We start from the raw sequence: 57517 nt of genomic DNA, 5'->3' as shown, positions 1-57517 counted from the left end.
GTTTGAAGTGGTCGAGGTCGAGGAAGAGCAGGGCGCCGCGCAAGTTGTGCCGCTGCAGAAGGGCGATCTGCTGGGTCAGGCGATCGGTCAGCAATGCGCGGTTGGGCAGGTTGGTCAGCGGGTCGTGATAGGCCAGGTGCTGGATTTGCGCCTGGGCGTCCTTGAGGGCGCTGATGTCCCGCGCGGTAAGGAGCAGGCAGGGCGTGCCGTCAAGTTCGATCTGCTCCACCGAGACTTCCACGACCTTCTGGCTGCCGTCGCGGTGTTGGCCGAGCATCTCCAGATGGTGCACGCGGCCATTGCGCTTGAGCAGGTCGAGCATATGATCGCGTTCGGTGGGGCGCGCCCAGATGTTCATCTCGCCGGCCGTGCGCCCCAGTACTTCGTCGGCGCGGTAGCCGGTCAGCCGGCTGAAGCCTTCATTGACCTCGATGTAACGGCCGGTGTCGCGTTCGGTAATGGTGATCGCGTCGGGGCTGGAGTGGAACGCCTTGGCGAACTTTTCCTGACTGGCCTTGAGCGCCGCCTCGGCCTGCTGACGCGCGGTGATGTCGCGGAAGGTGGTGGTGATGCAGAGCTGGCGTTCGACGCGAATGAAGCGGCTCGACACCACGCAGGTCAGCAGACGGCCCTCGCGGGTCAGAAAGCGGGCTTCGACGTTGTCCAGGCCCTGTTCGCGCAGCAGTTCACTGAACAGTCTCGAGCGCTGTTCGGGATCGGCCCAGAACTGGATCGCTGGAGCACTGAGGCCGACGATCTGCTCGGGTTGCCAACCGAACACATCGCTGAAGCTGGGGTTGATCTCGATGAACACGCCGTCGCGGATGCGCGAGACGCAGATAGGGTCGGGGCTGGCCTGGAACAGGGTGACAAACTTCTCCTCCGACGCCGCCAGACGCTGTTCGCGGCGAACCCGCTCGCTGATGTCCATGAGGATGCCGGTCATGCGCAGGGGGCGGCCCAGGTCGTCGCGATAAAGCTTGGCGGTGCTTTCCAGGTAGTGCACTTCACCGTTGCTGAAGCGTGTGCGGTAGGTCACCTGGTACTCGTTGTTGCGACCCTCCAGCAGCTCCTGGTAAGCGCGCCGCATGCTCTGCTGGTCTTCATCCGGAACGCAGACGAAAAAGTCGCGGAACTCGCCTTCGAAGGGTTCCTTGGCCAGTCCATGCAAGGCCGATGCGCGGGCGGACCCATAGAGCGTGCCATTGGCGATGTGCCAGTCCCAGGTGCCGAGGTCGGCCGATTCCAGTGCCAGGTTCAAGCGCTCCTGGCTATCCTTCAGGGCCTGTTCCTGGGCGCGTTGGCGGGTGACGTCGCGGACCGTTAGCACCAGGCAGGTGCGGCCGTCCAGCTCGATTTCCTCGCCATAGAGCAGGCAGATGGCGCGGCTGCCATCGCGGCGCTTCAGGTTTACCTCGAGTTCGTTGAGGCGACCGTGGTGTTGCAGGGTGTCGAGCATCTCCTGGCGTTGCGCCGGGTCTTCCCAGATGCCCAGTTCCAGAGAGCTGTGACCGATGGTTTCGCCCTGGCTCCAGCCGAATTGGCGTTCGAAGCCGGTATTGATCTCCAAGAAGCGGCCGCTGGTGCGATCGGTGATCACCACGGCTTCGGGTGTGCTGCGGAACGCCTTGGCGAACTTTTCCTCGCTGATGCGCAGGGCGTTTTCGGCACGTTTGCGCTCGGTGGTGTCGAGGAAGGTGCTGATCAGGTAGGGCTGGCCCTCCAGTTCGATGTACTGGCTGGAGAGCACGCCGTCGAGGATGCTGCCATTGCGGGCGCGCAGCCTGACTTCCTGGGAAATCGGCGCGTTGCTGGCGCGGGCATTGCGGTGCAGCCACTCGCGTTGGCTCAAGTCCTCCCAGAAACCCAGCTCCAGGGTGGTGCGGCCGATGGTTTCGGCGGCCGGCCAGCCCAGCACATGCTCGAAATGCTGGTTGGCTTCGACAATCAGGCTGTCGGTCAGTCGGACCAGTAGCACGACGTCTGGACTCAGGTGAAACAGGCTGGAATAGCGCTGCTTGGAGTTGATCAGGTCCTGGGCGCGTTGCTGCTGCTGGGTGACGTCGCGGATCACGCCGATCATCCGCCGCTTGCCGTCAGTCAGGGGTTGCAGGCTGCCGCTGATTTCCAGCCAGTGCAGGCTGCCATCGGGCCAGCGGATACGGTGGCGCATGGCGCGTTCGGCCTGTCGGCCTTCGAGCACGTCCTGGAACAGGCGCAGCACCTCGCCGCGATCGTCTTCGGGGATCAACTGGACGTAATCCACCGGTTCGCTGAGCGGCCGATGCGGATCGAGGCCGAACAAGGCCTGGGCACCACGGGACCAACTGACCCGGCCGGAATCGATATCCCAGGACCAGGCGCCCAGCCGGGCGCCGTTCAGCGCGGCCAGCAGGCTGGAGGCGTCTTGCCAGGATTGCTCGAAGGCAGCGGGGTCGAGGGCAGGGATATGGGGGAACGGGGGACTCGGGTCACTGGCTTTGCGCATGCGCGCCCCTTACCGACGATAGGGCAGATGTTCGGGTCGGTGAACGGCGAGTGGTTCCTCGCGCCTTCCCGACCCTGTTCTTATGGTGTGCGGCTCAACTTAGCCTTTGCCCTTACAGATACGCAAGGTTGTCGCGCTGTGCGTCGAGCAGTGCCATGAAAGCTTTGGCGGCGTTGGAGAGGGTGCGCTCGGTGTGCAGGATGTAGCCCAGCTGGCGTGACAGCTGGATGTCCTGCAGGGGCAGGCGCACCACGGAGTCGTCAAGCATGGTGCGCGGCAGCACGCTCCAGGCGATGCCGATGGAAACCATCATCTTGATGGTCTCCATGTAGTTGGTACTCATGGCGATGTTCGGCATCAGACCCTCCGCCTCGAACATGCGGCGGACAATGTGGTGGGTGAAGGTGTTGCCGCCGGGGAACACCGCTGGGTGCCGCGCCACATCGGGAAGGAAGATGGTCTTGTCACGGGCCAGGGGGTGTTCCGGTGCGGCAACGAAATCCAGTGGGTCGTTCCACACCGGCACCGCCTGGACCGGCAGCGCGGTCTCAGGCGCCAGGGTGATCACAGCCAGTTCCACACGACCGTGGAGGATTTCCTCGTAGGCCACTTCCGAGTCGAGGAACTGGATGTCCAGGGCGACCTGCGGATAAGCGCGGGTAAAGGCGCGCAGCAGCGGTGGCAGGCGATGCAGGCCGATGTGATGGCTGGTGGCCAGGGTCAGGCGACCGCTGATGTCGCCGGAGAGGTTGCTCAGGGCGCGGCGGGTGTCGTCCAGCACGTTGAGGATCTGGTAAGCGCGGGGGAGCAGGGCGCGGCCGGCTTCGGTCAGGCTGACTTCGCGGCCGAGGCGGTCGAACAGGCGTACGCTGAGTTGCTGCTCCAGCGAGGCGATGCGCTTGCTCACCGCGGGTTGCGTCAGGTGCAGCCGCTCTCCTGCTTCCGAGAAGCTGCCGGTTTCGGCAATAGCGATGAAGGCGTTGAGGCTGGCCAAATCCATATCTGGACTCCGTGGTTGCTGGCGCCACTAGGTTACACATTCCTTAATGGAATGCTTTAAATAAAAAATATGAATTTGAGTTATTTGATGCAAGCCCCTAGGATCGTCCCACAAGCAAAAGGGGCTTTCGACCCCTTCGCACAGAAGCAAGCTGATGAGGACCTGACGATGGCCGGCAAGACGCTCTACGACAAGCTCTGGGATGCTCACGAGGTGAAGCGCCGCGACGATGGTTCGTCGCTGATCTACATCGACCGTCACATCCTTCACGAAGTGACCTCACCGCAGGCCTTCGAAGGGCTGCGTCTGGCGGGTCGCAAGCCGTGGCGCATCGATGCCAACATCGCCACCCCGGACCATAACGTGCCGACTACTCGCGCCGAGCGCCAGGGCGGCCTCGAAGCCATTGCCGACGAAGTGTCGCGTATTCAGGTCAAGACCCTGGACGAGAACTGCGATGACTTCGGCATCCTCGAGTTCAAGATGAACGATGTGCGCCAGGGCATTGTCCACGTGGTTGGCCCGGAGCAGGGCGCCACCCTCCCGGGTATGACCGTGGTGTGCGGCGACTCTCATACCTCCACCCACGGCGCTTTCGGCGCACTGGCCCACGGCATCGGCACCTCCGAGGTCGAGCACGTGCTGGCGACCCAGTGCCTGGTGGCGAAGAAGATGAAGAACATGCAAGTGCGCGTAGAGGGCAAGCTGCCGTCTGGCGTCACCGCCAAGGATATTGTGCTCGCTGTGATCGGCAAGATCGGCACTGCCGGCGGCAACGGTCATGCCCTGGAGTTCGCCGGCAGCGCCATTCGCGATCTTTCCGTGGAAGGCCGCATGACCATTTGCAACATGTCCATCGAAGCGGGTGCCCGCGTCGGTCTGGTGGCCGTGGACGACAAGACCATCGCTTACGTCGAAGGCCGCCCCTTCGCACCCAAGGGCGCTGATTGGGACAAGGCCGTAGTCGCCTGGCGTGATCTGGTGTCCGATGCCGACGCTCATTTCGACACCGTCGTCGAGCTGCGCGCCGAAGACATCAAGCCGCAGGTGAGCTGGGGCACCTCGCCCGAGATGGTGTTGCCGGTCGATCAGCGTGTGCCGGACCCGGCCGCAGAAGCTGATCCGGTCAAGCGTGGCTCCATCGAGCGCGCCCTGAAGTACATGGGGCTTGCCGCCAACCAGGCCATTACCGATATCCAACTGGACCGCGTGTTCATCGGTTCCTGCACCAACTCGCGCATCGAAGACCTGCGTGCCGCCGCCGAAGTGGCCAAGGGTCGCAAGGTCGCTGCCACCGTCAAGCAGGCGCTGGTGGTGCCGGGCTCGGGCCTGGTCAAGCAGCAGGCCGAACAGGAAGGCCTGGACAAGATCTTCATCGAGGCGGGCTTCGAATGGCGTGAACCGGGCTGCTCCATGTGCCTGGCCATGAACCCAGATCGCCTGGAGAACGGCGAGCACTGCGCGTCCACCTCCAACCGCAACTTCGAAGGTCGTCAGGGCGCCGGTGGTCGTACCCACCTGGTCAGCCCAGCCATGGCCGCCGCCGCTGCGGTGACCGGTCGTTTCGTCGATGTTCGCGAGCTGCTCAAGTAAGGAAGGAGAGTCGAGATGAAAGCCTTTACCCAACACACTGGTCTCGTCGCTCCGCTGGATCGCGCCAACGTCGACACCGACCAGATCATTCCCAAGCAATTCCTCAAGTCGATCAAGCGTTCGGGCTTTGGCCCAAATCTGTTCGACGAGTGGCGCTACCTGGATGTCGGCCAGCCGAACCAGGACAACTCCACACGTCCTGTGAACAAGGATTTCGTGCTGAACTTCCCGCGCTACCAAGGCGCCAGCGTGCTCCTGGCTCGCGAGAACTTCGGCTGTGGCTCCTCCCGTGAACACGCGCCCTGGGCGCTGGACGAGTACGGCTTCCGCGCCATCATCGCGCCGAGCTATGCCGACATCTTCTTCAACAACAGCTTCAAGAACGGCTTGCTGCCGATCATCCTGAAGGATGAGGAAGTCGATGAGCTCTTTCAGCAGTGCGAGTCCACCGAGGGCTATCAGCTGACGGTCGATCTGGCCGCGCAGACCGTGACTCGTCCGGACGGCAAGCAGTACAGCTTCGAAGTAGACGCCTTCCGCAAGCATTGCCTGCTCAATGGCCTGGACGATATCGGCCTGACACTGCAGGACGCTGAAGCGATCAAAGTCTTCGAAGGGAAGCACCGCCAGGGCAATCCCTGGTTGTTTCGCGACGCCTGACACCCAAGGAGCGAGACGTGAACGAAAAGGCCCATGAGCAGGTAGTCCAGAGCCAGTTCGGCGAACAGGCCGCGGCCTACCTCAACAGTGCAGTGCATGCCCAGGGCGCCGAGTTCGCCTTGCTGCAGGCGGAAGTGGATGGGCATGGCGGTGCGCGTGTCCTCGATCTCGGCTGTGGTGCTGGCCATGTGGCCTTTCATGTGGCGCCGCTGGTCGGTGAAGTCGTTGCGTATGACATTTCCACGCAGATGCTCGATGTGGTGGCGACTGCCGCTGCGCAGCGCGGGCTCGGAAATGTGGTGACCCAGCAAGGGGCGGCCGAAGCGCTGCCATTTGCCGATGCCAGCTTCGATTTCGTCTTCAGCCGTTATTCGGCTCATCACTGGAGCGACCTGGGCGTAGCCCTACGCGAGGTGCGTCGGGTTCTGAAGCCGGGCGGCGTGGCTGCCTTCATCGATGTGGCATCGCCGGGGCGTCCGCTGCTGGATACCCATCTGCAGACGGTGGAAGTGCTTCGCGACACCAGCCATGTGCGCAACTACTCGCCCGCCGAGTGGCTGCGTCAGGTGTCCGAGGCCGGTCTGTCCACGCGCAGTCATGCACGCCAGCGCCTGCGACTGGAATTCACTTCCTGGGTCGAGCGCATGCGCACGCCGGTAGTGTTCCGCGAGGCGATCCTGGCGCTGCAGAAAGCGGTGGGTGATGAAGTTCGCGAATATTTCGAGATTGCCGCTGACGGCTCCTTCAGCACGGATGTCCTGGTGCTCTGGGCCGAACGCTAGAACGAATTGCATGGCGCGGAGAGCGCCTAACGAGAGGAAAGCATGAGCAAGCAGATTCTGATTCTCCCCGGCGACGGTATCGGCCCGGAGATCATGGCCGAAGCGGTCAAGGTGCTGGAAGTTGCCAATGACAAGTTCCAGCTGGGCTTTGAGCTGACTGAAGACGTCATCGGTGGCGCTGCCATCGATAAACACGGCGTGCCCCTGGCCGATGAGACCCTGGAGCGTGCGCGCAAAGCTGACGCCGTTCTGCTGGGCGCCGTGGGCGGCCCGAAATGGGACAAGATCGAGCGCGATATTCGTCCGGAGCGCGGTCTGCTGAAGATCCGTTCGCAACTGGGCCTGTTCGCCAACCTGCGTCCGGCCATCCTATATCCGCAACTGGCCGAGGCTTCCAGTCTCAAGCCGGAAGTGGTTGCCGGCCTGGATATCCTCATCGTCCGTGAGCTGACCGGCGGCATCTATTTCGGTCAGCCACGCGAGCAGCGCGTGCTCGAAAATGGCGAGCGTCAGGCCTACGACACCCTGCCGTACAGCGAGAGCGAAATTCGCCGCATCGCCCGTGTCGGCTTCGACATGGCTCGCGTGCGCGACAAGAAGCTGTGCTCGGTGGACAAGGCCAACGTCCTGGCTTCCAGCCAGTTGTGGCGCGAAGTGGTCGAAGAAGTGGCCAAGGACTACCCGGACGTCGAACTCAGCCACATGTACGTCGATAACGCCGCCATGCAGTTGGTGCGTGCGCCCAAGCAATTCGATGTGATGGTGACCGACAACATGTTCGGCGACATCCTGTCGGATGAGGCTTCCATGCTCACTGGTTCCATCGGCATGCTGCCTTCGGCCTCGCTGGATTCGAACAACAAGGGTATGTACGAACCCTGCCACGGCTCCGCACCGGACATCGCCGGCCAGGGCATCGCCAACCCGTTGGCGACCATACTTTCCGTATCGATGATGCTCCGCTACAGCTTCAACCAGACCGCTGCCGCTGACGCCATCGAGAAGGCCGTCAGCCTCGTGCTGGATCAGGGCCTGCGGACTGGCGATATCTATTCCGCTGGTGCGACCAAGGTCGGTACCCGCGAAATGGGCGATGCTGTGGTCGCAGCACTGCGGAATCTGTAATCTGTCGGGCCCGCTGGAAAGTCAGCGGCCCACTTTTTCAAGAAAGGTGTAGTTGTCATGAAGCGTGTAGGTCTGATCGGTTGGCGCGGCATGGTGGGTTCCGTGCTCATGCAGCGAATGCTGGAAGAGCGGGATTTCGACCTGATCGAGCCGGTGTTCTTCACCACTTCCAACGTCGGTGGCCAGGGTCCTGCGGTCGGCAAGGATATTGCCCCGCTGAAGGACGCCTATAGCATTGACGAGCTGAAGAGCCTCGATGTGATTCTGACCTGCCAAGGCGGCGACTACACCAACGAGGTATTCCCCAAGCTGCGCGAAGCCGGTTGGCAAGGCTACTGGATCGACGCTGCCTCCAGCCTGCGCATGCAGGATGATGCTGTGATCGTGCTCGACCCGGTAAACCGCCGCGTCATCGACCAGCAGCTGGACGCCGGTACCAAGAACTACATCGGCGGCAACTGCACCGTCAGCCTGATGCTGATGGCGCTGGGCGGCCTGTTCGAAGCCGGTCTGGTCGAGTGGATGAGTGCCATGACCTATCAGGCGGCCTCCGGTGCCGGCGCGCAGAACATGCGCGAGCTGATCAAGCAGATGGGCGCAACCCATGCGGCAGTGGCCGATGAGCTGGCCAACCCGGCCAGTGCAATCCTCGACATCGATCGCAAGGTGGCTGAAGCCATGCGCGGTGAAGAGTTCCCCACCGAGAATTTCGGCGTACCCCTGGCTGGTAGCCTGATCCCTTGGATCGACAAGGAACTGCCTAACGGCCAGAGCCGCGAAGAGTGGAAGGGCCAGGCCGAGACCAACAAGATCCTCGGTCGCTTCAAGAGCCCGATCCCGGTCGATGGCATCTGCGTGCGTATCGGCGCCATGCGCTGCCACAGCCAGGCGCTGACCATCAAGCTGAACAAAGATGTGCCGATCGCGGACATCGAAGGCATGATCAGCCAGCACAACCCCTGGGTGAAGCTCGTGCCGAACCAGCGTGAAATCAGCATGCGCGAGCTGACCCCGACTGCCGTGACCGGCACCCTCAGCGTCCCGGTCGGCCGTCTGCGCAAGCTCAACATGGGCTCGCAGTACCTCGGTGCCTTCACCGTCGGTGACCAGCTGCTCTGGGGTGCCGCCGAGCCGCTGCGCCGGATGCTGCGTATCCTGCTGGAGCGTTGATGGTCTCCTGGGGTGCCGATGAGGCTCGTCGGTAACCCCAGTCCCTCGATTGCTTGCATGCGGGGTGGCAGTTACAGTGCCGCTCCCCGCATCGCCATAAGTAGTTCCCCATGAGCCAGTTCCTCGACATCGCCGTCATTGGCGCCACCGGCACCGTTGGCGAAACCCTCGTCCAGCTCCTTGAGGAGCGGGAATTCCCGGTCGGCAACCTCCATCTGCTTGCCAGCGGCGAATCCGCCGGCGCCTCCGTGCCGTTCAAGGGGCGCAATTTGCGGGTGCGCGACGTCGCCGATTTTGATTTTTCCCAAGTCCGTCTGGCGTTCTTTGCCGCTGGCGAGGCGGTGACCCGCAGTTTTGTTCCGCGTGCGCGCGCCGTAGGCTGCTCGCTGATCGATCTGTCCGGCGCCCTTGACCCCCAGGAAGCCCCAAGCCTGGTGCCGGAAGCCAATCCGGAACTGCTCGCCGGGCTGTCTGCGCCTTACCAACTGACCAGTCCCAGTGCCTCGGCGGTTGCCTTGGCGTGTGTGTTGGCGCCGCTCAAGGACTTGCTAAAGCCACAGCGCCTCAGCGTGATGGCGAGTCTTGCCGTTTCCAGTCGCGGTCGCGAAGGCGTCACTGAACTGGCTCGCCAGACCGCGGAGCTGCTGAATGCGCGTCCGCTGGAGCCGCGCTTCTTTGATCGCCAGATCGCCTTCAATATCCTGGCCCAGGCCGGTGCGCCGGATGCCCAGGGACACATCGCCCTGGAGCGGCGCCTGGTCAGTGAGATCAAGCAATTGCTCGGCGAACCTGGCCTGCGTGTCGCCGCTACATGCGCATTGGCCCCGGTCTTCTTTGGTGACAGCCTGGCTGTCTCAGTGGTGGCCGAGCAGCAACTGGATCTGACTGCTGTGCGTGAACGTCTGGGTCAGGCGCCGGGTGTCGAATTGGTGGAAGAAGAGGGCGACTATCCGACCGCTGTCGGCGACGCAGTAGGGCAGGATTCGGTATATGTAGGACGGGTTCGTGGTGGGGTGGATGACCCTTGCGAACTCAATTTGTGGATTGCTTCAGATAATGCAAGAAAAGGCGCTGCGCTCAATGCTGTGCAGTCGGCCGAGTTGTTGATAAAACACTATCTGTCAAAGATACTTACCTGAAAATTTGTAGAATTATTCTAGCTTGACAATACTGGCTTGGCCTTATCGTTGATGGGGAGCCGCCGTTTCGGCGTGCGCAGGCAGCGACTTAAGACCCTCCTCTCGCTCGGCGGGAAAAAAGATAAAACAAGGGAATCACTCTATGGTTCGGGTTCGCAAACTTGTGCTGGCAATCGCGGCTGCATCCGCGCTGACTTCGGGTGTCGCCAACGCCCTCGGGCTCGGGGAAGTTACCCTGCGCTCTTCCTTGAACCAGCCCCTGGATGCGGAGATCGAGCTGCTTGAGGTGCGTGACCTGGCCTCGGCCGAAGTCAAGCCGAATTTGGCGGCAGCCGAGGAATTCTCCAAGGCAGGCGTCGATCGCCAGTATTTCCTGCAGGACCTCAAGTTCACCCCGGTGATCAAGCCTAACGGCCGCAGCGTTATCCGGGTGACTTCCAGCAAGCCGGTCCGCGAACCCTATCTGAATTTCCTGGTCGAGGTGCTCTGGCCCAATGGCCGTCTGCTGCGTGAATACACGCTGCTCCTCGATCCGCCGCTTTATTCGCCCCAGGCCGCCGCCGCTGCTGCGCCGAAGATTCCCGCAGCCGCGCCGGCTCCGGCGCCGCGTCCTGTTGTCGCCCCGACACCTGCGCCGGTTCGCACCGCTCCGGCGGCTGCCGCTGCGCCTCGCCCAAGTGCACCGACCCCGACTCCGGCCCCGGCTCCCAAGGCGCCAACTGACCAGTACCGCACCACGTCTCGTGACACCCTCTGGGAAATTGCCGAGCGCAGCCGCGCCAGTGGATCGGTGCATCAGGCCATGCTGGCTATCCAGGACTTGAACCCGGATGCCTTCGTCGATGGCAACATCAATCGGCTGAAGAGTGGCCAGGTGCTGCGTTTGCCCGATGAGAAGCAGATCGCCAGTCGCACTCAGGCCGAGGCCATCGCCCAGGTCCAGGCGCAGAACACCGCCTGGCGTGAGGGTCGTAGCCTGGCAGGGGAGGGTAAGCGCCAACTTGACGCCACCAAGCGCAGTAACGCCGGTGCCGCTCCCGAGAAGGTTGATACCCAGGACAATCTGCGATTGGTGTCGGCTGCCAGCGGCAAGGCCTCCAGTGGTAGCGACAAGGGGGTCAATGGAGAAAGCAAGGCGCTCAGCGACAAGCTGGCCGTGACTCAGGAAAGCCTGGACTCGACCCGTCGCGAGAACGAAGAACTCAAGGGGCGCATGACCGATCTGCAGAGCCAGATGGATAAGCTGCAGCGCCTGATCCAGCTCAAGGACGACCAGCTTGCCAAGCTGCAGGCTGATATGGCAGGCCAAGGCAAGCAGGCGCCAGCCACTCCGGTAGCCGCTGCTCCGGCTCAGCCGGCCAAACCCGCAACTGTGCCTGCCCAACCGGCTCCGGCTGCAGCTGCGCCTGCCCAACCGGCTGCACCTGCACCTGCACCTGCCCCGGCTGCCGCAGCACCTGCTACTCCCGCGGCACCTGGCGCTGCTGTGCCTGCTCCGGCCGCTACTCAACCTGCCGCCCCTGTCCAGGCCCCGCCGGCCGCTCCTGCCCAGCCCGCGGCGCCGGCCGCCACGCAGCCGGCCAAGCCGGCAGAGCCCGCCAAACCCGCCGCTCCGGTCAAGCCGGTACAGACCGCCCCGGCCGCGCCGGTGGTCGAGCCGCCGCAGTCCAGCATCATCGATGACGTGCTGGCAAATCCCATGCTTCTTCTGCTGGCTGGCGGTAGCGCCCTCGTAGCCCTGCTGGTGCTGCTGATGGTGCTGTCGCGCCGCAACGCACTCAAAGAGGCCGAGTTGCAGAACGGTCTCGCCGCGCAGGACGATGAGAACAGCTTTGGCAGCGATCTCGATCTGAAAGATGACAGCTTCGCCGCGTTCGACAGCCCTGAGCTGGACTCCGCTGTTGCTGATGTGCCGGAAGCGGCTCCGGTCAAGGCGCAAGAGCGTGTCACCGCGCAGACCGGCGATGTGATCAGCGAAGCCGACATCTATATCGCCTATGGCCGCTTCAACCAGGCTGCCGAACTGCTGCAGAATGCCATCAACGACGAGCCTCAGCGCAGCGATCTCCGTCTGAAACTGATGGAGGTCTATGCCGAGCTGGGTGATCGCGAAGGCTTCGCGCGCCAGGAAAGTGAGCTCCGCGAAATCGGCGGGGCAGGCGGCGAGATCGAGCAACTGAAAGGCAAGTACCCGGCTATGGCAGTCGCCGCTGTTGCCGCGACCGCAGCCGCGGGTCTGGCTACCGCTGATGATCTCGACAGCTTCAGCCTCGATGACCTGACCCTGGATGACGACCCGGCGACTGCCCCGGCAGCCGTTGGTGGCGATCTGGATGACGCATTTGACCTGAGCCTGGATGACCTGGGCTCCGATCTGGATCTCGACCTCGCGGACGAGAAGCCGGCCAGCATTCAGCCGGCCGCCGCCCCGACCAATGAGTTGAGCCTGGACGATCTGGAGTTCGACGCTCCGGCTACGCCGGCCAAGGTCGAGAGCGACCTGGATTTCGATCTTGATATCGACGGCAGCGACGAACTGCTGACCGGCGACGAGAGCCTGGAGCTCAGCGATGACCTGGCTGATTTCAGCCTCGATCTGGAGCCCGCGGCTCAGCCGAAGAGCGCCGATGAGGATGAGTTCCTGCTCAGCCTGGACGGCGACCTCGATGCGCCCCTGGCCGCTAAAGAGTCTGTTTCGCCTGCGGAAGAAGCGACCGCTGGCCTGCTTGACCTGCCGGCAGACTTCGACCTCTCCCTGCCCGAAGAGCCGACTGTCGAACCGCTGGCGGACAACGACAGCTTCGCTGCTCAGCTGGACGAAGTGACTGCCGAGCTGGATCAGCTCTCCGACAGCCTGCAGCGGGCGCCAGAGCCCGAGCCGGTTGCCGTGCTGGAAGACGAAGTATCGACCCTGGGTCTGGAATCGGAAGACGATTTCGACTTCCTCTCCGGTACCGACGAAACTGCGACCAAACTGGACCTGGCTCGCGCCTATATCGACATGGGTGACACCGAAGGTGCTCGCGACATCCTCGACGAGGTAATGTCCGAGGGGAATGACACCCAGCAACAGGAAGCGCGCGAACTGATCGCACGTCTCAGCTGATAGATGACTCAAGCAGTACCCGCAGCGGCAGCCACTTCGGCTGCCGCTGGCATTTACAGAATCGCCCTCGGTGTTGAGTACAAAGGCTCCCGCTACCGTGGCTTCCAACGCCAGCGCGCCGGCGTGCCTTCGATCCAGGAGTCCCTCGAAACGGCACTGAGCCGGGTAGCAGGCGGAGCGCCTGTGACGCTGTCATGTGCCGGCCGAACCGATGCCATGGTGCATGCCAGCGGCCAGGTAGTGCACTTCGATACGCCAGTGGTGCGTTCGATGCATGCCTGGGTCATGGGTGCGAACATGAATTTGCCCAGCGACATCAGTGTCACCTGGGCCAAGGAAATGCCCAGGACTTTCGATGCCCGCTTCAGTGCGATGGCTCGGCGTTATCGCTATGTGATCTACAACGACCCGATTCGTCCGGCTCACCTGGCCGAGGAAGTGACTTGGAATCATCGCCCGCTGGATTTCGAGCGGATGCGCGAGGCGGCCCGTTGCCTCGTCGGGACCCATGATTTCAGCGCCTTCCGTGCTAGGCAGTGTCAGGCGAAGTCGCCCATCAAGACCGTGCATCACCTGGAACTGATCGAGCATGGCCGCCTGATCGTGCTGGATATCCGTGCCAGCGCATTCCTTCACCACATGGTGCGCAACATCTCCGGAGTGCTGATGACCATTGGTGCCGGTGAACGGCCTGTTGAGTGGGCCAGACAGGTGCTGGAAGGCCGCATTCGACGCGAGGGGGGTGTAACTGCGCATCCCTATGGGCTCTATCTGGTGCAGGTCGAATACCCGGAAGAGTTCGAGCTTCCTCAGCGTTACCTGGGCCCGCACTTTCTTTCCGGTCTGCCGGAAACGGTGGGCTGACGCTGCGTCTGGCCTTTGCTAACATCCTCGGTCTTTAGTCTTCAGGTGCCTGCATCTTGTCAGCCGTTCGCATCAAAATCTGCGGTATTACTCGAGTCGAGGACGCCCTGGCTGCCGTCGCCGCCGGGGCCGATGCCATAGGTTTTGTGTTCTACGCGAAGAGCCCGCGAGCGGTGACTCCGGCCCAGGCCAGAGCCATTGTCGCTGCGCTGCCGCCTTTCGTGACCACTGTCGGGCTCTTCGTCGACATGCCGCGGGCGGAGTTGACGCAGGTGCTGGCCGAGGTCCCGCTGGACCTGCTGCAGTTCCATGGCGATGAAAGTCCCGAGGCCTGTGCAGGTTACGGCCGACCCTACATAAAGGCGCTAAGAGTCAAGCCGGGTGACGACATCGCCGCGGCCATCTCCTCCTATCCCGAGGCGTCCGGCATCCTTCTCGACACATTTGTACAAGGGACTCCCGGTGGCACCGGTGAAGCCTTCGACTGGGGCCTGGTGCCCCAGGATGCGGCAAAGCCTCTGATCCTCGCGGGCGGCCTGACCCCTGAGAACGTCGGTGAGGCGGTGCGTCAGGTGCGTCCGTATGCCGTTGATGTGAGTGGTGGCGTCGAGGCCGGCAAGGGCATCAAGGACGCCGCGAAGATTCAAGCCTTCATCCAGCAGGCACGAGCCTGAAATGCACATTGTGGAAACTTTCGCGTACTCGCCCGCTGGCGCGTCTTCTGCATATGTGACGGACGGCGTTTCGCTGCCGTCCATAAGCGAGTTGCCCAGGCAGGAGAAGTCTGTCGGGTCGCGTGGCAAGGCCGCGTCGATCGGGCCTGTTTTTTACGAGAGCGGTGGCAAGGCCATCGCCAGGGTGATACCCGGGCACATCATGCGCGCCGGGGTCGCAACCATGAATTCGCTCAAGGGCATGCGCGGGGCTATGAACCGCTAGCGCGTGTTCGGGCCTGAAAGCTGTGGAGAACTAGAGCATGAGCAACTGGCTGGTAGACAAACTGATCCCTTCGATCATGCGTTCCGAGGTGAAGAAGAGCTCGGTCCCGGAAGGCCTCTGGCACAAGTGCCCGTCGTGCGACGCGGTGCTTTACAAGCCCGAACTGGAAAAGACGCTGGACGTCTGCCCGAAATGCAACCACCACATGCGCATTGGTGCGCGCGCCCGCCTGGATATCTTCCTTGATCCGGAAGGCCGCGAAGAAATCGGCGCCGATCTGGAGCCGGTGGACCGCCTCAAGTTCCGTGACAGCAAGAAGTACAAAGACCGCCTGGTGTCCGCGCAGAAGGACACTGGTGAGAAGGATGCGCTCATCTCCATGCGCGGCACCCTGCACAAAATGCCGATCGTGGCCTGCGCCTTCGAGTTCTCTTTCATGGGCGGCTCTATGGGAGCCATTGTCGGCGAGCGCTTCGTGCGTGCCGCAAACGTTGCCCTGGAGCAGCGCTGCCCGCTAGTCTGTTTCTCCGCCTCCGGCGGCGCCCGTATGCAGGAAGCCCTGATCTCCCTGATGCAAATGGCCAAGACGTCTGCGGCCCTGGCCCGTCTGCGCGAAGAGGGTATTCCCTTTATTTCCGTGCTGACCGACCCGGTCTACGGCGGTGTTTCTGCCAGCCTGGCAATGCTCGGCGATGTAATCGTCGGTGAGCCGCGCGCCCTGATCGGCTTCGCCGGTCCTCGTGTGATCGAGCAAACCGTGCGCGAGAAGCTGCCGGAAGGCTTCCAGCGCAGCGAGTTCCTGCTGGAGCACGGTGCCATTGACATGATCATTCCCCGCGCGGAACTGCGAGAGCGCCTTGGTCGGCTGCTGGCGCAGATGCAGCGCCTGCCTTCCCCGGCTATCGCATGACCCAGAGAACCCTTGCCGACTGGCTTTCGTATCTTGAGCAGCTTCACCCCACCGCAATTGATATGGGGTTGGAGCGCAGTCGTGAAGTTGCCAAACGGCTCGGTCTGAGCCGGTTGGCGCCCAAGGTGGTTACGGTCACCGGCACCAACGGCAAGGGTTCCACCTGCGCGTTCCTGGCCGCGTTGCTGCGCGCCCAGGGGCTGAAGGTCGGCGTATACAGTTCGCCGCACCTGCTGCGCTACAACGAGCGAGTGCTGCTGAACGGTCAGGAGGCTTCTGACCAGGCGCTCTGCGATGCCTTCGCCGCTGTCGAAGCGGTGCGTGGCGATATTTCCCTCACCTATTTCGAGATGGGTACCCTGGCAGCCTTCTGGCTGTTCCAGCATGCGGGCCTGGACGCCGTAGTGCTGGAGGTTGGCCTGGGCGGGCGCCTGGATGCCGTCAATCTGGTGGATGCTGACCTGGCGCTGGTAACCAGTATTGGCCTGGATCACGCCGATTGGCTCGGCGACACCCGGGAGAGCGTGGCCTTCGAGAAAGCGGGTATCTTCCGTGCCGGCAAACCGGCCCTCTGCGGCGACCTGAACCCGCCGCAGCCGCTGCTGGAGCAGGCAAATGCGCTACCCGCGCCGCTGTTCCTGCGGGGGCGTGACTTCGATCTGGCAATTGGCGAGGCGGGCTGGCATTGGCGGGGCGCGTGCGCGTCTGGTCAGGTGCTGGAACTGCACGACCTTCCTTTGCTCGATCTGCCCATGGAGAACGCTGCCCTGGCGCTCCAGGCCTATGCACTGCTGGGTATGCCTTGGCAGCCGGAAGTCCTGCAAGCTGCGCTGTTGGGCACCAAGGTCACTGGACGTCTGGATCGCCGCTATGTCGACTGGGACGGCAAGCGGATTTCCCTGTTGCTGGATGTCGGCCATAACCCTCATGCGGCCGAGTATCTCTCTGCACGCCTGGCCGCGGACCCCGTCGCCGGCCGTCGACTGGCGGTGTTTGGGCTCCTTGCCGACAAGGATCTCCCTGGCGTCATCAGCCCTCTGGTGGCGCGCTTGACCCATTGGGCGGTGGCGCCATTGCCGACGCCGCGCAGTCGTCCGGCTTCCGAGCTGCAGGCGGCATTGACGAACCTTCACGCAAGCGTCAGTGTCCACGAAAATATCGCCGCAGCACTTGAATCGCAGTGTGAGCAGGCGACACTGGGTGACGAGATTCTGGTGTTTGGATCGTTTTACAGCGTGGCTGAGGCTCTGAGCTGGCTGGAAAGCCTCGCAACGGGGGACTAGGGAAAATGGCTGTATTGGACAAGGGACTCAAGCAACGTATCGTCGGCGCATTGGTGCTGGTGGCGCTGGCGGTGATCTTCCTGCCCATGTTGTTCAGTCGTGAGGATGAGCTGCGTCAGGTCGTGGTCGAGGCGCCGCCCATGCCCAAGGCGCCGGACATGCCGCCGGTGGAGTTGGAGCAGGTTCAGGTGCCCGAGCCCCAGGCTCTGCCCCAGGAGCCGGTCCCGCCGCTGGAGCCAACTGGCGATGCGCTGGCCTCGGATGTGTCAGCGGCTCAGGATGCTGCCCCGGCAGCGCCCGCTCCGCCTGCTGCCCCCGCCGTCCCGGTTCCCGCGCCCGCGCAGCCACAAGCGCAGGCAAAGACGCCAGCACCAAGCCCGGCGCCGCCGGTGGCCCAGGTCAAGACCGAAGAGAAGCGTCTTGACGTCAACGGCCTGCCGGTAAGTTGGTCGATCCAGCTCGCCAGCCTGTCGAGTCGTAGCAGTGCTGAAAATTTGCAGAAGAACCTGCGTACTCAGGGCTACAACGCCTATATCCGCAGCGTCGAAGGCATGAATCGGGTCTTCGTCGGGCCGGTGATCGAGCGTGCCGAGGCCAATCGCCTGCGTGACCAGCTCGCCCGTCAGCAGAAATTAAATGGATTCATCGTCCGTTTCCAGCCTGAAAAAGGCTGATAGAGCAGGATAATTAAGCCCTTTCTGATCCGCGGGTTACCGGAGCTGAAGGGCTCTGCTAAAATGCAGCGCCTTTTCAGTTTGTGGGCTGCACTGTGGCATTTACCTGGGTCGATTGGACGATCATCGCCATCATCGCCGTTTCCAGTCTGGTCAGTTTGAGTCGGGGCTTCGTCAAGGAGGCTCTCTCACTGCTCACATGGATTGTCGCAGGCGTAGTCGCCTGGACGTTCGGCGGCGCCCTGTCGCTGCACCTCACAGAATTCATTGAAATGCCATCGGCGCGCATCATCGCCGCATGCGCCATTCTCTTCGTCGCCACCTTACTGGTGGGCGCCTTGATCAATTTCCTGATCGGCGAGTTGGTCAGGGTTACCGGTATGGACGGCACCGATCGCGTTCTGGGCATGGCCTTCGGCGCCGCTCGTGGCGCGTTGCTGGTGGTGCTGCTGGTCGGCCTGCTCAGTCTGGCACCGGTGCAGCAGGATCCCTGGTGGCAGCAATCCACGCTGTTGCCGCATTTTCTAATGGTTGCCGATTGGTCGAAGAACCTCATTCTGGGCTTCACCAGTCAGTGGCTCGCGAGCGGAATCAGCTCACCCAGCTGATTCGTCGCACCCGGAAGCATGCCCGCCCGCGCCCAAACGGCCTGGACGGGCTATTGATTAGCCTGAACTACTAGCAGGGGTTGCGTCACATGTGTGGCATCGTCGGTATCGTCGGTAAGTCGAACGTCAATCAGGCGCTGTATGACGCGCTTACCGTACTTCAGCATCGCGGCCAGGACGCTGCCGGTATTGTGACCAGCCACGACGGCCGGCTCTTTCTGCGCAAGGACAACGGCCTGGTTCGTGATGTCTTCCAGCAGCGCCATATGCAGCGCCTGGTGGGCAGCATGGGTATCGGCCATGTGCGCTATCCCACCGCCGGCTCCTCCAGCTCCGCCGAGGCGCAGCCGTTCTACGTCAACTCGCCTTACGGCATTACCCTGGCGCACAACGGCAACCTGACCAACGTCGAGCAACTGGCCAAGGAGATCTACGAGTCCGATCTGCGCCACGTGAACACCAATTCCGACTCGGAAGTGCTGCTCAACGTGTTCGCCCATGAGCTGGCTCACCGCGGCAAGCTGCAGCCCACCGAAGAAGATGTGTTCGCTGCAGTCTCCGGTGTGCACCAGCGCTGCAAGGGCGGTTATGCCGTGGTGGCCATGATCACCGGCTACGGCATCGTCGGCTTCCGTGATCCCCATGCCATCCGCCCGATCGTGTTCGGCCAGCGTCATACCGACGAAGGTGTCGAGTACATGATCGCCTCCGAGAGCGTTGCCCTGGACGTACTGGGTTTCACCCTGATTCGTGACCTGGCGCCGGGCGAAGCGGTTTACATCACCGAAGAAGGCAAGCTGTTCACCCGTCAGTGCGCTGCCGACCCGCAATACGCTCCCTGCATTTTCGAGCACGTTTACCTGGCGCGCCCGGACTCGATCATGGACGGTATCTCCGTCTACAAGGCGCGACTGCGTATGGGTGAGAAGCTGGCCGAGAAGATCCAGCGCGAGCGCCCCGACCACGACATCGACGTGGTGATCCCGATCCCGGACACCAGCCGCACCGCGGCCCTGGAACTCGCCAACCACCTGGGCGTGAAGTTCCGTGAAGGCTTCGTGAAGAACCGCTACATCGGCCGTACCTTCATCATGCCGGGCCAGGCTGCGCGCAAGAAATCCGTGCGCCAGAAGCTCAATGCCATCGAACTGGAATTTCGCGGCAAAAACGTAATGCTGGTGGACGACTCCATCGTGCGCGGCACCACTTGCAAGCAGATTATTCAGATGGCCCGCGAAGCCGGCGCCAAGAACGTCTATTTCTGCTCGGCGGCCCCGGCGGTGCGCTACCCGAATGTCTATGGCATCGACATGCCCAGTGCGCACGAGCTGATCGCCCACAACCGGTCCACCGAGGAAGTGGCTGAGCTGATTGGCGCCGATTGGCTGGTCTACCAGGACCTGCCGGACCTGATCGACGCTGTTGGCGGTGGCAAGGTGAAGATCGACCACTTCGACTGCGCGGTGTTCGACGGCAAGTACATCACGGGTGATGTCGACGAGCATTACCTGAACAAGATCGAGCAGGCGCGCAACGACGCGTCCAAGGCGAAGGCCCACGCGGTCAGCGCCATCATCGATCTGTACAACAACTGAGCCACGGATAGCGGCGAACTCGAGGTTGAGTGACATGACGCAAGAATGGGAAGCCGGAAGGCTGGACAGTGACCTGGAAGGCGCAGCTTTCGAAACCCTGGCCGTTCGTGCTGGCCAGCGCCGCACACCGGAAGGTGAGCACGGCGAGGCCATGTTCCTGACCTCCAGCTACGTGTTTCGCACCGCCGCCGACGCCGCCGCGCGCTTCGCCGGCGAAGTGCCGGGCAACGTCTATTCGCGCTACACCAACCCGACCGTGCGGACCTTCGAGGAGCGCATCGCCGCCCTCGAAGGCGCCGAGCAGGCCGTGGCTACCGCCTCCGGCATGTCGGCGATCCTCGCCATCGCCATGAGCCTGTGCAGCAGCGGTGACCACGTGCTGGTTTCCCGTAGCGTGTTTGGCTCGACCATCAGCCTGTTCGAGAAATACCTGAAGCGCTTCGGCATCGAAGTCGACTATCCGGCGCTGTCCGACCTGGCTGGCTGGGAAGCTGCGATCAAGTCGAACACCAAACTGCTGTTCGTCGAATCCCCGTCCAACCCCCTGGCCGAACTGGTGGACATCTCCGCGCTCGCCGAGATTGCCCATGCCAAGGGGGCGTTGCTGGTGGTGGACAACTGCTTCTGCACTCCGGCGCTGCAACAGCCGCTGAAACTGAGCGCCGACATCGTCATGCATTCGGCCACCAAGTACATCGACGGCCAGGGCCGAACCATGGGGGGCGTAGTTGCCGGTCGTGCCGAGCACATGAAGGAAGTTGTGGGGTTCCTGCGCACTGCCGGTCCGACCCTCAGCCCGTTCAACGCCTGGGTGATGATCAAAGGCCTGGAGACTCTGCGTGTGCGCATGCAGGCCCATTGCGCCAGCGCCCTCGACATTGCCAAGTGGCTGGAACAACAGCCTGGCGTCGAGCGCGTCTACTACGCGGGCCTGGAAAGCCATCCGCAGCACGAGCTGGCCAAGCGTCAGCAAAAAGGCTTCGGTGCTGTGGTCAGCTTCGAGGTCAAGGGTGGAAAAGAGGCCGCCTGGCGCTTCATCGACGCCACCCGGATGATCTCCATCACCACCAACCTGGGTGACACCAAAACCACCATTGCCCATCCGGCTACGACCTCCCACGGCCGCCTGTCGCCGCAAGAACGTGCTAACGCCGGCATCAGCGACAGCCTGGTCCGCCTCGCCATTGGCCTGGAAGATGTGACCGACCTCAAGGCTGATCTGGAACGCGGGCTCGCCGCGCTGTGATCGACTGGCCCCTGCAGGTGACCGTCGCGAGCAACGGCAAGGTCGCCCTGGGTAAGGGGCACCGCATGGCATCGGGCTTGGCTACTGTCGGACCTTGCATGATGAACTTCCTCGACTGAGCGCCAGTCGGGGAGGGCAGGGCGGCTGCACCGGAAGGTGGGCCGCCCTTTTCGTTGGGGGCAAAAATCGTTGGCGGTGGGAGTGCCATCCTTGCCGGAATGACAGCGCAGCGGGCGAGTTTAGAGGGGGGAGGGCCGTGTGACGGCCCTCCTGAAACTCAAGGCTTGCGCACGTCGATAGCAGGCACCTGTTGGCCGTCGAACAGTTCCACCGGCTTGCGCGGCAGGATGGCCGGGCGGCCTTCCTTGTCGTCGCCGCCGACGATGCGAATGTCGTTGTACTTCTTCCCGGACAGCGCGGCGATGCCAGCGCGGTCGCGTACTACCGTGGGCCGCAGGAAAACCATCAGGTTGCGCTTCACATGGGTGTCGCGGGTGGAGCGGAACAGCCGGCCGAGAATGGGTATGTCGCCCAGAAGCGGGACCTTCGAGTCGGTCTGGGTGATGTCATCCTGGATCAGGCCACCGAGTACGATCACCTGGCCGTCCTCGGCAAGGATGGTGCTCTTGATCGAGCGCTTGTTGGTGATCAGATCCACTGCCTGGGCGGTCAAGGTCGCAGTCGGGGCGATGGAAGAGATCTCCTGCTCGATCTCCAAGCGCAGGGTGGCGCCTTCGTTGATGTGCGGGGTCACCTTCAGGGTTACGCCGATATCCTGGCGTTCGATGGTGGTGAAGGGGTTGTTGGCGCCTGAGGCATCGGTGGTGAAGGTGCCGGTCTGGAAGGGTACGTTCTGGCCTACCAGAATCTCGGCCTTCTGATTGTCCAGAGTCAACAGGCTGGGCGTAGAGAGTAGATTGCTCTTGCTGTTGGCCGATAGCGCGGTGATCAGGGCGGCGAAATTGTCGGTGCCAATGCCGATGATGGCGCCGTCCGGGAGGACTTCGGGGATCTCCTCGTCCTGGATGGCGTTAAGCACGGTGCCCACCGAAAGCCCTGTATTGCCGAAGTTCACGCCACCCAGGCCGCCGGTACTGCCGCGTGCGTCCACCGCCCACTGCACGCCGAGGGCTTCGGTGATGTCGCCTGAGATTTCCACGATGGCCGCTTCTACCATCACCTGGGCGCGAGGCACGTCGAGTTGGCGGACGATGTCTTCCATGGCGGTGACCACGTCCGGCTCGGCCAGCATCACCAGGGCGTTCAGGCTCTCGTCGGCACGGATCAGTATGCTTTGCGTCTTGCCGCCGGCTGTCGACGTCCCTTCGCCACCACCTTCTCCGTTCTTCAAACCTTCGGAAATCTCGCCAAGGGTCTCCGCCAGGCTCTTGGCATCGTTGTGACGCAGGCGAATTACCCGGGTGTTGGCCGAACGTGAAGTCGGGGTGTCGAGGGATTGCGCCAGGGCCGCCAGCTTCGCACGGGCGGACGGCGGGCCGAGGAGGATCAGGCGGTTGGTGCGGGCATCGGCGATCACCTGAGTGCCCGAGCTGCCCTTGGATTGGCCGCGGTTCAGGGATGCATTGAGTACCTCGGCGGCGTCCATGACCCAGGCGTGCTTGAGGTTGAGGACGGTGTAGTCGCGGTCGCCCTTCTGGTCGAGCTGGCGCATCAGGTCTTCGATACGGGCTATGTTGGCGGCGCGGTCGCTGATGATCAGGGCATTGGCCGAGGTCACGGCGGCGAGGTGGCCGTACTGGGGGACCAGCGGTCGAATCAGTGGAATGAGTTCCGTCACTGGCGAGTGCTGCACCTGGATCACACGCGTTTCCAGGCGTTCCGCACCCGCACGGCTGCTGCCGGCTTCGGCCTTGGCTTCGGCGTTGGGGATGATGCGCGCCTGGTCACCCTGGGTGACGACTGTGAAGCCGTGGGTGGCCATCACCGAGAGGAACAGCTGATAGACCTCGTTGAGCCCCAGCGGTGCTTTCGACACGACGCTGACCTGGCCCTTCACCCGCGGGTCGACGATGAAGGTCTCGCCAGTGATGTCGGCGATCTGGTCGATGAACTCACGAATATCCGCGTCTTTCAGGTTGATGGTCCAACCATCCTGCTGCTGTTGCTGAGTGCTGCCCGGTGCGGCAAGTGGCTGGGCGGCGAGCAAGGGTAGAGGCGCGGCCAGCAGGCCGGCGGCGATCAGGGCGAGCGTGAGGCGCGAGAAGGTTGGGGTCATCGTGTCATTCGCTTTCCTGGGGCTGTTCGGCGGAAGGCTCGGACACGGTGTTCTCCGGGTCTTCCATCTGTTGGCGCAACTTTGCCATGCGCTCGCGCAACTCGGCGGCGTTGTCTTCCTGCAGGCCGCTGAGTTCGTCGATCACGGCAGCCGACGGCTCGTCGGCGGTGTCGCCAACGGGCGTGAAGCGTGAGCGCGGCTCCGGGAAGCTGAGACTTTCCAGTCGGCCGTTGCGTTCGATTTCGACTCTATTGCGATACACGGCATGCACCTTGACGCCGCTGGTGATCTCGTCACCCGCAATGTAGCGGCGGGGCTTGCCGCCCTCGTACTGGATGATCGCAATAGACTTGTCCGGCCCGGAGTGGACAAAGCTGCCGAGCAGAGTGAGGCGCAGATTCGTGGTGGGCGGCGGGCCGCTCGGCTGGAGTTTCGGCGCGGGGCCGAACAGCGGTTCGAGGTTCTGCAGGGGCTGGCTGGTGGCAAGAGGTGTTCCCTGTTGCTCGGGCGCGTCGGCAGGAGTGTCGACCAGACGCAACCATTCCCGGGTCTGCCAAGCGAAACTGGCACCCATGACCAGAACCAGAAGCGCGCCGACAATGCTTGGCGCGTGGCGTTGCAGCCAATGCGCGGAATCCGAGGCTTGCAAGTGGGTCGAACTCCTAATGCTGTGTAGTTCTTCTGTTTTTATGTTGGCAGAACTGCCTTGATCATAGCAGCGCCTTCGAGTGCCCGGGTCGGCCGTCTGGATGATGTTGAGACGCAGACGCTGTGCTAAAGATATCTGTGAATTTTTACGGCTTTAGGTGGTTTTGTTCACACACATCATAAGAATCAGGCAGCGGCTCTGCACAATCGTCAGATTGCGCTGCAATACTTCCTTCTGGACCCACCTGAAATAGGCGCCCACGGATGAATCCACCACTCGTTGAAGCCCCCCTGCGGCGTCTCCCTTTCGGTTTCGCCAAGCGCCACGGCGTTCTGTTGCTGGATGGTCTGGAGCCGTGCCTGGCTCACCGTCCCGGCGTCGAACTGGTGGCCCTGGCCGAGGCGCGTCGCTTCGCCGGCCGCAGCTTGCCGCTCAAGCCGCTTAGCGGCGAGGCCTTCGAGCAGGCTCTGGCGCAGGCCTATCAGCATGATTCTTCCGCAGCCATGCAGTTGGCCGAGGACCTGGGCGGCAGCCTGGACCTGGCGGCCCTGGCCGAGCAAATTCCGGAAACCGAGGATCTGCTGGAGCAGGAGGACGACGCGCCGATCATCCGCCTGATCAACGCTATTCTCGGTGAGGCAATCAAGGAGAATGCCTCGGATATCCACCTGGAAACCTTCGAGAAGCGCCTGGTGGTGCGTTTCCGCGTCGACGGTATTCTCCGCGAAGTGCTGGAACCCAAGCGCGAGTTGGCGGCCTTGCTGGTTTCGCGGATCAAGGTCATGGCGCGTCTGGATATCGCCGAAAAACGCATCCCCCAGGATGGCCGCATTTCCCTGCGGGTCGCCGGGCGCGAAGTGGACATTCGCGTTTCCACATTACCGTCGGCCAATGGCGAGCGCGTGGTACTGCGTCTGCTGGACAAGCAGGCCGGGCGCCTGACCTTGCAGCACCTGGGCATGAGCGAGCGTGATCGCCACCTGTTGGAAGGCACTGTCCGCAGGCCCCACGGCATCCTGTTGGTCACGGGCCCCACCGGCTCGGGCAAGACCACCACGCTTTACGCCAGCCTGGTCACCCTCAACGACCGCACGCGCAACATCCTGACAGTCGAAGACCCGATCGAGTACCACATCGAGGGCATCGGCCAGACTCAGGTCAATCCCAAGGTGGACATGACGTTCGCCCGTGGCTTGCGCGCCATCCTGCGCCAGGACCCGGACGTGGTGATGGTGGGTGAGATCCGCGACCAGGAAACCGCCGAAATCGCCGTGCAGGCATCCCTGACCGGCCACCTTGTGCTTTCCACCCTGCACACTAATAGCGCCATTGGTGCCATCACCCGCCTGGTTGACATGGGGGTCGAACCCTTCCTGTTGTCTTCATCGCTGCAGGGTGTGTTGGCCCAGCGCCTGGTGCGGGTGCTCTGCCCGCACTGCAAGGAGGCCTACCAGGCGGATGCGGCGGAGTGCGAGTTGCTGGGCGTCGCAGCCGACAGCGTTCCCATCCTGTATCGCGCCCGTGGTTGCGCGGAGTGCCACCAGCAGGGTTATCGCGGCCGGACCGGCATTTACGAGCTGGTGGTGTTCGACGACCACATGCGAAGTCTGATTCACAGCGTCGCGTCGGAGCAGGAAATGATCCGCCATGCGCGCCTGTCCGGTCCGGGCATTCGCGAGGATGGCCGGCGCAAGGTGCTGCTGGGCGTCACCACGGTGGAAGAAGTGCTGCGAGTTACCCAGGAAGAATGAGTAGAACCTGAACATGGCCGCATTCGAATACCTCGCCCTCGACACCAAGGGCCGTCAGCAGAAGGGCGTGCTCGAGGCGGACAGCGCCCGTCAGGTGCGTCAGCTGCTGCGTGAGCGCCAGCTGGCTCCGCTGGAAGTCCGCGCCACGCGTGTTCGTGAACAGGCCGAGCGCGGTCGCTTCAGCCTTGTGCGGGGCTTGTCTGCCCGCGACCTGGCGCTGTTGACACGCCAGCTGGCGACTCTGGTGCAGGCGGCCCTGCCCATCGAGGAGGCCCTGCGGGCGGCGGCCGCGCAATCCAGCAGTTCGCGCATCCAGTCGATGTTGCTGGCGGTGCGCGCGCGCGTGTTGGAAGGGCACAGCCTGGCCAGCAGCCTGCGGGAGTTCCCCGCGGCCTTCCCTGAGCTCTATCGCGCCACTGTGGCTGCCGGCGAGCATGCAGGCCATCTGGGGCCGGTGCTCGAGCAGTTGGCTGATTACACCGAACAGCGTCAGCAGTCACGGCAGAAGGTCCAGCTGGCGCTGCTCTATCCGGTGATCCTGATGTGCGCGTCGCTGGCGATCGTCGCCTTTCTGTTGGGCTTCGTCGTGCCGGACGTAGTCAAGGTGTTCATCGATTCCGGGCAAACCCTGCCTTTGCTCACGCGTGGCCTGATTGCCCTGAGTGACCTGGTCAAGGACTGGGGCTGGCTGATGCTGCTGGTGCTGATCGCTGCGCTCTTCGGTGCGCGCTGGGCCTTGCGTGACCCGGACATCCGCCGGCGCTGGCACGGTGTGGTATTGCGTATACCGCTGGTAGGGCGGTTGGTGCGCGCCACCGACACCGCGCGCTTCGCCTCCACCCTGGCGATCCTCACCCGCAGCGGCGTACCGCTGGTGGAAGCCCTCGGCATCGGCGCCGAGGTCATAGCCAACCGGGTCATCCGTGCGCACGTGGTATCGGCGGCGCAGAAGGTCCGTGAAGGCGGCAGCCTGACCCGCGCCCTGGAGGGTAGCGGGCAGTTCCCGCCGATGATGTTGCACATGATCGCAAGCGGCGAACGTTCCGGTGAACTCGATCAGATGCTCGCCCGCACCGCGCGCAACCAGGAGAACGACCTGGCTGCGCAGATCGCCCTGTTGGTCGGCCTATTCGAGCCGTTCATGCTGGTGGTCATGGGGGCGGTGGTGCTGATGATCGTGCTCGCCATCCTGCTGCCTATTCTTTCTCTCAACCAACTCGTGGGGTAATCGCGTGAATCTGCGCCGTAATCAGTCGGGCTTTACGCTCATCGAAATCATGGTGGTGGTGGTCATCCTCGGCATCCTTGCCGCGCTGGTGGTACCGCAGGTGATGAACCGTCCCGACCAGGCCAAGGTCACGGTAGCCAAGGGCGATATCAAGGCCATCGGCGCTGCCCTGGACATGTACAAGCTGGACAACTTCGCCTACCCCAATACCCAGCAGGGCCTGGAGGCGCTCGTGAGCCGACCCTCAGGCAATCCGCCAGCGAAGAACTGGAACAAGGATGGCTACCTGAAGAAACTGCCGGTGGACCCATGGGGCAACCCGTACCAGTACTTGTCTCCCGGTAGCAAAGGTACCTACGACCTCTATTCCCTGGGCGCCGATGGCAAGGAAGGCGGCAGCGACAACGACGCCGACATCGCTAACTGGGACAACTGATGAGTGGCGGACGGCACGGCGGCGCTGTCCGGAGTCCCGGTGCCTTGGCGTCCGCGGGGTTCACCCTGATCGAAGTGCTGGTGGTGATGGTCGTCATCGCCTGTCTCGCCGGCCTGGCACTGATCAGCTCCGGCGTCGCCGGCCCCGCTCGTGAGCTCAGGAACGAAGCCGAACGCCTTGCCGGGCTTATCGGAGTGCTTGCCGACGAGGCCGTGCTGGACAACCGGGAATATGGCGTGCGCGTGGAACGCGACGGCTACCAGGTGTTTTTCTACGACGAATCCAGCAACCGTTGGCAGGCGTTGTCCGATGGCGCCCGACAATTGCCCGAGTGGGCTGAACTGAGCATCGAGCTGGAGGGCGAACCTCTCACGCTACCCACGCAGGCCAAGGAAGAGAAGAAGGCCGAGGAGACGCGGCCCGTGCCGCAACTGATCATTCTTTCCAGCGGCGAACTCAGTCCGTTTCGCTTGGAAATGGGCGAGCGGCGCAAAGATGGGCTGCGCCTGCAGCTCTCCAGTGATGGCTTCCGCCTGCCGCGTGTGGAAAGCCTGAGTGGCAAGGGGCGCGCAGGATGAGAGCCAGTCGGGCCTTCACCCTGATCGAAGTGCTGGTGGCCCTCGCTGTCTTCGCCGTGGTCGCCGCCAGCGTGCTCACCGCCAGTGCGCGCAGCCTGCAGATTGCCTCCCGCCTGGAAGACAAGACCCTGGCGATGTGGATCGCCGACAACCGCCTGACTGAGCTTCAGTTACGCCAGGTACCTCCCGGCAACGGCCGTGACCAGGGCGAGCTGGACTATGGCGGGCGACGCTGGCAGTGGCAAAGCCAGGTCGAGGGCACCAGCGACCCGGCGTTACGGCGGGTCACACTCTGGGTGGCGCCGCGCCCGACCCGTGGAGCCGGGGGCAAGCTGGAAGAGCGTGCGACGGTGCGTCTGGTGGGGTTCCTGGAGAGCGCACCATGAAGCGTGCGGCGGGTTTCACCCTGCTTGAACTCTTGATTGCCATCGCCATTTTTGCGCTGCTCGCCATGGGCAGCTGGCGCATGCTCGGCGCGGTCATCGACAGTGACGAGGCGACCCGCGTGCAGGAGCAGCAACTGCGGGAGCTGGTCCGCGCTATTTCGGCCTTCGAGCGCGACATTCGCCAGGTGATCTCGCGACCGATACGCGATGCCTATGGTGAGCCTCGAGCCGCGCTGTTGGGAGAGCACCAGGGCGACAACGACAGCCTCGAGATGACCCGCGCCGGCTGGCGCAACCCAGCGGGCGCTCAGCGGTCCCGCCTGCAGCGGGTCAGTTGGCAGCTTTCCGGTGAGCGCCTGGAGCGGCGCTACTGGACGGTGCTGGACCAGGCCCAGGACAGCCTGCCGCAGGTGCAGAACGCCCTGGATGGCGTCACGGCCATGAAGCTGCGCTACATGGACGACAGCGGCGACTGGCAGGAAAGCTGGCCACCAGCCGGCCTGTCGGAAGACGAGCGGCTGGATCGCCTGCCGCGCGCCTTGGAGCTGACTCTGCAGCACCGTCGCTATGGCGAGCTGCGCCGGGTCTTGCGCCTGGTGGAAACGCCGCCCCGGCAACAACTCCAGGCGGGGGAAAATCAGCCGGACGGGGAGCAACAGGCCCCGCAGGGTAATCAACAGGCCGACGGCGAGGAACAGGCGCAATGAAGCGGCAGGCGGGCGTTGCACTGCTGACCGTGCTGCTGGTCGTGGCAGTGGCGACGGTGGTCTGCGCTGGACTGATCGCCCGGACGCAATTGTCCATTCGTTCCAGCGGCAATGAACTGCACAGTCGCCAGGTGGCCCAGTACGCGCTGGGCGGCGAGGCACTTGCCGAGGCAATCCTCGTGCGTGACCTGCGGCAGGGCGATCCGCGTACGCCGGTGGATCATTTGGGTGAAGCCTGGGCGCGCCCCTTGAGTACCTTCCAACTGGACGATGGCGGTTCGCTCAGTGTGCGCATCGAGGACCCTAGCGGCCGTTTCAATCTCAACAGCCTGGTACGAGATGGCCAACTGAGCGAGCAGGGTATCCGTCAGTTCCGTCGACTGCTGCTGCGTCTGGGAATCGAGGCGCCTTACACCGAGCGCCTGGTGGACTGGCTCGACCCTGACCAGGAGCCCTATGGTCCCAACGGCGCGGAAGATAACCAGTACTTGCTGCTGCAGCCGCCGTACCGTGCGGCCAATCACGCCATGAGCGATGTGTCCGAGTTGCGCCTAGTGTTAGGCATGACGGAGCTGGACTACCGCAAGTTGCTGCCGTTCATCACCGTGCTGCCAGCGGATGCCGTACTCAACGTCAACACCGCCAGCGCCATGGTGCTGTCCACCCTGGCCGACAATCTGGATGCCGACGCGGGGGGGCTGCTGATGGCAGCACGGGGTGCCACCGGCTATCGCAGCCTGGATGCCTTTCTCGGCCAGCCCGCCTTGGCGGGTATGGGGCTGGAGGCCCAGGGGTTGGCAGTCGGCAGCCAGTATTTCCAGGTGATCAGCGAGGTGCGCCTCGCCGGTCGCCGCCAGGTTCTAGTCAGTACCTTGCAGCGCGGTAGCGACGGCAAGGTACGCGTTCTCTCTCGTGATCTCGGGCAGGGCGGCTTGCCGCCGGCGCCCGTCAAGGAGCCGCAGTCATGACACAGGCTTGCATCTTCCTCCCGGTGGCCGCTTGCAATCAGCTGGACGCCGAACTGGAGGTGCTGCTCTGGCAAGGAGGCACGGGCCGTCGCCTGCCGTTCGCCAGGGCGTTGGACGAGGTGTCGCCGCCCTGGCGGCTGATCTTGCCGGTGGAGGCGGTGACCTGCTGCGCGGTCCGCCTGCCCACCCAGAAGGGCCGCTGGTTGCGTCAGGCCTTGCCGTTCGCGGTCGAGGAACTGCTCGCCGAAGACGTGGAGAGCTTCCACCTCGGCCTCGGTGGTGCCCTGGCCGATGGCCGGCACCGGGTATTCGCAGTGCGCCGCAGCTGGCTGGCAGGCTGGCTGGAACTGGCCGGCAAGCTCGGTCCCAGGCCCGCGGCCATCCAGATCGACGCTGACCTGTTGCCCGAACAGGGAACCCAGTTGCTCTGGCTGGAGCAGCGTTGGTTGTTGGGTGGCGAAGGCAGCGCCCGGCTCGGTTTCGATGAGCAGGATTGGACTTACCTGCGGGACGCCTGCCCGGCACCGCGCAGTGCTTACGCGCCTGCGGAGCGCAACACGCTGGACGGCGTGGATGAATGGCATGAAGCAAGCGACGCCTACGGTTGGTTGGCGGCGCAGAAGGGCAGAGACCTGGCCCAGGGTGAGTTCACCTTGAAGGAAGAGCGTCAGCGCTGGTCGCGCTGGAAACCGCTGCTGGGGTTGGTGGGCCTGTGGCTGTTGCTGCAGTGGAGCTTCAACCTGATTCAGGCCTGGCAGCTGCAACGTCAGGGCGATACCTACGCAGCGGCCAATGAGGCGCTCTACCGCGAGCTGTTTCCCCAGGACAACAAGCTGGTGAACCTTCGGGCGCAGTTCGACCAGCACCTGGCGGAAGCCTCCGCTTCGGGGCAGGGGCGCTTGCTGGCCCTGCTCGGTCAGGCGGCCCAGGCATTGATCGCCGAGGGGGCGCAGGTTCGGGTACAGCAGTTGGACTTCAGCGAAACGCGGGGTGATCTCGCGCTGCAGGTTCAGGCTCCGGGCTTCGATGCCCTGGAACGCTTGCGCGAGCGGCTGATCGGTAGCGGGCTTTCCGTACAGATGGGGTCGGCCAGTCGCGACCCGAGCGGCGTCAGCGCGCGCCTGGTAATAGGGGGATGAAGATGCTCGACACGTTCAAGGCACCGCTCCAGGCGCAATGGCAGACTTCCTCACTGGGCGTACGCTGGCGCGCCATGCCGGCGAGGGACCGCATGGCCTTGCTGGGGCTGGGCGTGTTCCTCGGCCTGGTCCTGCTCTACCTGCTGCTCTGGTTACCGGCAGAGCGCCGTCTGGTCAGCGCCCGTGAGTATTTCGAGACTCAGCGCGGCTTGCATGCCTATCTGCAGCGCCATGCGCCCGAAGCGCGATTGGTGCAGAGTCAGCCGCAGAGCCAGGTGGAACCGGATCGGCTGCAAGGGCTGGTCACCGCCACGGCTGCCGAGCAGGGGCTGGCCGTTGAGCGTATCGATAGCGATGCGCCGGGCACGGTGCAGGTAAACCTGCAGCCGGCGGCTTTTCCCAGCCTGCTGCGTTGGTTCGGCGTACTGGAAGGGCAGGGCGTGCGAATCGGCGAGGCTGCAATGGATCGCAACGAAGATGGTCGGGTGACGGCGCGGGTATCTCTGAAGGTGGGAAGCTGATCCAGCCCCAACCTGGTGCGCGCGCACTGAGCGGGTGCTCGCCGGACGGGTGGCGGAAGGGGACGAAAGGTCCGACTGAAGAAAAATTCCATACAGGGTGTTGACTTAGAAGAGGCCTCTGCGTAAATTGCGCGCCTCGCAAGGCGATGGGTGATTAGCTCAGCCGGGAGAGCATCTGCCTTACAAGCAGAGGGTCGGCGGTTCGATCCCGTCATCACCCACCATTCCTTGTGAGATTTCGGACGAAAGTCCGGCCGACGCGCAGCGGTAGTTCAGTCGGTTAGAATACCGGCCTGTCACGCCGGGGGTCGCGGGTTCGAGTCCCGTCCGCTGCGCCATATTCCCCATGTTCGAGGTACTCGGGCATGAGGCGGCAAGGTCCACAGGGCCAGGTCGCCAGACGATGCAAAGGTTTCACTGGACGAAAGTCCAACCGACACGCAGCGGTAGTTCAGTCGGTTAGAATACCGGCCTGTCACGCCGGGGGTCGCGGGTTCGAGTCCCGTCCGCTGCGCCATATAGAGAAGCCCTCAGGTAGCAATGCCTGAGGGCTTTTTCTTTGCCCCGAATTAATTTTTCGGTCACCTGGCATCGTTACATTCTTGGCATGTTCTTTGTTTCCAATACCCCTGTTGATGCCAGGGAGGAACTAGCGATGGACGATTACCAGGAAGAAATTCTCGATTTCCACGCGACCGAGCAAGACCCGGTAGAGCCAGCTGAAGACGCCACCGAAATGTGATCAGCCCGCTTGGCGCTGGGCGCGGCGGAACTCGCCCGGCGTGCTGCCGCTCCATCGCTTGAAGGCGCGTTGGAAGGCTTCTGCCGAGGCGAAGCCGAGCAGGTACGCGATTTCGCCGAAAGCCAGTTCGGTGTCGCGGATGTAGGCCATGGCCAGGTCGCGGCGGGTTTCATTCAGGATGGCGCGAAACTGGGTGCCTTCTTCGGCCAGCTTGCGGCGAAGGGTCCAGCTGGGCATCTGCAGGCGCGCTGCCACTTCTTCCAGGTCCGGCTCGCGCCCGTGCAGCAGCGGCCCCAGCAGTTGGGTGATGCGCTCGCGCAGGCTGCGGGTGCGCGTCAGCTGTTGCAGCTCCCCTTCACAGATATCCAGCAATTGTCGCCAGGTGCTCGGGCAATGTTCTCGGCCACGTTGTGCCAGCGTGTCCTGGGATAGGCGCAACTGGTTGGCGCCGGCCTCGAACTCCACCGGGCAACCGAAATGTTCGGCGTAGCGCTCGGCGTAGTCCGGCGCGGGGAACTCGATTTCCACCTTCTCTATGCGAATGTCGGCGCCAACCAGTTGGCTCAGGTAGCTCTGCCAGCCCGCCAGTACCGAATCCACCACGAAGCGGTTGTAGGCGTTGTAGGGGCTGATGGAATAAAAGCGCAGCCAGGCGCCCTTGCTGTCCTCGTGGAAGCTCGACTGGCCACGGTAGTTGCTGGCGTAGAGCAGTTCGAAGCGGGTCAGGGCGCGAGCGGCCTCGCGCAGGTTCGGTGCCTGGCCGGCACAGACGCCGGCAAGTCCCAAGTGGCCGAGGCGGCTCAGGCGGCCCATGTTCAGTCCCAGTGCCGGATTGCCGCTGAGCTGGATGGCAGCGTGACCAAGGCGCATGTAGCGTGGGATTGACAGGCGGCCGTGAGGTTCGGCGAATCGGGTGGCATCCAGGCCGAAGCGCTCCAGCAGTTCCGCAGGGGATTGGCCGCTCTGTTCCACCGCTGCCGCCATGCCGTGGACGAAACTCACGGAGAGGTCGCCCAGCTTGACCCGCTGCGCTTTCATTTCTCCCCCAGCCAGGTATTCAGCAAGTGGCTGCCCGGCGCCTCGCTGGCTTGTCGCGTGTTGCTGGGAGTCAGCTCGCTACCGGCGGGTGAGTTGTGCAGGGGCCAGAGGCGGCCGCGCAGGAACAGGACTTCGCTGGCGGTGGTCTGACCGTCGCTCAGGGTCACCCGGCTGTGCGGATAACCTTCGCTCCAGCTGCGAGTGATGGTTATCACGCCGCTGCTGGTTTGCAGGCTTTGGCGCGATTCACCTCGGGCGCTCTGCGGCCAGGGCTGGCTGAACGGCTCGTCCAGCAGCAGGCCGTCCGGGGAGAAGGCCAGCGCCAGGTTGTAGAGGGCACCATGGCCGCTGCGCAGCTTGCCTTCTTTGAGGTAGGGCGAGGGCAGGAGGATGGAGCCAGCCAGGATGGTCACTCGGTACTCACTGGCGAGGCGGCTGAACAGCTTCTGGTAGTCCCGCGCCATGCGCCGGGCCTTGGCCCGCAACAGGGCCTCTTCCAGGTCCTGGCCCTGGAGGAACAGGCGGCCGAGCAGAGTGGGGTGGCTGAGCGTCAACAATCGGCCACCCTCGGCAAAGGTGCGGGCCTGGTAGAGGTTGTGCTTCTCGTCCCGCAGCAGCAACCAAGTGCCGATATGGTCGGGCAGTGCGACAACGGTCTTGTCGTTGAGCAGGCCTTGGGCGCGGGCCTGGTCGAGGGCTGCGACCAGCTTCATGCGCAGCAGGTCCGGATCGCGGTAATCGCTTGGGTAGAGCGCGGGCCGAATTGCGAGCAGATTGCCCCGTGCGCTGGCGGTCCCCGCGTCGCTGGCCAGGCTGGCGCGTAGATCGGACAGGTAGTGGGCGCGAGGCCGCTCACCGGTCCATACCGCGTAGGCGGTCAGGCAGCTCACCAGGATGGCGGCGATCAAGGGCGTCAACAGTTTGCGCATGGAATGTCCGGGGCGGAGGAATGCCGATCAGGGTAGGGGACAGGCTGCTGATTGCCAAGGGTGGCTGTCAGTTTGGATCAGTAACTTGTCAGTTCTGATCATTGAGCGGGCGATGGCGGCTCTTTATCGTCTGCCCCACAACCGATCCCGACCCTCTGAGGTCAGGGGCATTCCGTGATTAGTACCGCCTGCTGTGGAGGAATCATGACCGCCGCCCGTTACCCGCATCTGCTCGCCCCCCTTGATCTGGGCTTCACCACCCTGCGCAACCGCACCCTGATGGGCTCCATGCACACCGGGCTGGAAGAGAAACCCAACGGCTTCGAGCGCATGGCCGCCTACTTCGCCGAGCGCGCCCGAGGTGGCGTGGGCCTGATGGTCACCGGCGGTATCGGTCCGAACGCCGAGGGTGGCGTTTACGCTGGCGCTGCCAAGCTGACGACCGTGGAAGAGGCCGAGAAGCACAGGATTGTCACCCGTGCCGTGCATGAGGCAGGTGGCAAGATCTGCATGCAGATTCTCCATGCCGGCCGCTACGCCTATAACCCCAAGCAGGTCGCGCCGTCGGCCATCCAGGCCCCGATCAACCCCTTCAAGCCCAATGAGCTGGATGAAGAGGGTATCGAGAAGCAGATCCAGGACTTCGTCACGTGCTCGACGCTGGCCCAGCAGGCCGAATACGACGGCGTCGAGATCATGGGGTCCGAGGGGTACTTCATCAACCAGTTCCTCGCCGCCCACACCAACCAGCGCACCGACCGCTGGGGTGGCAGCTACGAGAACCGCATGCGGCTGGCGGTTGAGATCGTCCGCCGCGTTCGCGAGGCGGTAGGCCCGAACTTCATCATCATCTTCCGTCTGTCGATGCTCGACCTCGTGGAGGGTGGCAGCACCTGGGACGAGATCGTTACCCTGGCCAAGGCCATCGAGGCGGCTGGCGCCACCATCATCAACACTGGCATCGGCTGGCACGAGGCGCGCATCCCCACTATCGCCACCAAGGTGCCGCGTGCGGCCTTCACCAAGGTCACCGCCAAGTTGCGCGGCGAGGTGAAAATTCCGCTGATCACCACCAACCGCATCAATACCCCGGAAGTGGCCGAGCAGGTCCTCGCCGAGGGCGATGCCGACATGGTGTCCATGGCGCGTCCGTTCCTCGCCGACCCGGACTTCGTCAACAAGGCTGCCGAGGGTCGCGCCGACGAGATCAACACCTGCATCGGCTGCAACCAGGCCTGCCTGGACCATACCTTTGGCGGCAAGCTGACCAGTTGTCTGGTCAACCCGCGTGCCTGCCACGAGACCGAGCTGAACTACATCCCGGTTGCCCAGGCCAAGAAGATCGCCGTGGTGGGCGCCGGCCCAGCCGGCCTCTCCGCCGCCACCGTTGCCGCCGAGCGTGGCCACAGCGTGACCCTGTTCGATTCCGCAGCCGAAATCGGCGGCCAGTTCAATGTGGCCAAGCGCGTGCCGGGCAAGGAGGAGTTCTTCGAAACCTTGCGCTACTTCAAGCGCAAGCTGGAAACCACGGGTGTCGACCTGCGTCTGAACACCCGCGTCTCGGCCGACGACCTGGCCAGGGGTGGCTTTGACGAGATCATCCTGGCCACTGGCATCAGCCCGCGCACGCCGGCAATCCCCGGCATCGACCACTCGAAGGTGATCAGCTACCTGGACGCCATCCTCGAGCGCAAGCCGGTGGGCCAGAAGGTGGCGGTGATCGGTGCCGGCGGTATCGGTTTCGACGTGTCCGAGTTCGTCACGCACCAGGGAGAGGCCACCAGCCTCAGCCGCGAAGCGTTCTGGAAGGAGTGGGGCATCGACGGTGCGCTGGAGGCCCGTGGCGGCATCGCCGGGATCAAGGCCCAGCCGCATCCGGCGGCGCGCCAGGTGTTCCTGCTGCAGCGCAAGAAGTCCAAGGTGGGCGACGGTCTGGGCAAAACCACCGGCTGGATCCATCGCACCGGTCTGAAGAACAAGCAGGTGCAGATGCTCAACTCGGTGGAGTACCTCAAGGTCGACGACGCCGGCCTGCACATCCGTGTTGCCGAGGGCGAGCCCCAGGTGCTGCCCGTGGATACCGTGATCGTCTGTGCTGGCCAGGACCCGCTGCGCGAGCTGCATGATGGCCTGGTGGCCGCCGGCCAGAGCGTGCACTTGATCGGTGGCGCCGACGTGGCGGCCGAACTGGATGCCAAGCGCGCGATCAACCAGGGCTCGCGCCTGGCGGCCGAACTCTGACCCTCTCCACCGCCCGGTTCTGCACCGGGCGGTGCTCCCGCCCGCTCCAACCACGTCACACTTTTGCCTTGCCGTTGGTCCGACTGGCCTCGACGGCGGGGCACTGCCAACCCAGTCACATTGCTCGACGGCTATTATCCCCTAGACTTTTCTAAAGTCCGGACTAGTGTGTGCGGACGAAAACCCTACGCCGCCAGGCCCCATCAACGCCCGCCGTGATTCACCGCGCAGAGCCAGAGGTAGAGCGATGAGCATGCTGAAGAAGCCGCAACAGGCGGAAGCCGTCGTGTTCTTCAACGACCGCGGCATCTGCAAGCAGATGCTCTACTCGGAGTTCGAAGCCATTCTCGACGGTGTGGTCGGCCTGCCTGAGTTCGCCGACTGCCAGATGCATCTGGCCTACGTGATGATCAATCCGCGCCTGCAGGTGCGGGCGGTGGTTTTCTTCTACCTCGACTTCGACGAAGACGGGCGTGCCGATACCGGCTGGAACCTGCCGCTGCGGCAATTGGCCGAGCGCTCCGGACGGGGTCCTGACCTGGGGGCCGGCCCCATTCGCCTGGCTTGCCGCAGTCAGTGCCCGGTCTCCTGGCAGCAAATGCACCTCTGGGACCCGAGCCTCAACGCTGATCGCAACGACCTGGCGCTGCTGCGTGATGCCATCAAGGGCAACAGCCTCGGTCTACTGGTGGAGGAAGAGCAGCCTCAGGTGCTGGATGCCGAGCGGCTGCAGGTGGCGTCGGAAGATCGCTGGTACGCCCCGCCGGAGATCACCAAGGAGATGGCCGAGCAGCTCGCGGAAAAGATGGAAAAAGAGCATCGCCTGAAGACCGCCCAGTTGGTCCGCCAGCAGCGCCTGCGCCTGAGCTCCCTCCGCCAGCAGAACGAAGAAGCCATCGCACAGGTCCGCCAGGCCGCCGACCAGAGCAACTCGGCGCTGCAGGAGCAGATTCGCACCCTGCAACACGCGCTGCGTCAGCAGGAAGAAGTCAATGCCGGCTTGCAGGCTCAGCTCGATGGCGAATTGGAGCGCTTCCAGGCCAGCCGTGAGGAAATGAACCTGCAATTGCGCGCCCTTGAGCGCCACGGGCGCACCGAGGCGGATATCCTTCGTGCCCAGTTCGAGAGCGAGCTCCAGGCACGGGTCACCTTGGCCGTGGCCGAGTACCGCGAGCAGCTCGCCATCCGGGACGTCGAGTTGGCCTATCGCGACCAGTTGGAGGCCCAGTTACAGGCCGAGGTCAATCGCCTGCGCCAGGAGTGCGAGGCGCTGGAAGGCCAGTCGGGGCAACTGATGCTGGAGCGCCTCGCCCAATTGGGCGTGGTGTTTGTGGTGTATCACCCGGGAGCCGGTCACCTGACCATCCCGCTGGCCGATATCTCCCGCTATCAGGGCAACCCCCTGGCTTACGCTGCGGCGAAGTGCTTCGTGTCCGAGAACCAGTACCGCCAGTGGCTGGCCCACTATCAGCAACCCACCTGCGAAGCCAGCTTGCCCAATGGTGAACGTTGCAGCATGCCCATCGATCGGATCGAGGCGCCCAGTCGCTTCGTTGTCGGTGAGTCCAACTGCTGCCCCCGGCATCGGGCGGGAGGGCGACTGCGCACTGCTGGCTGAGCGGACTCGCGCACGCGCCTGACTTATCCTTGCGCCCCCGAACGGACGCCAATGGACCCGACCCGACCTTGCCTCTGACCCTGCCTGACTGGAACCCCCGCGCAGCCCTTGAACCCTTGCGCCTGCCATGGCTGGCCGCTGCCGGGCTTGAGTTGGCCGTACTGCGTCTGGATGCCCTGGACCCGCTGGTCTCCGGCAATAAGTGGTTCAAGTTGGCTCCCCATCTGGCGCAGGCCGCGCAAGCGGGCGCCGAGGGCGTGATCAGCCTGGGTGGCGCCCATTCCAACCATCTTCATGCCCTGGCCGCCGCCGGTGCCCGTTTCAAGTTCCCAACGGTGGGCCTGCTGCGCGGCGAGTGCCAGGACACGCCGACGATTCGAGATCTTAAGCATTTCGGCATGACCCTGCACTGGCTGGGCTATGGTGGCTACCGCGCGCGTCACCAGCCGGGTTTCTGGGCAACCTGGCTGCAACGCTACCCACGCTACCAACCGGTGGCTGAGGGCGGTGGTGGTCTGATGGGCGCACAAGGCTGCGCCGTTTTGGTGGAGATGATCCGCGAACAGTTGGCGGCACTTGGTTGGGATGACTACCACAGCCTCTGGACCGCCGCCGGTACGGGCACCACCCTCGCCGGGCTGGTGCTGGGCGAGGCGGGTAGGCACCCGGTGATTGGGGCCCTCGCGGTCCCCTCGGACCACGGCGTCGCTGAGCAGGTGAGCGCTATCCTCGGTGAGGCCGGTTGCACGGACCAGGGATACCGGCTGATCGACGCCAGCCGCGGTGGTTTCGCCCGGCTGGATGCTGACCTCGCGCGCTTCATGCTGGACAGCGAAAGGGACGGAGGCCTTACCCTGGAGCCCCTCTATACCGCCAAGGCCCTACTGGCCATCCACGCGGAGGCACAAGGCGGTCGCATTCCGCCCGGTAGTCGACTGGTGCTGCTCCATACCGGTGGCCTGCAGGGACGGCGGGCCCTGCAAACCGAACTGTTGCGGCTGGCTGACTGCACTGCCTGGGCAGTGGATGCACAAGGATGACTCCATGAGCGAACCCCTGAATCCCCAGCAACTGCGCAGCCTGGTCCCGCTCAACGCGTTGACCGATCCGCAGTGGCGTGAGCTGCGCTCGCAGCTGGTGCCTCAGCCTCTGCTGGAGGGGCAACTGCTTTTCCGGCGGGGCGACCAGGCGCGCCTCACCTGGTATCTGTTATCCGGCGAGCTGCTCCTGCGTGATGTCGAAGGCATCGAAACGCGCCTGGAGGCGGGTAGCGAAGCCAGTTGCCACCCGGTTTCCCCGAGCCTGCCGCGCCTGCATGAAGCTTTGGCGTTGCGGGACTGCTCATTGCTGGCCATCGACAGCGCCACCCTGGCGCGTCAGTTGACCTGGAGCTCGACCCACCAGGACCTGCTGCTGGAGAACAGTCTGGAGGGCGACTGCGAATGGCTTGAAGCCCTGCTGGCCAGTCCATTGCTGGCCAAGGTGCCGCCGGTCAATGTGCGCAGCATGCTGGAACGCCTGCGGCGCGTGGAGCTGCCTACGGGCAGCCAGGTGATGGGGGAAGGGGAGGAGGGCGATTGCTGCTATTTCCTGCAGTCCGGCCGGGCCGAGGTCATTCGTGGGGCGGGCAGCGAGCAGCAACTGCTGGCCGAACTGGAGGTGGGGGCCTGCTTCGGCGAGGAAGCCCTGCTGGGGGAATGTCCGCGCAACGCCAGTGTCACCTTGCTGGAAGATAGCGTGCTGCAGCGGCTGGACCGAGCCGACTTCCTCGAACTGCTGAAAGCGCCGGTGGTGGATGAAGTTAGTCTGGGGGAGGCGGTGCGCCTGCTGGGCAATGGCGGCCAATGGCTGGATGTGCGCCTGCAGGACGAGTACGAACGCGCCCATGCGCCCCAGGCGTTGAACATGCCCCTGCACCTGTTGCGTCTGAAGGCACGGTTGCTGGACGGCGAAGGCACCTACCTCTGCTATTGCGACAGCGGCAAGCGCAGCGCCAGTGCGGTGTTCACGCTCTCCCAGTTGGGTTTTCGCGCTTACGCCTTGCGCGACGGCCTGGATGCCTTACCGGCGCTGCAGCGGGATGCGTTGATCAGCGAAACCGGTGCAGGCTACCTGGCCCGGTCCGGCGGCCGGATTGAGCGCAGCCGCTGAGGGCTTCCTCGGTTCGCCGCCGAATGCTCGACTAACCGCAGTTTTAGCGGTTTCGGCAAGAGCTCGATGATTCTTCCGCATATCAAGTTTTTTCTGGCTTAACTAAGCACTTTTCCCGGTGGTTTTTCAGTCAAATCTGATAGTCGCGACACGTGGTCAAGCGACAGTCTCCTGCGTTCGTTGTTTACGCAAGGAAGGCCATCGACGACATCGCCGTGGAGCGCCGGGAGGAGATCGACTGGGTACTCAGCGACGACCGCAGCCAGATCGCCGCGGAGCTGACGCCGGAGGTGCTGCGCGAACGCCTGGTGCAACGCTACTTCCAAGCGTACGGCCAGGCCTGGCTGGAGATGCTCAACAGCCTGCGCTGGCGCGAGGCCCAAGGCCTGGCCGACACCATTGACCAGCTGACGCTGATGACCGATGTGCGCCAGTCCCCGCTCATCGCCCTGGTCAATACCCTGGCCTACCAGGGGCAGGCCGGGGCGCGTAGCCAGGCCCTCGGCGATTCCCTGCTGCAGTCCGCACAGAACCTCATCGGCCAGGATAAGGCGCCGGTGATCGATCAACTGGCCGGGCTGCCGAAAAGCCCCCTGGACGAGAGCTTCGGCCCACTGCTGGCGCTGCTCGGCAAAGCGGACGATCAAGCGGGCATCGACGACAGCCTCAGCCTGCAGGCCTTCCTCACCCGGGTGACCCGGGTCCGCCTGAAGTTGCAGCAGATCAGCACGGCACCGGACCCCCAGGCCATGGTCCAGGTACTGGCCCAGACCGTGTTCCAGGGGCGCAGCGTCGACCTCACCGACACCCAGGCCTATGGCAGCCTGATGGCCGCCAGCCTGGGCAGCGACTGGAGCGGCTTCGGCCAGGCACTCTTCGTCCAGCCACTGGACCAGGCCTGGCGGAAAATCCTGCAGCCCTCCGCCGCCGGGCTCAACGGCCAGTGGCAGCGCGCCATCGTCACGCCCTGGAACAACGCCTTCGCCGGCCGCTACCCCTTCGCCGCCAGCGGCGCCGACAGCTCGTTGCCCATGCTCGGGCAAATAATCCGCGCCGATACCGGCCGCATCGACCAGTTTCTCGCCCGGCAGTTGCAGCGCTTCGCGTGGCCGGGAACGAATGACTCCCCCGGTACGCGCTTGAGCTGGATTCACGCCAGGAGCGGGGAGCGGCTGTTTGGCGACTACCCCGGTACCTGGGGCCTGATCCGCCTGCTGGAGCAGGCCCAGGTGACGCCGCTCGACGACAGCGAGAGCCGCTATCGCCTGCGGCTCGACGCCCCCGATGGCCTGGGCCTGACCTGGCACCTGCGCACCGAGCTCGGGGCCGGGCCCCTGGCTTTGCTGCAGCTGAGGGGGTTCAAGCTGCCGGCGCAGATCTTTCTTGATGAGCGCGCGGTGCCGCTTTCCCTGACCCAGAACGGAGCATTTCCATGAGCCTGACTTCACCTGACCACGCGCCACCGGCGGCGCCCCCCAGCCATAGGCAAATCCAAGTGGATGAAGCCCAGCTGGTTTAACTGTCCAACGGCTGCAACGGCCAGCGATCGCTGACCACGAATGCGCGCTCCGCTTCCCTCCAGCGTCCATCCGCGTCCGGCGCCAGGCGCACCAGCAGGCGCGCCGGGCTGTCCGGCTGCAACTGCTGGCGCCATTGTCGGAAGCTTTCCTCTGTCCAGAGGTCGTTGGGCTCACAGGCTGCCGGGGCTAGCCAGGATTGCCTCGGTAGCGGCTGCCAGCTGCCGTCCCTGGTCTGTCCAAGGAAGTCCTCCAACTCATTGTGGCGCAACCAGCGACCGCGCAGGTGGGCGGGATTGGCGCCGAGTGGTGCGGTGCAGTTGCCCGGCCAGGGATAGAACAGGTAGCCGCCAAGCCAGAGTTCGGCGCTGGCCGGCTGGGCATCCAGCTGGGCCAGGGCCTGACGGCTTTCGGGGCTGGACGAGAGAGGGAGCTGGTGCAGGCTGAGATGTTCCAGTTTGCGGTCGAGGCGGTCATGGCTGCCTGGGCCGATCCACTCGGAGGATTTTCCGCCATCGCCATGGCGTGGGCCCAGATAGAGCTTGATTGCCAGCTCCAGGTGGTGAACGCCTTCCGCATCGCGCAAGAGCAAATCGAGCTCGCCCAGGGTCTGGCCGGCGATGCGGATCGGCAGGTTGGCCGCCAGCAGTTCCACATCCGGCGCCTGGCCCAGAGCGAACTGCCAGAGGCGCTCGTAGTAGAGGCCGAGGCGACGGTTGGAGGCTTGCGCCAACCACTGATCCAGTGGCTCGGGATGCTGATCCAGTCGATGCAGCCAATCGGCCAGGCGCTCGGGCTGGCGGGCCCATCCGCTGGCGCTGAGCGGATGGCGTTGGCGCCAGGGCGGCTGGCTGAGCAGCGGAGGCGAGAGCAGGACCCAGGCCAGATCGCGCACGCCGGGGTGGCGAAGCTGGCGGGGGAGCTCGGTCAGCGATTCGAAGGCTTGCATGCTGCGAGCATAGCCGACAGTGGTTTGCCGCTGTCCGTCTCTATCCCCCATACTTTCGCCATTCCTCATCCGCCAATGCCGCCCTGGAGCACCATGGAGCAATTCCGCAATATCGGCATAATCGGTCGCCTGGGCAGTTCCCATGTGCTCGACACCATTCGCCGGCTGAAAAAATTCCTGCTGGACCGTCACCTCCATGTGATTCTCGAAGACACCATCTCTGAAGTGCTGCCGGGCCATGGCCTGCAGACCTCGTCACGCAAGATCCTCGGCGAAGTCTGCGACCTGGTGATCGTGGTCGGCGGCGACGGCAGTATGCTCGGTGCCGCTCGGGCCCTGGCGCGGCACAACGTGCCGGTGCTGGGAATCAACCGCGGCAGCCTGGGCTTTCTCACCGATATCCGTCCTGACGAGCTGGAAGTGAAAGTGGCCGAGGTGCTGGATGGTCGATACAGCGTCGAGACGCGCTTCCTGCTGGAGGCCGAGGTGCGCCGCCATGGCGAGGCCATCGGTCAGGGGGACGCGCTGAATGACGTCGTGCTGCACCCTGGCAAATCGACGCGGATGATCGAGTTCGAGCTGCATATCGATGGCCAGTTCGTCTGTAGTCAGAAGGCCGACGGACTGATCATCGCCACGCCTACTGGCTCCACGGCCTATGCGCTGTCCGCCGGCGGTCCGATCATGCATCCCAAGCTCGATGCGATCGTCATCGTGCCCATGTATCCGCACACGTTGTCCAGCCGGCCCATTGTGGTGGACAGCACCAGCGAGCTGAAGATCGTGGTCTCGCCCAACCTGCAGATCTATCCGCTGGTGTCCTGCGATGGCCAGAACCACTTTACCTGCGCCCCCGGCGATACGATCACGGTGGGCAAGAAGCCGCAGAAACTGCGCCTGATCCACCCCCTGGACCACAACTACTATGAGGTCTGTCGGACCAAGCTGGGCTGGGGCAGCCGACTCGGCGGAGGCGACTGATGAGCCTCGATCCCGGCTGTGGCTACGACCTGATCGGCGACGTCCACGGCTGCGCCCATACCCTGGAGCGCCTGCTCGATCGCCTGGGCTATCGCAAGCACAATGGCACCTGGCAGCACCCGCAGCGCATGGCGTTGTTCCTGGGCGATATCATCGACCGTGGTCCGCGCATCCGCGAAGCGCTGCACCTGGTTCACTCCATGGTGGAAGCCGGACAGGCCCTGTGCATCATGGGTAACCATGAGTACAACGCTCTTGGCTGGAGCACTCCGGCGCCACCCGGTAGTGGGCACCATTTCGTCCGTGAGCACACCCCGCGCCATGCCCGGCTGATCAAGGAAACCCTGGAGCAGTTCGAGGGCCATCCGGCCGACTGGAGGGATTTCCTGGGCTGGTTTTACGAGCTGCCGCTTTTCCTCGATGGCGGTCATTTCCGCATGGTCCACGCCTGCTGGGACGGCCACATGATCGCGGCACTGCGCGACATGCATCCGGATGGGCGGATCAACGAGGCTTTCATCAAGGCTGCGGTCGATCCGTCCAGCTTCGCCACGCGAGTGTTCGACCGGCTGCTGCGTGGCACCGACCTGCCGCTGCCTGGCGGCATGACCCTGACCGGCAGCGACGGCTTCACCCGTTCGGTGTTCCGCACCAAGTTCTGGGCCGAGGATCCGCAGACATACGGTGATGTGGTCTTTCAGCCTGACGCCTTGCCTGAGCAGGTGGCCAGCGCGCCTCTGTCCCAGGCGCACAAGTCGCGCCTGCTCAGCTATGGGCCGCAGGAGCCTGTCCTGTTCGTCGGCCACTACTGGCGGCGCGGCCGTCCGGCGCCCATTCGCGGCAACCTGGCCTGTCTGGACTACAGCGCAGTGATGTACGGCAAGCTGGTGGCCTACCGGCTTGACCAGGAAACCCGGCTGGACCCGGACAAGTTCGTCTGGGTCGAAGTGGAGCGCCCCGAGGAGCCCCGATGAGTGCGGTTGAAGTATTGCGTTTACCCCTGACCGTGGATCTCTCCGGTTTCGTTGCCCTGTTGCAGCGCCTGGAAGTGCCCTATCGGGTCAGCGAGGAATCCGGGGAGCAGGTGCTTTGGGTGCCGGGGCCGCAATTGGCGGAGAAGGTGCGCGGGCTCTACCAGCGATTTCCTGATGGCGATCCGCATTTCCAGTTGTCGCATGAGGCGCCGACCGAAGCACCGCGCCCCGGCGTCCTCGCACAGCTCAAGGCCAGTCCCATCACCAGCCTGGTGTTGCTGTTGACCCTGGCGGTGGCAGCGCTCACCGGTCTGGGAGAGAACTTTTCCACCATCCGCTGGCTGAGCTTTCAGGACTTCCAGGTCCAGGGCGACTACATCTACTTCTCGTCCCTGGAAGAGGGGCTGGCAGCCGGGCAGTGGTGGCGGTTGGTGACGCCCATGCTGATTCACTTCGGCATCCTCCACCTTGCGATGAACGGTATGTGGTTCTGGGAGCTCGGGCGGCGCATCGAGGCGCGGCAGGGCGGAGCGGTGCTGCTGGTGCTGACCCTCGGCTTCAGCCTGGTGTCGGATTACGCCCAGTACTTCAGTAGTGGCCCCACGTTGTTCGGCGGGCTTTCCGGCGTGCTCTACGGGCTGCTCGGCCACTGCTGGGTGTTCCAGCGCCTCGCGCCGTGTCCGGCTTACCGTCTTCCGCCGGGTGTGATGGCGATGATGCTGATCTGGCTGCTGGTGTGCCTGTCCGGGCTGATCACCGCCCTGGGTTTCGGCGCCATCGCCAACGGTGCCCATGTGGGTGGATTGCTAGTCGGATGTGCCACTGGCCTCCTTGGAGGTGCCTTGGCGCGCCTGGGTCGTTAGAATGCGCGGCCTGTCCCATTTTCCTGCGAGCGGCCCATGTCGTCTTTTGCCCATCTGATCAGCAACATCACCCAGGATGTCTACGAGAGCCTCAAGTTGGCCGTGGAAATCGGCAAGTGGCCGGATGGCCGCAAGCTGACCCAGGAGCAAAAGGAGCTGTCGCTGCAGGCGGTGATCGCCTGGGAGCTGAAGAACCTCCCAGAAGAAGAGCGCACCGGCTACATGGGGCCGCAGGAGTGCAGCTCCAAGTCCGATCCCATCCCTAAAATCCTGTTCAAGTCGAATTCGGTCCACTGATGCTGGAACTAGGACGCGGTGCACTCAGCAAGATGTCGGTGCGCCTTGAAACGCCCGTGCAATACGGCTTTCGCCTCGGCGAGGCGGATATTGCGGCAAACCCGCTGATCGGCAAGCAGCTCCGCCTGGAGTTCCTTGGCGCCATCCACTGCACCCACTGCGGGCGCAAGACGAAGAAGAGCTTCAGCCAGGGCTATTGCTACCCCTGCTTTACCAAGCTGGCCCAGTGCGACAGTTGCATCGTCAGCCCGGAGAAGTGCCACTTCGACCAGGGCACCTGCCGCGAGCCGGAGTGGGGGGAGCGCTTCTGCATGACCGACCACGTGGTCTACCTGGCCAACTCCTCGGGCATCAAAGTGGGCATCACCCGTGCCAGCCAGGTGCCGACCCGCTGGATCGACCAGGGCGCCAGCCAGGCGCTGCCGATCATGCGGGTGGCCACCCGCCAGCAGTCCGGCTTCGTCGAAGACCTGCTGCGCAGCCGGGTAGCCGATCGCACCAACTGGCGTGCCATGCTCAAGGGCGAGGCGCCGTCGCTGGATCTGCCGAGCGTTCGCGACGAGCTATTCGAGCACTGCGCCGAGGGTATCCGCGCGCTCCAGGACCGTTTTGGCCTGCAGGCTATCCAGCCGGTCAGTGATATCCAGACTGTCGAGATCAGCTACCCAGTGGATGCCTATCCGACCAAGGTCGTCAGCTTCGATCTGGACAAGACGCCGGTGGTGGAGGGTACGCTGCGGGGGATCAAGGGCCAGTACCTGATTCTCGATACCGGCGTGATCAACCTGCGCAAGTACACGGCCTACCAGTTGGCCATCAGCGCCGCGTAGGTTCTGGCAGAAGGTCGGTAGGGGAATAGTCCATACTCCGACCTTGACCCATCCATCATGCGCGGCCCAGGGTTTCGGGGCCGCCCCGCAAGCGAAGAGACGACCATGCGCACCGAGCAACCGAAAGTCATCTACCTCAAGGACTATCAGGCCCCGGAATACCTGATTGACGAGACCAACCTGACCTTCGAGCTGTACGAGGATCACACCCTGGTCCATGCCCAGCTGGTGATGCGCCGCAATCCGGCGCGCGGCGAGGGCCTGCCGCCCCTGGTGCTGGACGGCCAGCAACTGGAGCTGCTGTCGTTGTCCATGGATGACCGCGAACTGGGCGCCGCCGATTACCAACTGGATGACAGCCACCTGACCCTGCAGCCGGTGTCGAAGGCCTTCACCCTCGACAGTACGGTGCGCATCCACCCGGAAACCAACACCGCGCTGGAAGGGCTGTACAAGTCCGGCAAGATGTTCTGCACCCAGTGCGAGGCCGAAGGCTTCCGCAAGATCACCTACTACCTCGACCGCCCGGATGTGATGAGCACCTTCACCACCACCGTCAGCGCCGAGCAGCATCGTTACCCGGTCCTGCTGTCCAACGGCAACCCGGTGGCCAGCGGGGCGGAAGAGGGCGGTCGCCACTGGGCGACCTGGGAAGACCCCTTCAAGAAGCCGGCCTATCTGTTCGCTCTGGTGGCGGGCGACCTCTGGTGCGTGGAAGACAGCTTCACCACCATGACTCAGCGTGACGTGGCGCTGCGTATCTATGTCGAGCCCGAGAACATAGACAAGGTCCAGCACGCCATGGACAGCCTGAAGAAGTCGATGCGCTGGGACGAAGAGGTCTATGGTCGCGAGTACGACCTGGACATTTTCATGATCGTCGCGGTGAACGACTTCAACATGGGCGCCATGGAGAACAAGGGGCTCAACATCTTCAACTCCAGCTGTGTGCTGGCCAAGGCCGAGACCGCCACCGACGCCGCGCACCAGCGGGTCGAGGCGGTGGTGGCCCACGAGTACTTCCACAACTGGTCGGGCAACCGCGTGACCTGCCGCGACTGGTTCCAGCTGTCCTTGAAGGAAGGCTTCACCGTGTTCCGGGATGCCGAGTTCTCCGCTGACATGAACTCGCGCACCGTCAAACGAATCGAGGACGTGGCCTTCCTGCGCACCAACCAGTTCGCCGAGGATGCCGGCCCCATGGCCCACCCCGTGCGCCCCGACTCCTTCATCGAGATTTCAAACTTCTACACCCTGACCGTCTACGAAAAGGGCTCGGAAGTGGTGCGCATGATCCACACCCTGCTGGGCGCCGAGGGCTTCCGCAAAGGCACCGATCTTTACTTCGAGCGCCATGACGGCCAGGCGGTGACCTGCGACGACTTCATCAAGGCCATGGAAGACGCCAACGGCGTCGACCTCGGTCAGTTCAAGCGTTGGTACAGTCAGTCCGGAACCCCGCGCTTGCAGGTGGAGGATGCCTATGATGCGGCAGCGAAGACCTACACCCTGACCTTCCGCCAGAGCTGCCCGGCGACCCCGGGGCAGAAGGACAAGCAACCCTTCGTCATTCCGGTGGAGCTGGGTCTGCTGGACGGCCAGGGCCGCGAGCTGCCGCTGCGGCTGCAAGGCGAAGACGCCGCGCAAGGCGGCAGCCGCGTACTGGCTTTGAGCGAGGCGGAGCAGCGCTTCACCTTTGTCGATGTCGCCGAACGTCCACTACCTTCGCTGCTGCGTGGTTTTTCGGCACCGGTGAAACTGAATTTCCCCTACAGCCGCGATCAATTGATGTTCCTCATGCAGCACGATTCCGACGGTTTCAACCGCTGGGAAGCGGGTCAGCAACTGTCGGTACAGGTGCTGCAGGAGCTTATTGCACAGCATCAGCGTGGCGAGAAGCTAGTGCTGGACTCGCGCCTGATCACCGCCTTCCGCACCCTGCTGGAGGACGAGTCCCTTGATCAGGCCATGGTTGCCGAGATGCTCTCGTTGCCGAGTGAGGCCTACCTCACCGAAATCAGCGAAGTAGCGGATGTGGATGCCATCCATGCCGCCCGCGAGTTCGCCCGTCAGTCCATCGGCGAAGCCCTGTTTCAGCCGTTGCTGGCCCGATTCCAGGCGAACCGCGCGCTTTCCCGCGAAACTGGTTATGTGGCCGAAGCGGCGCATATTGCCCGCCGCACCCTGCAGAACATTGCCCTGTCGTACCTGATGCAGAGTGGCAAGGCCGAAGTGCTTGAGGCCTGCCTGGAGCAGTTCAACGACAGCGACAACATGACCGAGCGCCTGTCGTCCCTGGCAGTGCTGGTGAATTCTGGCTTCGAGCAGGAAAAGGCCGACGCCCTGTCGCGTTTTGCCGACTACTTCAAGGATGACCCGCTGGTCATGGATCAGTGGTTCAGTGTGCAGGCCGGCTGCGGCCTGCCGGGCGGCCTGGAGCGCGTCCAGGCGCTGATGGAGCACCCGGCTTTCACCTTGAAGAATCCGAACAAAGTGCGTGCGCTGATCGGCGCCTTCGCCAACCAGAACCTGGTGAACTTCCACCGGGCCGATGGTGCTGGCTACCGCTTCCTCGCCGATCACGTGATTACACTGAACGCGTTCAACCCCCAGATCGCGTCCCGCCAGTTGGCACCGCTGACGCGGTGGCGCAAGTACGACGCCAGTCGCCAGCAACTGATGAGGTCCGAACTGGAGCGCATCCTCGCCTCTGGCGAGCTGTCCAGCGACGTCTTCGAAGTGGTCAGCAAGAGCCTCGCCTGACGTCCTCCAACAGCCCGTGAAAGCGGGCTGTCATCTCCCCGAAGTCTCCCCTTCAAAAAGTGTTACCGGTTAGTACTGGTAACACTTTTTTGTTACCCAAAGAAATGCATCAGGCCGTTGTTATGCCCGAACAGTCTTAAAAGCTCAAAAACGGCTTGACCAGACAGCTTTTGGTATGGGCGTACATGCCCTGCAAGTGTGATCTTGAGTGACAAATCGAGCCAGATCGTCAGACAAGATCGGACAGAAAAATTGAAATTGATCACTGGATGATCAGTCACTTGTTTGACTGAAAATTGTCGCGTGGCTTGTGGAATTTTTCTGACACTCATTTGCGACTTGGCACCATGGTTGCAGCGCCGCTGACAATTTGGCCCTGTTTCGGTGCATCGGGAACGGGGTGCGCTCTGCGCTGGGGATTTCCTGCCGAAGAACAAAGGCTGCCAAGAGCGGCCGGACAAACAAGCCTGCCCGACGGGCTGCCAATAACAAAGTGATCAGTCCACGGAGTAAGACTCGATGGAGCTCAAGTCTCGTAAGCCCATGTTGCATTTCGCTCCGGCCAAGGCAGGTTTCGCCTTTGCCGGCATCCTGCCCCTTCTGGTAGCCGCCCAGGCCCAGGCGGTGGAGTTCAGCTTCGCCAACGACGAAATTTCCGGGTCCCTGGATACCACGGTCTCCTACGGCCAACTCTGGCGCGTACAGGGCCAGGACAAGACCAACAACGACATCAATACCAACGACGGTAACCGCAACTTCGATACCGGCCTGGTCTCCGAGGTTTACAAGATCACTTCCGACCTGGAAGCGACCTACAAGAATTACGGCATGTTCGTTCGTGGCACTGCGTTCTATGACACTCAGATCATGGACAAGCGCAATGACTACTACGACAACAACAACCCGGTGCAGCCGAGCCAGAACTTCCCGAAGGATGACAGCTTCACCTACGAAACCCGCCACAAGGCCGGCCGTGACGCGCAGATCCTCGACGCCTACCTGTACGGCAACTGGGACGTGGCCGACATGCCGGTCACCGGCCGTATCGGCAAGCAGGTGTTCAACTGGGGTGAGGGCATCTTCTACCGCGGTGGCGTGAACACCACCAACCCGGTGGACGCCGCCAAGTTCCGCCTGCCGGGCTCCGAGTTGAAGGAAGTGCTGGTTCCGGTGGAAGCCCTGAGCTTCAACCTCGGCCTGACCGAAAACCTGTCGATGGAAACCTTCTACCAGTGGAACTGGAAGGAATCGGCCATCGACCCGGTGGGGACTTACTACTCCGAGACCGATCTGTTTGCCGACGGCGGCAATACCGCCTACACCACGGTCGGCGCGCTGGCCAACCCGCTGTTCCAGACCCTTTATCCGCAACTGGCCGGGGCTAATTTCGGCGGCCTGCAGGGCACCAGCTACCTGGACTCCAATGGTGTGTTCAAGGTCGCCAATGTCGGCCAGGACATCAACGCCAAGAACGACGGCCAGTTCGGCGTGGCGTTCCGCTACATCGCCGAAGAGCTCAACTCCACTGAGTTCGGCTTCTACTTCGTGAACTACCACGCGAAGGAGCCGACTATTTATGCAGACCTCAATTCCAGTTATGCCGGCCTGGACATCGATCAGTTGGCCGGGCTCGGCGGGTTCGCGTCGTACAACGATCTGGTCGCTGCGGCTGCTGGCGGCAACGCGGCGGCCGGTCAGGTGCTTGGCCTTGTCAACGGCGCGGCAGCGGTAGACGTGGCCAACCAGGTCAACGCCCGTCGCGAATACGCCGAAGACATTCGCATGTATGGCCTGAGCTTCAACACGACCCTGGGCGAAGCCTCGGTCTTCGGTGAGCTGGCCTACCGTCCGAACCTGCCGATTGGCGTCGCTACCACCAACGACCTGCTCGGCGACCTGCTCGGCCAGGCCGCCCCGCTGGCCGATGGGCAGACCGTCAACATCGGTGGCCGGCCGGTCCGGATCACCGATCAGATCCACAACTCCGAGCGCGTGGAGGCCTTCAATACGTCTCTGGGCACCATCTACAACTTTGGTCCGTCGCTGTCCTTCGACTCCCTGTTCGGCGTTGCCGAGTTGGCGTCCGAGCACCTGCGCGGCAGCAGTTTGCAGTACACCGCGTACAACGGCGAAACCCGCTACTACTCCGGCCGTGGAAACAGCTCCTACGTATCCGGTGGTGATCGCGACGACCAGGTCAACAAGAACGCCTACGGCTACACCCTGCTGATGTCCGGCACCTGGAACGATGTCTACGCTGGTGTCAACGTTTCGCCCTACGTCGTCTACAAGGACGACTTCGAAGGCAACTCCTACCAGACCGGCAACTTCATCGAGGGTCGCAAGGCCTACACCGTCGGCGTCAAGGCGAGCTACCTGAACAGTCTGGAAGCTGAACTCCAGTACACCGAGTTCTACGGCGGTGGTCAGAACAACTCGGGGCGTGACCGCGACAACATCGGCGTCAACGTCAAGTATTCCTTCTAAGCCCAACAAGAACGACACGGGCGTCCCCGGGCGCCCGATACAGACTCATCACGGAGAAACCCCATGCTGAAAAAGCTTTCGCTGATTAGCGCCGCGGTTGCCCTGGCGCTGTCCGCCAGCAGTGCGCTGGCGTCGGTCTCGGCCCAGGATGTCGCCAAACTTGGCGCCAGCCTGACCCCCTTCGGCGCCGAGAAAGCCGGCAACGCCGCCGGCACCATCCCGGCCTGGACCGGTGGCATCACCCAGGCGCCGGCCGGCTACAAGTCCGGTCAGCACCATCCGGACCCGTTCCCGGAAGACAAGCCGCTGTTCACCATCACCAAGGCCAACCTGGACCAGTACAAGGCCAACCTGACGCCTGGTCAGATCGCCCTGTTCAACGCCTACCCGAGCAGCTTCCAGATGCCGGTCTACCAGACCCGCCGCTCCGGCTCCGCGCCGCAGTGGGTGTATGACAACGCTATCAAGAACGCCTCTGCCGCCAAGCTGCTGGACGGCGGCAACGGCTTTGCCGATGCCTACGGCAGCATTCCGTTCCCGATCCCGCAGAACGGCGTGGAAGCCCTGTGGAACCACATCACCCGCTACCGTGGCAGCTACATCGTGCGTCGCGCCTCGGAAGTGGCCGTGCAGCGCAATGGCGACTACTCCCTGGTGACGTCGCAGCAGGAAGCCCTGTTCAAGTACTACAACCCGAAAGGTTCGTACGCCGACCTGAACAACACCCTGTTCTACTATCTGTCCTTCACCAAGAGCCCGGCTCGTCTGGCCGGTGGCGCCACCCTGGTCCACGAGACCCTCGATCAGGTGCAGGAGCCGCGTCAGGCCTGGGGTTACAACGCCGGCCAGCGTCGCGTGCGCCGTGCGCCGAACCTCGCCTACGACACGCCGATCGCTGCCGCTGACGGCCTGCGTACCGCCGATGACACCGACATGTTCAACGGTGCTCCGGACCGCTACAACTGGAAGCTGGTGGGCAAGAAGGAAATCTACATTCCGTACAACAACTACAAGGTTTCCAGTCCTGAGGTTAAGTACAAGGACCTGCTGCAACCGGGCCACCTGAACCCGGCCGTCACCCGTAACGAACTGCACCGCGTGTGGGTCGTGGAAGGCACCCTGAAGTCGGGCGCCCGCCACATCTACTCCAAGCGCACCCTGTACCTCGACGAGGACAGCTGGCAAGCCGCTGTCGTCGACCAGTACGACGGCCGTGGCGAACTGTGGCGCGTATCGGTGGCCTACCTGAAGAACTACTACGACCTGCCGACCACCTGGTCCGCGCTGGATGTGTTCCACGACCTTCAGGCCCGCCGCTACCACGTGCAGAACCTGGACAACGAAGAGCCGACCACCATCGATTTCACCCAGGCCGTGCCGGACGATGGCTACTTCAAGCCGTCCGCCCTGCGTCGCCGCGGTACTCGCTGATTCCGCGACACCCCTTGAAAAAGGCCGCTCTCCAGAGCGGCCTTTTTCGTTGGGAGAGAATGATCATCGTGTTACAGAGCGCCACCGACGCTTAACAAAACATAACGTCCCGCCGATTGTGCAGGCTTTCCAAAGCTGGCTAGGATTAGGGCGCTGCCTCCCTGGGTAGTGCCACCTATAACAATAAGGGGAAAGGTGTATGAGTGAGCCCGTCATGCGGCGCACCCCGTCTGGCCTTGCCGTGGATAGCCTCGACAAGCCGACGTTCCGCTTCCACTCGCCGCTGGCCAAAGCGCTCTCGCTGTTCAGTGTGCTATCCGTCCTTGCTGTAGCCGCTGCGCCCATTACCGCATCCGCGCTGGCCGCTGATGCTCCCGTCCTCTCCATCGAATCGCCCAAGGCCGTGAGCAGCCTGCTGCTCGATGTCGCCCATGCCGGCAAGCGCCTGGTGGCTGTTGGCGACCGTGGACACATTCTCTATTCCGATGACAACGGCAAGTCCTGGACCCAGGCCAAGGTGCCTACCCGCCAGATGCTCACCGCTGTCTATTTCGTCGATGACAAGAAAGGCTGGGCCGTTGGCCACGACTCGCAGATCCTCGTCAGCGAGGACGGCGGCGCGTCCTGGAGCCTTCAGTTCGAAGACCTGCAGCGCGAAGCGCCGCTGCTGGACATCTGGTTCAAGGATGCCAGTACCGGCTTTGCCGTGGGCGCCTACGGTGCCCTGCTGATCACCCAGGACGGTGGCAAGAACTGGGAAGATGTCAGCGACCGCCTCGACAACGAAGACCAGTACCACCTCAACGCCATCGCCGCCGTGAAAGACACTGGTCTGTTCGTGGTGGGCGAGGCGGGCAGCATGTTCCGTTCCGCCGACTGGGGTGCGACCTGGGAGCGCCTCGAAGGCCCGTACGAGGGTTCGCTGTTCGGCGTCCTCGGTACTGCCGAGCCGGGCGTGGTGATCGCCTATGGTCTGCGTGGCCACCTGTTCCGTTCCGCGGATTTCGGCAGCACCTGGGAAACCGTGCCGCTGAAGACCAGCAACGGCGAACTGGAGTTCGGCCTGTCCGGCGGCGCGCTGCTGCCCGATGGCAGCCTGGTGGTGGTCGGACATGGCGGCAGCGTGCTGAAGAGCACCGACAATGGCCGTAGCTTCGCAGTGGTGAACCGCAGCGATCGCATGTCGCTGGCCAGTGTCATCGCCGACGAGAAAGGCAACCTGATCCTGGTGGGACAGGGCGGTGTGCGCGTAGCGTCACCGACCGGCGCCGAGCTGGGCCAACTATAAGAAAAGGCGGAGAGTTTCGATGAGTACCCATCACCAGGACAAGGCGACCTTCCTGGAGCGCCTGATCTTCAACAACCGGCCGGCAGTGATCGTCATTTGCCTGCTGGTCAGCGTTTTTCTCTTCTGGCAGGCCATGCAGGTGCGGCCGTCCACCAGCTTCGAGAAGATGATTCCGCTGCATCATCCCTACATCCAGAAGATGCTCGAGCATCGCAATGACCTTGCCAACCTTGGCAACACCGTTCGTATCTCGGTGGAAGCGGTCAACGGCGACATCTTCTCCAAGGAGTACATGGAGACCCTGCGGCAGATCCACGACGAGGTGTTCTACATCTCTGGTGTGGACCGTTCCGGCCTGAAGTCCCTGTGGAGCCCGAGCGTTCGCTGGACCGAAGTGACCGAGGAAGGCTTTGCCGGCGGCGAAGTCATCCCGCAGACCTACGACGGTTCCCCGGCCAGTTTGGAAGAGCTGCGCAACAACGTGCTCAAGTCCGGCCAGATCGGCCGCCTGGTGGCCAACAACTTCAAGTCCAGCATCGTCGACGTGCCGCTGCTCGAGTCCTATCCGGACCCGAACGATCAGGGCAAGTTGCTGAAGCTCGACTACCGCCAGTTCTCCCATGAGCTGGAAGAGAAGATCCGTGAGAAGTACCAGGCCCAGAACCCCAACGTGAAGGTCCATGTCGTGGGCTTTGCCAAGAAGGTCGGTGATCTGATCGATGGCCTGATCATGGTGGTGATGTTCTTCGGCATGGCCTTCCTGATTACCCTGGTACTGCTCTACTGGTTCACCTGGTGTATCCGCAGCACCATCGCCGTACTCATTACCACGCTGGTGGCGGTGGTCTGGCAGTTGGGGCTGATGCACAGCGTGGGCTTCGGTCTCGACCCGTACTCGATGCTGGTGCCGTTCCTGATCTTCGCCATCGGTATTTCCCACGGCGTGCAGAAGATCAACGGTATCGCCCTGCAATCCAGCGACGCCGACAACGCCCTGACCGCTGCGCGGCGTACGTTCCGCCAGCTGTTCCTGCCGGGCATGATCGCCATCCTCGCTGATGCCGTGGGCTTCATCACCCTGCTGATCATCGATATCGGTGTGATCCGCGAGCTGGCCATCGGCGCCTCCATCGGTGTGGCGGTGATCGTGTTCACCAACCTGATCCTGCTGCCGGTCGCCATCTCCTATGTCGGCATCAGCAAGAAGGCCATCGAGCGCAGCAAGAAGGACGCGGTGCGTGATCATCCGTTCTGGCGCCTGCTGTCCAACTTCGCTCATCCGGTTGTTGCACCGATCTCCGTGGTCATCGCCCTGATCGCCTTCGGTGGCGGCCTGTGGTACGGCCAGAACCTGAAGATCGGCGACCTCGACCAGGGCGCTCCGGAACTGCGTCCGGACTCACGTTACAACCAGGACAACAACTTCATCATCAACAACTACTCCACCAGCTCCGACGTACTGGTAGTCATGGTCAAGACCGGCCCCGAGGGCTGCTCCACCCATGAGGCCCTGGCGCCGGTGGATGAACTGATGTGGAAGATGGAGAACACGCCGGGCGTGCAATCGGCCATCTCCATGGTCACTGTCTCCAAGCAGGTGATCAAAGGGATGAACGAAGGCAACCTGAAGTGGGAGACCCTGTCTCGCAACCAGGACGTGCTGAACAACTCCATCAGCCGTGCCGAGGGCCTGTACAACTCCGACTGCTCCCTGGCACCGGTGCTGGTGTTCCTCAACGACCACAAGGCCGAGACCCTGACTCGTGTAGTCATGGCGGTGGAAGAGTTCGCCAAGGAGCACAACAAGGATGGCCTGCAGTTCCTGCTGGCGGCCGGTAACGCCGGTATCGAAGCGGCCACCAACGAGGTGATCGCCGAGGCCGAGCTGACCATCCTGATCCTGGTGTACATCTGCGTTGCCGTGATGTGCCTGATCACCTTCCGCTCCATCGCTGCCACCCTGTGCATCGTGCTGCCGCTGATCCTCACTTCGGTGCTGGGCAACGCGCTGATGGCCTGGCTGGGCATCGGCGTGAAGGTGGCCACCCTGCCGGTGATCGCCCTGGGCGTGGGTATCGGTGTCGACTACGGCATCTACATCTACAGCCGCCTGGAAAGCTTCCTGCGTGCTGGCCTGCCGCTCCAGGAGGCCTACTACGAGACCTTGAAGTCCACCGGCAAGGCTGTACTCTTCACCGGTCTCTGCCTGGCCATCGGCGTCGCTACCTGGATCTTCTCGGCCATCAAGTTCCAGGCCGATATGGGACTGATGCTGACCTTCATGCTCCTTTGGAACATGTTCGGTGCCCTGTGGCTGCTGCCGGCGCTGGCGCGCTTCCTGATCAAGCCCGAGAAGCTGGCGGGCAAGGTCGGTGGTTCGCTCCTCGCGCACTGAGCCTGATCAACTGAGTGAGAAACCGCGGCCTAGGCCGCGGTTTTTTTATGCGCGTGGATTCTTGTGGCTACCCGTAGGTCGCGGCAGAGCGCAGCGAAGCCCAACGATCCTGGCCTAACCCCTACGTTGGGCCTCGCACAGCTCGGGCCAACCTACGGCAGGCCTGCTTGGCGAATGAACTCGCTCCTACAGACAGAGGACGCTATGTCTGCGTTAGCTGTTGCGAGAAATTTCCCATTCGG

General features: G+C 63.4%; 48 protein-coding genes and 3 tRNA genes (1 of these 51 cut by a window edge). 44 read left to right on the top strand and 7 right to left on the bottom strand.

Translation table 11 applies throughout. The features are described from left to right. Nucleotides 1-2488: the 5' portion of a sensor domain-containing protein gene (locus tag AAHM40_RS16585; protein WP_342245626.1), read on the bottom strand. The gene continues 1193 nt to the left of window position 1, outside the view; only the first 2488 of its 3681 coding nucleotides appear in the window; the start codon lies at nucleotides 2486-2488; the stop codon falls past the left edge of the window. A 112-nt stretch (nucleotides 2489-2600) separates the two neighbouring features. After that, entirely contained in the window at nucleotides 2601-3488 is an 888-nt protein-coding gene (locus AAHM40_RS16580; protein ID WP_028631318.1) for a LysR family transcriptional regulator, read from the bottom strand. Nucleotides 3489-3656: 168 nt separating this feature from the next. Here AAHM40_RS16580 and leuC point away from each other — a divergent pair, with 168 nt between their 5' ends. The 16 genes from leuC to AAHM40_RS16500 all read left to right on the top strand — a co-directional run bounded on the left by leuC (nucleotide 3657) and on the right by AAHM40_RS16500 (nucleotide 21182). Continuing rightward, nucleotides 3657-5081, top strand: a complete 1425-nt coding sequence (leuC, locus tag AAHM40_RS16575) for a 3-isopropylmalate dehydratase large subunit (RefSeq protein WP_342245625.1) — start codon at nucleotides 3657-3659, stop codon at nucleotides 5079-5081. 15 nt (nucleotides 5082-5096) lie between these two features. After that, nucleotides 5097-5741 (top strand): 3-isopropylmalate dehydratase small subunit, encoded by a 645-nt coding sequence (leuD, locus tag AAHM40_RS16570; RefSeq protein WP_028631320.1) that lies wholly within the window; start codon nucleotides 5097-5099, stop codon nucleotides 5739-5741. A gap of 17 nt (nucleotides 5742-5758) precedes the next feature. Beyond that, the gene (locus tag AAHM40_RS16565; protein ID WP_342245624.1) at nucleotides 5759-6523 is read left to right on the top strand and encodes a class I SAM-dependent methyltransferase; all 765 of its coding nucleotides are present in this window, start codon (nucleotides 5759-5761) and stop codon (nucleotides 6521-6523) included. A gap of 42 nt (nucleotides 6524-6565) precedes the next feature. After that, nucleotides 6566-7648 (top strand): 3-isopropylmalate dehydrogenase, encoded by a 1083-nt coding sequence (gene leuB, locus AAHM40_RS16560; protein ID WP_342245623.1) that lies wholly within the window; start codon nucleotides 6566-6568, stop codon nucleotides 7646-7648. 57 nt (nucleotides 7649-7705) lie between these two features. Next, nucleotides 7706-8818, top strand: a complete 1113-nt coding sequence (asd, locus tag AAHM40_RS16555) for an aspartate-semialdehyde dehydrogenase (RefSeq protein ID WP_342245622.1) — start codon at nucleotides 7706-7708, stop codon at nucleotides 8816-8818. A gap of 110 nt (nucleotides 8819-8928) precedes the next feature. After that, on the top strand, nucleotides 8929-9957 hold the full coding sequence (locus tag AAHM40_RS16550) for an aspartate-semialdehyde dehydrogenase (RefSeq protein ID WP_342245621.1): 1029 nt from the start codon (nucleotides 8929-8931) through the stop codon (nucleotides 9955-9957). A gap of 142 nt (nucleotides 9958-10099) precedes the next feature. Then, entirely contained in the window at nucleotides 10100-13063 is a 2964-nt protein-coding gene (locus AAHM40_RS16545; RefSeq protein ID WP_342245620.1) for a FimV/HubP family polar landmark protein, read from the top strand. Between the two features lie 3 nt (nucleotides 13064-13066). Continuing rightward, nucleotides 13067-13927, top strand: a complete 861-nt coding sequence (gene truA / locus AAHM40_RS16540) for a tRNA pseudouridine(38-40) synthase TruA (protein WP_342245619.1) — start codon at nucleotides 13067-13069, stop codon at nucleotides 13925-13927. Nucleotides 13928-13983: 56 nt separating this feature from the next. Then, nucleotides 13984-14601, top strand: coding sequence for a phosphoribosylanthranilate isomerase (locus tag AAHM40_RS16535; RefSeq protein WP_342245618.1), 618 nt, complete (start codon nucleotides 13984-13986; stop codon nucleotides 14599-14601). Nucleotide 14602: 1 nt separating this feature from the next. Next, entirely contained in the window at nucleotides 14603-14866 is a 264-nt protein-coding gene (locus AAHM40_RS16530) for a hypothetical protein (protein WP_342245617.1), read from the top strand. A 37-nt stretch (nucleotides 14867-14903) separates the two neighbouring features. Beyond that, nucleotides 14904-15776, top strand: coding sequence for an acetyl-CoA carboxylase, carboxyltransferase subunit beta (accD, locus tag AAHM40_RS16525; protein WP_342245616.1), 873 nt, complete (start codon nucleotides 14904-14906; stop codon nucleotides 15774-15776). Next, nucleotides 15773-17059: a bifunctional tetrahydrofolate synthase/dihydrofolate synthase gene (gene folC, locus AAHM40_RS16520; RefSeq protein ID WP_342245615.1), complete on the top strand. Its 1287-nt coding sequence runs from the start codon at nucleotides 15773-15775 to the stop codon at nucleotides 17057-17059. The genes accD and folC overlap by 4 nt, the downstream gene beginning before the upstream one ends. Before the next feature lie 5 nt (nucleotides 17060-17064). Beyond that, complete coding sequence (locus AAHM40_RS16515) at nucleotides 17065-17733, top strand: SPOR domain-containing protein (protein ID WP_342245614.1); 669 nt, start codon at nucleotides 17065-17067, stop codon at nucleotides 17731-17733. Nucleotides 17734-17828: 95 nt separating this feature from the next. Continuing rightward, complete coding sequence (locus tag AAHM40_RS16510; RefSeq protein WP_028631332.1) at nucleotides 17829-18341, top strand: CvpA family protein; 513 nt, start codon at nucleotides 17829-17831, stop codon at nucleotides 18339-18341. A gap of 89 nt (nucleotides 18342-18430) precedes the next feature. Continuing rightward, on the top strand, nucleotides 18431-19936 hold the full coding sequence (gene purF / locus AAHM40_RS16505; protein ID WP_342245613.1) for an amidophosphoribosyltransferase: 1506 nt from the start codon (nucleotides 18431-18433) through the stop codon (nucleotides 19934-19936). 34 nt (nucleotides 19937-19970) lie between these two features. Further along, nucleotides 19971-21182, top strand: a complete 1212-nt coding sequence (locus AAHM40_RS16500) for an O-succinylhomoserine sulfhydrylase (protein ID WP_342245612.1) — start codon at nucleotides 19971-19973, stop codon at nucleotides 21180-21182. 277 nt (nucleotides 21183-21459) lie between these two features. Here AAHM40_RS16500 and gspD read toward each other — a convergent pair whose 3' ends face one another. Next, entirely contained in the window at nucleotides 21460-23418 is a 1959-nt protein-coding gene (gene gspD, locus AAHM40_RS16495) for a type II secretion system secretin GspD (protein ID WP_342245611.1), read from the bottom strand. 4 nt (nucleotides 23419-23422) lie between these two features. Further along, nucleotides 23423-24067, bottom strand: coding sequence for a type II secretion system protein N (locus AAHM40_RS16490; protein ID WP_342245610.1), 645 nt, complete (start codon nucleotides 24065-24067; stop codon nucleotides 23423-23425). Between the two features lie 263 nt (nucleotides 24068-24330). On the opposite strand from AAHM40_RS16490, the gene gspE reads away from it, so the two are divergent. From gspE to AAHM40_RS16425, 13 genes are all read left to right on the top strand, one after another. Next, nucleotides 24331-25818: a type II secretion system ATPase GspE gene (gene gspE / locus AAHM40_RS16485; protein ID WP_342245609.1), complete on the top strand. Its 1488-nt coding sequence runs from the start codon at nucleotides 24331-24333 to the stop codon at nucleotides 25816-25818. Between the two features lie 13 nt (nucleotides 25819-25831). Then, nucleotides 25832-27046, top strand: a complete 1215-nt coding sequence (gene xcpS / locus AAHM40_RS16480; RefSeq protein ID WP_342245608.1) for a GspF family T2SS innner membrane protein variant XcpS — start codon at nucleotides 25832-25834, stop codon at nucleotides 27044-27046. 49 nt (nucleotides 27047-27095) lie between these two features. Further along, nucleotides 27096-27482, top strand: coding sequence for a type II secretion system major pseudopilin GspG (gene gspG / locus AAHM40_RS16475; RefSeq protein ID WP_342245653.1), 387 nt, complete (start codon nucleotides 27096-27098; stop codon nucleotides 27480-27482). Then, nucleotides 27482-28060: a type II secretion system minor pseudopilin GspH gene (gene gspH, locus AAHM40_RS16470; RefSeq protein ID WP_342245607.1), complete on the top strand. Its 579-nt coding sequence runs from the start codon at nucleotides 27482-27484 to the stop codon at nucleotides 28058-28060. The genes gspG and gspH overlap by 1 nt, the downstream gene beginning before the upstream one ends. Next, nucleotides 28057-28446, top strand: coding sequence for a type II secretion system minor pseudopilin GspI (gspI, locus tag AAHM40_RS16465; RefSeq protein WP_342245606.1), 390 nt, complete (start codon nucleotides 28057-28059; stop codon nucleotides 28444-28446). Before gspH ends, gspI begins: the two co-directional genes overlap by 4 nt. Further along, nucleotides 28443-29153: a type II secretion system minor pseudopilin GspJ gene (gspJ, locus tag AAHM40_RS16460; RefSeq protein ID WP_342245605.1), complete on the top strand. Its 711-nt coding sequence runs from the start codon at nucleotides 28443-28445 to the stop codon at nucleotides 29151-29153. Before gspI ends, gspJ begins: the two co-directional genes overlap by 4 nt. After that, nucleotides 29150-30121: a type II secretion system minor pseudopilin GspK gene (gene gspK / locus AAHM40_RS16455; RefSeq protein ID WP_342245604.1), complete on the top strand. Its 972-nt coding sequence runs from the start codon at nucleotides 29150-29152 to the stop codon at nucleotides 30119-30121. Before gspJ ends, gspK begins: the two co-directional genes overlap by 4 nt. Then, nucleotides 30118-31260 (top strand): type II secretion system protein GspL, encoded by a 1143-nt coding sequence (gspL, locus tag AAHM40_RS16450; protein ID WP_342245603.1) that lies wholly within the window; start codon nucleotides 30118-30120, stop codon nucleotides 31258-31260. The genes gspK and gspL overlap by 4 nt, the downstream gene beginning before the upstream one ends. A gap of 2 nt (nucleotides 31261-31262) precedes the next feature. Further along, complete coding sequence (gspM, locus tag AAHM40_RS16445; RefSeq protein ID WP_342245602.1) at nucleotides 31263-31781, top strand: type II secretion system protein GspM; 519 nt, start codon at nucleotides 31263-31265, stop codon at nucleotides 31779-31781. 148 nt (nucleotides 31782-31929) lie between these two features. Further along, nucleotides 31930-32005, top strand: a tRNA-Val gene (locus AAHM40_RS16440). Nucleotides 32006-32042: 37 nt separating this feature from the next. Then, a tRNA-Asp gene (locus tag AAHM40_RS16435) sits at nucleotides 32043-32119 on the top strand. Nucleotides 32120-32221: 102 nt separating this feature from the next. Then, a tRNA-Asp gene (locus AAHM40_RS16430) sits at nucleotides 32222-32298 on the top strand. A 42-nt stretch (nucleotides 32299-32340) separates the two neighbouring features. Continuing rightward, a complete protein-coding gene (locus AAHM40_RS16425) occupies nucleotides 32341-32523 on the top strand; it encodes a hypothetical protein (protein WP_342245601.1) in 183 nt (60 codons plus the stop codon). On the opposite strand, the gene AAHM40_RS16420 is transcribed toward AAHM40_RS16425, so the two are convergent. Together AAHM40_RS16420 and AAHM40_RS16415 are read right to left on the bottom strand one after the other, a co-directional pair. Further along, entirely contained in the window at nucleotides 32524-33561 is a 1038-nt protein-coding gene (locus AAHM40_RS16420; protein ID WP_342245600.1) for an AraC family transcriptional regulator, read from the bottom strand. Beyond that, nucleotides 33558-34490, bottom strand: a complete 933-nt coding sequence (locus tag AAHM40_RS16415) for a hydrolase (protein WP_342245599.1) — start codon at nucleotides 34488-34490, stop codon at nucleotides 33558-33560. Before AAHM40_RS16415 ends, AAHM40_RS16420 begins: the two co-directional genes overlap by 4 nt. Nucleotides 34491-34694: 204 nt before the next feature. On the opposite strand from AAHM40_RS16415, the gene AAHM40_RS16410 reads away from it, so the two are divergent. The 5 genes from AAHM40_RS16410 (at nucleotide 34695) to AAHM40_RS16390 (ending at nucleotide 41936) form a co-directional block, all read left to right on the top strand. Further along, nucleotides 34695-36731, top strand: a complete 2037-nt coding sequence (locus tag AAHM40_RS16410) for an NADPH-dependent 2,4-dienoyl-CoA reductase (RefSeq protein WP_342245598.1) — start codon at nucleotides 34695-34697, stop codon at nucleotides 36729-36731. Nucleotides 36732-36978: 247 nt separating this feature from the next. Further along, on the top strand, nucleotides 36979-38349 hold the full coding sequence (locus AAHM40_RS16405; RefSeq protein ID WP_342245597.1) for a chromosome partitioning protein ParA: 1371 nt from the start codon (nucleotides 36979-36981) through the stop codon (nucleotides 38347-38349). Between the two features lie 74 nt (nucleotides 38350-38423). Next, the gene (locus AAHM40_RS16400) at nucleotides 38424-39389 is read left to right on the top strand and encodes a 1-aminocyclopropane-1-carboxylate deaminase/D-cysteine desulfhydrase (RefSeq protein ID WP_342245652.1); all 966 of its coding nucleotides are present in this window, start codon (nucleotides 38424-38426) and stop codon (nucleotides 39387-39389) included. Nucleotides 39390-39393: 4 nt separating this feature from the next. Continuing rightward, the gene (locus tag AAHM40_RS16395; protein ID WP_342245596.1) at nucleotides 39394-40500 is read left to right on the top strand and encodes a cyclic nucleotide-binding domain-containing protein; all 1107 of its coding nucleotides are present in this window, start codon (nucleotides 39394-39396) and stop codon (nucleotides 40498-40500) included. A gap of 152 nt (nucleotides 40501-40652) precedes the next feature. Continuing rightward, nucleotides 40653-41936, top strand: a complete 1284-nt coding sequence (locus AAHM40_RS16390) for an ImcF-related family protein (RefSeq protein WP_342245595.1) — start codon at nucleotides 40653-40655, stop codon at nucleotides 41934-41936. Between the two features lie 79 nt (nucleotides 41937-42015). On the opposite strand, the gene AAHM40_RS16385 is transcribed toward AAHM40_RS16390, so the two are convergent. Next, entirely contained in the window at nucleotides 42016-42966 is a 951-nt protein-coding gene (locus AAHM40_RS16385) for a DUF1853 family protein (protein ID WP_342245594.1), read from the bottom strand. Between the two features lie 93 nt (nucleotides 42967-43059). Here AAHM40_RS16385 and AAHM40_RS16380 point away from each other — a divergent pair, with 93 nt between their 5' ends. The 10 genes from AAHM40_RS16380 to AAHM40_RS16335 all read left to right on the top strand — a co-directional run bounded on the left by AAHM40_RS16380 (nucleotide 43060) and on the right by AAHM40_RS16335 (nucleotide 57275). Further along, entirely contained in the window at nucleotides 43060-43947 is an 888-nt protein-coding gene (locus AAHM40_RS16380; RefSeq protein WP_342245593.1) for an NAD(+) kinase, read from the top strand. Beyond that, nucleotides 43947-44921 (top strand): metallophosphoesterase, encoded by a 975-nt coding sequence (locus AAHM40_RS16375; RefSeq protein ID WP_342245592.1) that lies wholly within the window; start codon nucleotides 43947-43949, stop codon nucleotides 44919-44921. The genes AAHM40_RS16380 and AAHM40_RS16375 overlap by 1 nt, the downstream gene beginning before the upstream one ends. Continuing rightward, nucleotides 44918-45784 (top strand): rhomboid family intramembrane serine protease, encoded by an 867-nt coding sequence (locus tag AAHM40_RS16370; protein WP_342245591.1) that lies wholly within the window; start codon nucleotides 44918-44920, stop codon nucleotides 45782-45784. Before AAHM40_RS16375 ends, AAHM40_RS16370 begins: the two co-directional genes overlap by 4 nt. A gap of 36 nt (nucleotides 45785-45820) precedes the next feature. Next, entirely contained in the window at nucleotides 45821-46081 is a 261-nt protein-coding gene (locus tag AAHM40_RS16365) for a YeaC family protein (protein WP_342245590.1), read from the top strand. Continuing rightward, on the top strand, nucleotides 46081-46911 hold the full coding sequence (locus AAHM40_RS16360; protein WP_028631356.1) for a DUF2797 domain-containing protein: 831 nt from the start codon (nucleotides 46081-46083) through the stop codon (nucleotides 46909-46911). Before AAHM40_RS16365 ends, AAHM40_RS16360 begins: the two co-directional genes overlap by 1 nt. 105 nt (nucleotides 46912-47016) lie before the next feature. Further along, complete coding sequence (pepN, locus tag AAHM40_RS16355) at nucleotides 47017-49674, top strand: aminopeptidase N (RefSeq protein ID WP_342245589.1); 2658 nt, start codon at nucleotides 47017-47019, stop codon at nucleotides 49672-49674. Between the two features lie 519 nt (nucleotides 49675-50193). After that, nucleotides 50194-52161 (top strand): DUF1302 domain-containing protein, encoded by a 1968-nt coding sequence (locus tag AAHM40_RS16350; RefSeq protein WP_342245588.1) that lies wholly within the window; start codon nucleotides 50194-50196, stop codon nucleotides 52159-52161. A gap of 63 nt (nucleotides 52162-52224) precedes the next feature. Continuing rightward, a complete protein-coding gene (locus AAHM40_RS16345; RefSeq protein WP_342245587.1) occupies nucleotides 52225-53592 on the top strand; it encodes a DUF1329 domain-containing protein in 1368 nt (455 codons plus the stop codon). A gap of 199 nt (nucleotides 53593-53791) precedes the next feature. After that, nucleotides 53792-54880 carry a WD40/YVTN/BNR-like repeat-containing protein gene (locus AAHM40_RS16340; protein ID WP_342245586.1) on the top strand — a complete coding sequence of 363 codons (1089 nt, stop codon included), beginning with the start codon at nucleotides 53792-53794 and terminating at the stop codon, nucleotides 54878-54880. 19 nt (nucleotides 54881-54899) lie between these two features. Then, nucleotides 54900-57275 carry an efflux RND transporter permease subunit gene (locus AAHM40_RS16335; protein WP_342245585.1) on the top strand — a complete coding sequence of 792 codons (2376 nt, stop codon included), beginning with the start codon at nucleotides 54900-54902 and terminating at the stop codon, nucleotides 57273-57275. The last annotated feature ends 242 nt before the right edge of the window (nucleotides 57276-57517 follow it).

The organism is Pseudomonas sp. OTU5201 (genome assembly GCF_038440135.1).
GTDB lineage: Bacteria > Pseudomonadota > Gammaproteobacteria > Pseudomonadales > Pseudomonadaceae > Metapseudomonas > Metapseudomonas resinovorans.
This window is presented reverse-complemented; position numbering and strand designations above follow the sequence as displayed.

What these genes read in the sequence shown, in the direction of transcription:
- AAHM40_RS16580 (WP_028631318.1), bottom strand. Translation starts at nt 3,488, where the DNA reads ATGGATTTGGCCAGCCTCAACGCCTTCATCGCTATTGCCGAAACCGGC.
- leuC (WP_342245625.1), top strand. Translation starts at nt 3,657, where the DNA reads ATGGCCGGCAAGACGCTCTACGACAAGCTCTGGGATGCTCACGAGGTG.
- leuD (WP_028631320.1), top strand. Translation starts at nt 5,097, where the DNA reads ATGAAAGCCTTTACCCAACACACTGGTCTCGTCGCTCCGCTGGATCGC.
- leuB (WP_342245623.1), top strand. Translation starts at nt 6,566, where the DNA reads ATGAGCAAGCAGATTCTGATTCTCCCCGGCGACGGTATCGGCCCGGAG.
- asd (WP_342245622.1), top strand. Translation starts at nt 7,706, where the DNA reads ATGAAGCGTGTAGGTCTGATCGGTTGGCGCGGCATGGTGGGTTCCGTG.
- AAHM40_RS16550 (WP_342245621.1), top strand. Translation starts at nt 8,929, where the DNA reads ATGAGCCAGTTCCTCGACATCGCCGTCATTGGCGCCACCGGCACCGTT.
- AAHM40_RS16545 (WP_342245620.1), top strand. Translation starts at nt 10,100, where the DNA reads ATGGTTCGGGTTCGCAAACTTGTGCTGGCAATCGCGGCTGCATCCGCG.
- truA (WP_342245619.1), top strand. Translation starts at nt 13,067, where the DNA reads ATGACTCAAGCAGTACCCGCAGCGGCAGCCACTTCGGCTGCCGCTGGC.
- AAHM40_RS16530 (WP_342245617.1), top strand. Translation starts at nt 14,603, where the DNA reads ATGCACATTGTGGAAACTTTCGCGTACTCGCCCGCTGGCGCGTCTTCT.
- accD (WP_342245616.1), top strand. Translation starts at nt 14,904, where the DNA reads ATGAGCAACTGGCTGGTAGACAAACTGATCCCTTCGATCATGCGTTCC.
- folC (WP_342245615.1), top strand. Translation starts at nt 15,773, where the DNA reads ATGACCCAGAGAACCCTTGCCGACTGGCTTTCGTATCTTGAGCAGCTT.
- AAHM40_RS16515 (WP_342245614.1), top strand. Translation starts at nt 17,065, where the DNA reads ATGGCTGTATTGGACAAGGGACTCAAGCAACGTATCGTCGGCGCATTG.
- purF (WP_342245613.1), top strand. Translation starts at nt 18,431, where the DNA reads ATGTGTGGCATCGTCGGTATCGTCGGTAAGTCGAACGTCAATCAGGCG.
- AAHM40_RS16500 (WP_342245612.1), top strand. Translation starts at nt 19,971, where the DNA reads ATGACGCAAGAATGGGAAGCCGGAAGGCTGGACAGTGACCTGGAAGGC.
- gspD (WP_342245611.1), bottom strand. Translation starts at nt 23,418, where the DNA reads ATGACCCCAACCTTCTCGCGCCTCACGCTCGCCCTGATCGCCGCCGGC.
- gspE (WP_342245609.1), top strand. Translation starts at nt 24,331, where the DNA reads ATGAATCCACCACTCGTTGAAGCCCCCCTGCGGCGTCTCCCTTTCGGT.
- xcpS (WP_342245608.1), top strand. Translation starts at nt 25,832, where the DNA reads ATGGCCGCATTCGAATACCTCGCCCTCGACACCAAGGGCCGTCAGCAG.
- gspG (WP_342245653.1), top strand. Translation starts at nt 27,096, where the DNA reads ATGGTGGTGGTGGTCATCCTCGGCATCCTTGCCGCGCTGGTGGTACCG.
- gspH (WP_342245607.1), top strand. Translation starts at nt 27,482, where the DNA reads ATGAGTGGCGGACGGCACGGCGGCGCTGTCCGGAGTCCCGGTGCCTTG.
- gspI (WP_342245606.1), top strand. Translation starts at nt 28,057, where the DNA reads ATGAGAGCCAGTCGGGCCTTCACCCTGATCGAAGTGCTGGTGGCCCTC.
- gspJ (WP_342245605.1), top strand. Translation starts at nt 28,443, where the DNA reads ATGAAGCGTGCGGCGGGTTTCACCCTGCTTGAACTCTTGATTGCCATC.
- gspK (WP_342245604.1), top strand. Translation starts at nt 29,150, where the DNA reads ATGAAGCGGCAGGCGGGCGTTGCACTGCTGACCGTGCTGCTGGTCGTG.
- gspL (WP_342245603.1), top strand. Translation starts at nt 30,118, where the DNA reads ATGACACAGGCTTGCATCTTCCTCCCGGTGGCCGCTTGCAATCAGCTG.
- gspM (WP_342245602.1), top strand. Translation starts at nt 31,263, where the DNA reads ATGCTCGACACGTTCAAGGCACCGCTCCAGGCGCAATGGCAGACTTCC.
- AAHM40_RS16420 (WP_342245600.1), bottom strand. Translation starts at nt 33,561, where the DNA reads ATGAAAGCGCAGCGGGTCAAGCTGGGCGACCTCTCCGTGAGTTTCGTC.
- AAHM40_RS16415 (WP_342245599.1), bottom strand. Translation starts at nt 34,490, where the DNA reads ATGCGCAAACTGTTGACGCCCTTGATCGCCGCCATCCTGGTGAGCTGC.
- AAHM40_RS16410 (WP_342245598.1), top strand. Translation starts at nt 34,695, where the DNA reads ATGACCGCCGCCCGTTACCCGCATCTGCTCGCCCCCCTTGATCTGGGC.
- AAHM40_RS16405 (WP_342245597.1), top strand. Translation starts at nt 36,979, where the DNA reads ATGAGCATGCTGAAGAAGCCGCAACAGGCGGAAGCCGTCGTGTTCTTC.
- AAHM40_RS16395 (WP_342245596.1), top strand. Translation starts at nt 39,394, where the DNA reads ATGAGCGAACCCCTGAATCCCCAGCAACTGCGCAGCCTGGTCCCGCTC.
- AAHM40_RS16385 (WP_342245594.1), bottom strand. Translation starts at nt 42,966, where the DNA reads ATGCAAGCCTTCGAATCGCTGACCGAGCTCCCCCGCCAGCTTCGCCAC.
- AAHM40_RS16380 (WP_342245593.1), top strand. Translation starts at nt 43,060, where the DNA reads ATGGAGCAATTCCGCAATATCGGCATAATCGGTCGCCTGGGCAGTTCC.
- AAHM40_RS16375 (WP_342245592.1), top strand. Translation starts at nt 43,947, where the DNA reads ATGAGCCTCGATCCCGGCTGTGGCTACGACCTGATCGGCGACGTCCAC.
- AAHM40_RS16370 (WP_342245591.1), top strand. Translation starts at nt 44,918, where the DNA reads ATGAGTGCGGTTGAAGTATTGCGTTTACCCCTGACCGTGGATCTCTCC.
- AAHM40_RS16365 (WP_342245590.1), top strand. Translation starts at nt 45,821, where the DNA reads ATGTCGTCTTTTGCCCATCTGATCAGCAACATCACCCAGGATGTCTAC.
- AAHM40_RS16360 (WP_028631356.1), top strand. Translation starts at nt 46,081, where the DNA reads ATGCTGGAACTAGGACGCGGTGCACTCAGCAAGATGTCGGTGCGCCTT.
- pepN (WP_342245589.1), top strand. Translation starts at nt 47,017, where the DNA reads ATGCGCACCGAGCAACCGAAAGTCATCTACCTCAAGGACTATCAGGCC.
- AAHM40_RS16350 (WP_342245588.1), top strand. Translation starts at nt 50,194, where the DNA reads ATGGAGCTCAAGTCTCGTAAGCCCATGTTGCATTTCGCTCCGGCCAAG.
- AAHM40_RS16345 (WP_342245587.1), top strand. Translation starts at nt 52,225, where the DNA reads ATGCTGAAAAAGCTTTCGCTGATTAGCGCCGCGGTTGCCCTGGCGCTG.
- AAHM40_RS16340 (WP_342245586.1), top strand. Translation starts at nt 53,792, where the DNA reads ATGAGTGAGCCCGTCATGCGGCGCACCCCGTCTGGCCTTGCCGTGGAT.
- AAHM40_RS16335 (WP_342245585.1), top strand. Translation starts at nt 54,900, where the DNA reads ATGAGTACCCATCACCAGGACAAGGCGACCTTCCTGGAGCGCCTGATC.